General features: G+C 73.9%; 50 protein-coding genes (1 of these 50 cut by a window edge). 29 read left to right on the top strand and 21 right to left on the bottom strand.

The annotated features are described in order from the left end of the window. Nucleotides 1-719 carry the 3' portion of a sensor histidine kinase gene (locus tag ACZ4VA_RS03485; protein ID WP_468079492.1) on the top strand. Its footprint begins 688 nt before the window's first position, so only the last 719 of its 1407 coding nucleotides appear in the window; its start codon lies beyond the left edge, outside the window; the stop codon is at nt 717-719. 5 nt (nt 720-724) lie between these two features. After that, complete coding sequence (locus ACZ4VA_RS03480) at nt 725-1357, top strand: response regulator transcription factor (RefSeq protein ID WP_356241926.1); 633 nt, start codon at nt 725-727, stop codon at nt 1355-1357. Between the two features lie 147 nt (nt 1358-1504). On the opposite strand, the gene ACZ4VA_RS03475 is transcribed toward ACZ4VA_RS03480, so the two are convergent. The 4 genes from ACZ4VA_RS03475 to ACZ4VA_RS03460 all read right to left on the bottom strand — a co-directional run bounded on the left by ACZ4VA_RS03475 (nt 1505) and on the right by ACZ4VA_RS03460 (nt 5914). Beyond that, a complete protein-coding gene (locus ACZ4VA_RS03475; RefSeq protein ID WP_356167542.1) occupies nt 1505-2287 on the bottom strand; it encodes a hypothetical protein in 783 nt (260 codons plus the stop codon). A 29-nt stretch (nt 2288-2316) separates the two neighbouring features. Further along, on the bottom strand, nt 2317-2856 hold the full coding sequence (locus ACZ4VA_RS03470) for a SigE family RNA polymerase sigma factor (RefSeq protein ID WP_356167545.1): 540 nt from the start codon (nt 2854-2856) through the stop codon (nt 2317-2319). A gap of 87 nt (nt 2857-2943) precedes the next feature. Further along, a complete protein-coding gene (locus ACZ4VA_RS03465; RefSeq protein WP_468079489.1) occupies nt 2944-4362 on the bottom strand; it encodes a DHA2 family efflux MFS transporter permease subunit in 1419 nt (472 codons plus the stop codon). A gap of 358 nt (nt 4363-4720) precedes the next feature. Further along, nucleotides 4721-5914, bottom strand: a complete 1194-nt coding sequence (locus ACZ4VA_RS03460; protein WP_356168202.1) for a lipid-transfer protein — start codon at nt 5912-5914, stop codon at nt 4721-4723. Nucleotides 5915-6150: 236 nt separating this feature from the next. Between ACZ4VA_RS03460 and ACZ4VA_RS03455 the strand changes: the two genes are divergently transcribed. From ACZ4VA_RS03455 to ACZ4VA_RS03435, 5 genes are all read left to right on the top strand, one after another. Then, nucleotides 6151-7896 carry an MFS transporter gene (locus tag ACZ4VA_RS03455; protein WP_355791210.1) on the top strand — a complete coding sequence of 582 codons (1746 nt, stop codon included), beginning with the start codon at nt 6151-6153 and terminating at the stop codon, nt 7894-7896. Nucleotides 7897-8046: 150 nt separating this feature from the next. Further along, nucleotides 8047-8697, top strand: coding sequence for a class I SAM-dependent methyltransferase (locus tag ACZ4VA_RS03450; RefSeq protein WP_355791207.1), 651 nt, complete (start codon nt 8047-8049; stop codon nt 8695-8697). A 22-nt stretch (nt 8698-8719) separates the two neighbouring features. Further along, the gene (locus tag ACZ4VA_RS03445; protein WP_388903568.1) at nt 8720-9694 is read left to right on the top strand and encodes an N-acetylmuramoyl-L-alanine amidase; all 975 of its coding nucleotides are present in this window, start codon (nt 8720-8722) and stop codon (nt 9692-9694) included. A 159-nt stretch (nt 9695-9853) separates the two neighbouring features. Beyond that, a complete protein-coding gene (locus tag ACZ4VA_RS03440; RefSeq protein WP_356168208.1) occupies nt 9854-10678 on the top strand; it encodes a hypothetical protein in 825 nt (274 codons plus the stop codon). A gap of 150 nt (nt 10679-10828) precedes the next feature. Next, nucleotides 10829-11839 carry an LLM class F420-dependent oxidoreductase gene (locus tag ACZ4VA_RS03435; RefSeq protein ID WP_402382005.1) on the top strand — a complete coding sequence of 337 codons (1011 nt, stop codon included), beginning with the start codon at nt 10829-10831 and terminating at the stop codon, nt 11837-11839. A gap of 19 nt (nt 11840-11858) precedes the next feature. On the opposite strand, the gene ACZ4VA_RS03430 is transcribed toward ACZ4VA_RS03435, so the two are convergent. After that, nucleotides 11859-12413 carry a hypothetical protein gene (locus ACZ4VA_RS03430; RefSeq protein ID WP_468079485.1) on the bottom strand — a complete coding sequence of 185 codons (555 nt, stop codon included), beginning with the start codon at nt 12411-12413 and terminating at the stop codon, nt 11859-11861. 161 nt (nt 12414-12574) lie between these two features. Between ACZ4VA_RS03430 and ACZ4VA_RS03425 the strand changes: the two genes are divergently transcribed. Next, nucleotides 12575-12868 carry a hypothetical protein gene (locus ACZ4VA_RS03425; protein WP_355784178.1) on the top strand — a complete coding sequence of 98 codons (294 nt, stop codon included), beginning with the start codon at nt 12575-12577 and terminating at the stop codon, nt 12866-12868. A gap of 84 nt (nt 12869-12952) precedes the next feature. On the opposite strand, the gene ACZ4VA_RS03420 is transcribed toward ACZ4VA_RS03425, so the two are convergent. Genes ACZ4VA_RS03420 through ACZ4VA_RS03410 form a run of 3 tightly spaced genes read right to left on the bottom strand, consistent with a single transcriptional unit; the run spans nt 12953 to nt 16184 of the window. Next, complete coding sequence (locus ACZ4VA_RS03420; RefSeq protein WP_355782045.1) at nt 12953-14023, bottom strand: prenyltransferase; 1071 nt, start codon at nt 14021-14023, stop codon at nt 12953-12955. Next, nucleotides 14020-14766 (bottom strand): class I SAM-dependent methyltransferase, encoded by a 747-nt coding sequence (locus ACZ4VA_RS03415; RefSeq protein WP_355782042.1) that lies wholly within the window; start codon nt 14764-14766, stop codon nt 14020-14022. Before ACZ4VA_RS03415 ends, ACZ4VA_RS03420 begins: the two co-directional genes overlap by 4 nt. Further along, on the bottom strand, nt 14760-16184 hold the full coding sequence (locus ACZ4VA_RS03410; protein WP_468079482.1) for a glycosyltransferase family 4 protein: 1425 nt from the start codon (nt 16182-16184) through the stop codon (nt 14760-14762). The genes ACZ4VA_RS03415 and ACZ4VA_RS03410 overlap by 7 nt, the downstream gene beginning before the upstream one ends. A gap of 280 nt (nt 16185-16464) precedes the next feature. Between ACZ4VA_RS03410 and ACZ4VA_RS03405 the strand changes: the two genes are divergently transcribed. Next, on the top strand, nt 16465-17142 hold the full coding sequence (locus tag ACZ4VA_RS03405; protein WP_355788503.1) for a TetR family transcriptional regulator: 678 nt from the start codon (nt 16465-16467) through the stop codon (nt 17140-17142). Nucleotides 17143-17182: 40 nt separating this feature from the next. Here ACZ4VA_RS03405 and ACZ4VA_RS03400 read toward each other — a convergent pair whose 3' ends face one another. Next, a complete protein-coding gene (locus ACZ4VA_RS03400) occupies nt 17183-17416 on the bottom strand; it encodes a ferredoxin (protein WP_468079480.1) in 234 nt (77 codons plus the stop codon). Next, a complete protein-coding gene (locus tag ACZ4VA_RS03395; RefSeq protein WP_355788509.1) occupies nt 17417-18874 on the bottom strand; it encodes an aldehyde dehydrogenase in 1458 nt (485 codons plus the stop codon). It lies immediately after the preceding gene. Nucleotides 18875-19072: 198 nt separating this feature from the next. Between ACZ4VA_RS03395 and ACZ4VA_RS03390 the strand changes: the two genes are divergently transcribed. Then, nucleotides 19073-20098 (top strand): MBL fold metallo-hydrolase, encoded by a 1026-nt coding sequence (locus tag ACZ4VA_RS03390; RefSeq protein WP_468079477.1) that lies wholly within the window; start codon nt 19073-19075, stop codon nt 20096-20098. Between the two features lie 28 nt (nt 20099-20126). Here ACZ4VA_RS03390 and ACZ4VA_RS03385 read toward each other — a convergent pair whose 3' ends face one another. Next, complete coding sequence (locus tag ACZ4VA_RS03385; protein ID WP_452924909.1) at nt 20127-22226, bottom strand: ATP-binding protein; 2100 nt, start codon at nt 22224-22226, stop codon at nt 20127-20129. A gap of 186 nt (nt 22227-22412) precedes the next feature. On the opposite strand from ACZ4VA_RS03385, the gene ACZ4VA_RS03380 reads away from it, so the two are divergent. The 7 genes from ACZ4VA_RS03380 (at nt 22413) to ACZ4VA_RS03350 (ending at nt 30326) form a co-directional block, all read left to right on the top strand. Continuing rightward, on the top strand, nt 22413-23489 hold the full coding sequence (locus tag ACZ4VA_RS03380; protein WP_356168224.1) for a PP2C family protein-serine/threonine phosphatase: 1077 nt from the start codon (nt 22413-22415) through the stop codon (nt 23487-23489). A gap of 436 nt (nt 23490-23925) precedes the next feature. Continuing rightward, nucleotides 23926-25161: a prenyltransferase/squalene oxidase repeat-containing protein gene (locus tag ACZ4VA_RS03375; RefSeq protein WP_356168227.1), complete on the top strand. Its 1236-nt coding sequence runs from the start codon at nt 23926-23928 to the stop codon at nt 25159-25161. Beyond that, on the top strand, nt 25158-25808 hold the full coding sequence (locus ACZ4VA_RS03370; protein ID WP_468079474.1) for an SCO2322 family protein: 651 nt from the start codon (nt 25158-25160) through the stop codon (nt 25806-25808). The genes ACZ4VA_RS03375 and ACZ4VA_RS03370 overlap by 4 nt, the downstream gene beginning before the upstream one ends. 14 nt (nt 25809-25822) lie before the next feature. Further along, nucleotides 25823-27031 (top strand): CbiQ family ECF transporter T component, encoded by a 1209-nt coding sequence (locus tag ACZ4VA_RS03365; protein WP_468079472.1) that lies wholly within the window; start codon nt 25823-25825, stop codon nt 27029-27031. Then, nucleotides 27028-28710 carry an ABC transporter ATP-binding protein gene (locus ACZ4VA_RS03360; RefSeq protein WP_389389453.1) on the top strand — a complete coding sequence of 561 codons (1683 nt, stop codon included), beginning with the start codon at nt 27028-27030 and terminating at the stop codon, nt 28708-28710. The genes ACZ4VA_RS03365 and ACZ4VA_RS03360 overlap by 4 nt, the downstream gene beginning before the upstream one ends. After that, nucleotides 28707-29537, top strand: coding sequence for an ECF transporter S component (locus tag ACZ4VA_RS03355; protein ID WP_356241773.1), 831 nt, complete (start codon nt 28707-28709; stop codon nt 29535-29537). The genes ACZ4VA_RS03360 and ACZ4VA_RS03355 overlap by 4 nt, the downstream gene beginning before the upstream one ends. Nucleotides 29538-29912: 375 nt before the next feature. Beyond that, nucleotides 29913-30326 (top strand): aggregation-promoting factor C-terminal-like domain-containing protein, encoded by a 414-nt coding sequence (locus tag ACZ4VA_RS03350; RefSeq protein WP_355787283.1) that lies wholly within the window; start codon nt 29913-29915, stop codon nt 30324-30326. 145 nt (nt 30327-30471) lie between these two features. Here ACZ4VA_RS03350 and ACZ4VA_RS03345 read toward each other — a convergent pair whose 3' ends face one another. Further along, a complete protein-coding gene (locus ACZ4VA_RS03345; RefSeq protein ID WP_356168237.1) occupies nt 30472-31641 on the bottom strand; it encodes a steroid 3-ketoacyl-CoA thiolase in 1170 nt (389 codons plus the stop codon). Nucleotides 31642-31957: 316 nt separating this feature from the next. On the opposite strand from ACZ4VA_RS03345, the gene ACZ4VA_RS03340 reads away from it, so the two are divergent. Together ACZ4VA_RS03340 and ACZ4VA_RS03335 are read left to right on the top strand one after the other, a co-directional pair. Next, nucleotides 31958-33202, top strand: a complete 1245-nt coding sequence (locus tag ACZ4VA_RS03340; protein ID WP_355784795.1) for a cytochrome P450 — start codon at nt 31958-31960, stop codon at nt 33200-33202. Nucleotides 33203-33444: 242 nt separating this feature from the next. Then, entirely contained in the window at nt 33445-35118 is a 1674-nt protein-coding gene (locus ACZ4VA_RS03335; protein ID WP_468079636.1) for a hypothetical protein, read from the top strand. Here ACZ4VA_RS03335 and ACZ4VA_RS03330 read toward each other — a convergent pair. Then, on the bottom strand, nt 35021-37069 hold the full coding sequence (locus ACZ4VA_RS03330) for a bifunctional glycosyltransferase 87/phosphatase PAP2 family protein (RefSeq protein ID WP_355784789.1): 2049 nt from the start codon (nt 37067-37069) through the stop codon (nt 35021-35023). The two genes, ACZ4VA_RS03335 and ACZ4VA_RS03330, sit on opposite strands and share 98 nt — an antisense overlap. Before the next feature lie 373 nt (nt 37070-37442). Between ACZ4VA_RS03330 and proP the strand changes: the two genes are divergently transcribed. Further along, complete coding sequence (gene proP / locus ACZ4VA_RS03325) at nt 37443-38834, top strand: glycine betaine/L-proline transporter ProP (RefSeq protein WP_389389456.1); 1392 nt, start codon at nt 37443-37445, stop codon at nt 38832-38834. A 219-nt stretch (nt 38835-39053) separates the two neighbouring features. Further along, complete coding sequence (locus ACZ4VA_RS03320) at nt 39054-39725, top strand: O-methyltransferase (RefSeq protein WP_468079468.1); 672 nt, start codon at nt 39054-39056, stop codon at nt 39723-39725. Nucleotides 39726-39732: 7 nt separating this feature from the next. On the opposite strand, the gene ACZ4VA_RS03315 is transcribed toward ACZ4VA_RS03320, so the two are convergent. Next, on the bottom strand, nt 39733-40128 hold the full coding sequence (locus ACZ4VA_RS03315) for a hypothetical protein (RefSeq protein WP_355791400.1): 396 nt from the start codon (nt 40126-40128) through the stop codon (nt 39733-39735). 118 nt (nt 40129-40246) lie between these two features. Here ACZ4VA_RS03315 and ACZ4VA_RS03310 point away from each other — a divergent pair, with 118 nt between their 5' ends. Next, a complete protein-coding gene (locus tag ACZ4VA_RS03310) occupies nt 40247-40654 on the top strand; it encodes a DnaJ family domain-containing protein (protein WP_355791403.1) in 408 nt (135 codons plus the stop codon). A gap of 350 nt (nt 40655-41004) precedes the next feature. On the opposite strand, the gene ACZ4VA_RS03305 is transcribed toward ACZ4VA_RS03310, so the two are convergent. Further along, nucleotides 41005-41931, bottom strand: a complete 927-nt coding sequence (locus ACZ4VA_RS03305; protein WP_389389458.1) for a hypothetical protein — start codon at nt 41929-41931, stop codon at nt 41005-41007. A 5-nt stretch (nt 41932-41936) separates the two neighbouring features. Further along, entirely contained in the window at nt 41937-42632 is a 696-nt protein-coding gene (locus tag ACZ4VA_RS03300) for a hypothetical protein (RefSeq protein ID WP_355792026.1), read from the bottom strand. A gap of 188 nt (nt 42633-42820) precedes the next feature. Here ACZ4VA_RS03300 and ACZ4VA_RS03295 point away from each other — a divergent pair, with 188 nt between their 5' ends. After that, entirely contained in the window at nt 42821-43330 is a 510-nt protein-coding gene (locus ACZ4VA_RS03295; RefSeq protein ID WP_355792029.1) for a GNAT family N-acetyltransferase, read from the top strand. A gap of 354 nt (nt 43331-43684) precedes the next feature. Here ACZ4VA_RS03295 and ACZ4VA_RS03290 read toward each other — a convergent pair whose 3' ends face one another. Beyond that, nucleotides 43685-45748, bottom strand: a complete 2064-nt coding sequence (locus tag ACZ4VA_RS03290; RefSeq protein WP_468079464.1) for a DHA2 family efflux MFS transporter permease subunit — start codon at nt 45746-45748, stop codon at nt 43685-43687. 166 nt (nt 45749-45914) lie between these two features. Here ACZ4VA_RS03290 and ACZ4VA_RS03285 point away from each other — a divergent pair, with 166 nt between their 5' ends. Then, nucleotides 45915-47027 carry a peptidoglycan-binding domain-containing protein gene (locus tag ACZ4VA_RS03285; protein ID WP_468079462.1) on the top strand — a complete coding sequence of 371 codons (1113 nt, stop codon included), beginning with the start codon at nt 45915-45917 and terminating at the stop codon, nt 47025-47027. A 384-nt stretch (nt 47028-47411) separates the two neighbouring features. Here ACZ4VA_RS03285 and ACZ4VA_RS03280 read toward each other — a convergent pair whose 3' ends face one another. Next, nucleotides 47412-48077, bottom strand: coding sequence for an HAD family hydrolase (locus ACZ4VA_RS03280; RefSeq protein ID WP_355794682.1), 666 nt, complete (start codon nt 48075-48077; stop codon nt 47412-47414). Nucleotides 48078-48492: 415 nt separating this feature from the next. Continuing rightward, nucleotides 48493-49074 carry a TMEM165/GDT1 family protein gene (locus tag ACZ4VA_RS03275; RefSeq protein WP_356168257.1) on the bottom strand — a complete coding sequence of 194 codons (582 nt, stop codon included), beginning with the start codon at nt 49072-49074 and terminating at the stop codon, nt 48493-48495. Nucleotides 49075-49473: 399 nt separating this feature from the next. Here ACZ4VA_RS03275 and ACZ4VA_RS03270 point away from each other — a divergent pair, with 399 nt between their 5' ends. The 4 genes from ACZ4VA_RS03270 to ACZ4VA_RS03255 all read left to right on the top strand — a co-directional run bounded on the left by ACZ4VA_RS03270 (nt 49474) and on the right by ACZ4VA_RS03255 (nt 54488). After that, a complete protein-coding gene (locus ACZ4VA_RS03270; RefSeq protein WP_355783763.1) occupies nt 49474-50121 on the top strand; it encodes an HNH endonuclease family protein in 648 nt (215 codons plus the stop codon). Between the two features lie 77 nt (nt 50122-50198). After that, nucleotides 50199-51845: an alkaline phosphatase D family protein gene (locus tag ACZ4VA_RS03265; protein ID WP_356168260.1), complete on the top strand. Its 1647-nt coding sequence runs from the start codon at nt 50199-50201 to the stop codon at nt 51843-51845. A 181-nt stretch (nt 51846-52026) separates the two neighbouring features. After that, nucleotides 52027-53952, top strand: coding sequence for an FAD/NAD(P)-binding protein (locus tag ACZ4VA_RS03260; protein ID WP_468079458.1), 1926 nt, complete (start codon nt 52027-52029; stop codon nt 53950-53952). Between the two features lie 80 nt (nt 53953-54032). Further along, entirely contained in the window at nt 54033-54488 is a 456-nt protein-coding gene (locus ACZ4VA_RS03255) for a DoxX family protein (protein ID WP_389389462.1), read from the top strand. A 63-nt stretch (nt 54489-54551) separates the two neighbouring features. Here the strand turns inward: ACZ4VA_RS03255 and ACZ4VA_RS03250 are convergent, their stop codons facing one another. Beyond that, a complete protein-coding gene (locus ACZ4VA_RS03250) occupies nt 54552-55154 on the bottom strand; it encodes a superoxide dismutase family protein (protein WP_355793721.1) in 603 nt (200 codons plus the stop codon). A gap of 248 nt (nt 55155-55402) precedes the next feature. Between ACZ4VA_RS03250 and ACZ4VA_RS03245 the strand changes: the two genes are divergently transcribed. Further along, nucleotides 55403-56017 (top strand): DedA family protein, encoded by a 615-nt coding sequence (locus ACZ4VA_RS03245; protein WP_356168269.1) that lies wholly within the window; start codon nt 55403-55405, stop codon nt 56015-56017. 330 nt (nt 56018-56347) lie between these two features. Here ACZ4VA_RS03245 and ACZ4VA_RS03240 read toward each other — a convergent pair whose 3' ends face one another. After that, on the bottom strand, nt 56348-56584 hold the full coding sequence (locus ACZ4VA_RS03240; protein WP_355796246.1) for a DUF2277 domain-containing protein: 237 nt from the start codon (nt 56582-56584) through the stop codon (nt 56348-56350). Nucleotides 56585-56621: the final 37 nt, after the last annotated feature.

The following is a 56621-nucleotide window of genomic DNA, read 5'->3' as shown; positions in this document are numbered from 1 at the left end:
TGGCCCGCCGGGCGGTGGAGCGGGAACGGCTGCGCTTCTCGCGCGACCTGCACGACCTGCTGGGCCACACGCTGTCGGTGATCGTCGTGAAGTCGGAGGCCGCCCGCCGGCTGGCCGGACGTGACCCGGAGGCCGCGCTCTCGCAGGTCACCGACATCGAGTCCGTCGGCCGTCAGGCCCTCACGGAGATCCGCGAGGCGGTCACCGGGTACCGCGAGGGGAGTCTGGCCACGGAGCTGGACCGAGCCCGCTCGGCCCTGTCCGCGGCGGGCGTGGAACCGGTCGTCCAGCTGTCCGGTCCGCCGCTCGCGCCCCGGACCGAGGCGCTGTTCGGCTGGGTCGTCCGCGAGGCGGTCACGAACGTGATGCGCCACAGCGACGCGGGCCGCTGCGAGATCGCGGTCGACGGCACCGCCGACCGCGTACGCCTGCGCGTCACCGACGACGGCACCGGTACCGGCACCGGCTCCCCCGCGGAGGGCATCGGCGGCACGGGGCTGAAGGGGCTCACCGAGCGCCTCTCGACGGCGGGCGGCTTCCTGGAGGCCGGACCCGGCCCACGGGGCGGCTTCCTGGTCACGGCGGAACTCCCCGTGGAGTCCCCCGAGACCGCCGACACCCCTCCGCCCGCCGCGTCCGGCAGGACCCGGCGGAGCCGTCCCGCGACCCGTCGGCCCGGAACGCGCGGCTCGGCGGGGGCCTCTACGCTGAGCCCGTGAACGAGATGCCCCGGGACCACCGTCCCGCGAAGTCCGTCAGAGTGCTGCTCGCCGAGGACCAGGGCATGATGCGGGGCGCGCTCGCCCTGCTCCTCGGGATGGAGCCGGACCTCGACGTGGTGGCCCAGGTCGGGGCCGGGGACCAGATCGTCGACGCCGTCCTGACGCACCGGCCCGACGTGGCGCTCCTGGACATCGAGCTGCCGGGGATGAGCGGGCTGGACGCCGCGGCCGAGCTGCGGACGCAGGCGCCCGACTGCCGGGTGCTGATCCTGACCACCTTCGGCCGCCCCGGGTACCTGCGGCGGGCCATGGAGGCGGGGGCCGCCGGCTTCCTGGTCAAGGACGGGCCCGTGGAGGAGCTCGCGGCCGTCATCCGCCGGGTGCTGACCGGGGAGACGGTGATCGATCCGGCGCTCGCCGCCGCCGCGCTGAGTGCCGGGCCCAGTCCGCTCACCGGCCGGGAGTGCGACGTGCTCACGGCCTCGGCGGACGGCGCCACCGTCGCCGACGTCGCGGACCGTCTCGGCCTCTCGGAGTCGACGGTCCGCAACTACCTCTCCTCCGCCATCGGCAAGACGGGCACCCGCAACCGCACGGAGGCACTGCGGGAGGCCCGCCACCAGGGCTGGCTCTGACGCCCCCGTACGCCCGTACGCCCGGCGGCCCCGCGCAGCACCGTAAGACGCCCGCCCCGGCAGCCCCGCTCCGCCCGTCCCGGGGCGCTCCCGGGCCCGGGCACCCGCCCTCGCTCCTTCACCTCCGCCGACGCGGGGACGCGGCTCTCACTTCGTCACCTTCGCCGAGACATAGCTGCGACCCTCGGGGGCGAGGCAGACGAACCAGTCGTACGGCGAACCCTCCGTCCGGCGGATCAGGGACTCGAAGCCGCCGACGAAGCCGGTGCCCGGGGCCGCCCGGCCGACCTTCGTCGTCGAGCCGTCGTCCCAGGTGACCTCGGCCTCGCGGGCGGTGGTCGCGACACGGCCCACGACGAGCCGGTCGGTGCCGCCCGCCCGCAGCGGCACGAAGTACCCGTGCACGTCCTTGGCCGCCTGGGTGGCGCCGCTGCGCGGGGCCTCTCCCTGCAGCACCGCGGTGGGCGGTTCGTCGCCGACGAGCAGGACGACGAAGAACCAGCTCCGGCCGGTCAGGTCCGCGGCCTCACGGACCCCGCCCGGCGCCGTGCCCGCCCGTTTCATCGCCGCCAGCTGACGTGCCGCCTGCGCACGGTCCCCGGGCGCGTCCCACCGCGCGAAGGTGACCGACCAGTCGCTCCCGGCGTCGGTCCCCCGCGCCAGGGGCGTCGTCCGCGGCTCCAGCACGTGCCCGTCCGTGGCCGGCCGGGTCGCCGCCGGCTCCACCCGCCGGGCCCCGCCGGACGTCCCGCCGGCCAGCGCGAACGTGCCCGTCGAACCCGCGACCACCAGGGCGGCCGCCGCCGCCACGGCCCAGCGGCGGGCCTTGCGGCGCCGCCCGCCCCGCAGCACCGACTGGCAGGGCGCCATGCCGATCTCGACGTCGTCCGCGGCGTCGGCCAGCAGAAGGGCGATGTCCCTGTGCGTCATGTCGTGACTCGTCTCCCGGTCCGCGCTCATCACTTCCGCCCTCCGTCGGTCACCACTGCGGAGAGGCCCGGTACGGCCCGCAGTTTCGCGATCCCCTTGGCCGCGTTGCTCTTCACGGCGCCGACCGAGCAGCCCATGGCCTCGGCCGTCCGGCTCTCGCTGAGGTCCTCCCAGTAGCGCAGCACCACCGCTTCCCGCTGGCGGGGCGGCAGTTGGGCCAGCGCCTTCAGCAGAGCGCGGCGGTCGTCCGCCTGGGAGATCCGGTCGCCGGTGTCGGGCAGCTCGCGGGCGAGCCCGGTGTCGTCCTTCGGCGCCAGGAACTCCTTGAGGCGTCTGCGGTGCCTGCGGGCGTGCGCGTTGACCATCACGCGCCGCACGTACGCGTCCGGGTCGTCGGCCGAGCCGACCCTGCGCCAGGCCACGTACGTCTGCTCCAGCGTCGTCTGGACCAGGTCCTCCGCCGCGTGCTGCTCCCCCGTGAGGAGAAACGCCGTACGCATCAGCCGCGGCCAGCGGCCGATGACGAAACTCTGGAACTCCTCGTCCCGAGTCTGCTTCCGATCCCCCATGGGCACCTCCTAGATGTGTGAAGGAGTCCATGAGCCCCTTGTTCCGTTGCCTCGGGGCGCCGGGAGACTCGCCGTCCGCGCGTGTCCTCAGCCCGCGGGCGTCCTGCGCGGCAGCCACAGCAGCATCAGCACCGCGCCGCCGAGGAGGACGAAGCCGCCGGTGCGGAACGCCAGCGCGTACCCGGCGGTGAGTGCCTCCGCCGACGTGCCGCCCGCCGTACGGGCCGCCGCGATGGTCGACATGACGGCGAGGCCGAGCGAACCGCCCATCGTGCGCGAGGTGTTGACCAGGCCCGACACCAGTCCGGCGTCGCCCGGCGCGGCACCCGAGGTGGCCAGGGCGGCCAGCGGGGTCGCGGACAGGCCCGCGCCCGCCATCATCAGGATGCCGGGGAACATGACGGCGGTCAGGTACGGCCCGTCCGCGGTCATCGCCGACTGCCAGCCGAAGCCGGTGGCGGCCACCAGGGTGCCGAGGACCGCCACGGTGCGGGCCCCGATCGCCCGCATGAGGCGGGGGGCGAGCTTCGAGCCGAGGACCACCGCGAGCGAGCTGGGGACCAGGGCGAGGCCGGCGTCCAGCGGGGAGTAGCCGAGCACGTTCTGCGCGTACAGCGTCATGAAGAACCACATGCAGAACATGGCCGAGCCGCAGAGGAACATCGCGACGTTCGCGGAGGACACGGCCCGCAGCCGGAACAGCTGGAGCGGCATCAGCGGTTCCCTGGTCCGCGCCTCGACGGCCAGGAAGAGCAGGATCAACGCGAGTCCGGAGCACAGCGGGACGAGGGTGGCGCCTGACGTCCATCCCCGCGCCTCGGTCTGCACGATCCCGTACGCGAGTGTCGCGAGGCCCGCCGTGACCAGCAGCGCCCCCGGCAGGTCGAGCCGGCGTCCGTTACGGGCCCGGCTCTCGACGAGCCAGCGGGCGGCCCCGGCGAGGACGACGGCGCCGACGGGGACGTTGATCAGCAGCACCCAGCGCCACGACAGGCCGTCCACGAGCAGCCCGCCGACGAGTCCGCCCGCCGCGCCGCCCCCGGCGCCGACGGCGGTCCAGGTCGCTATCGCCCGCGCTCGTGCGGCGCCCTCGGGGACGGTGGAGGTGACGATGGTCAGGGTCGAGGGGGCCAGTACGGCGGCTCCCAGTCCCTGCACGGCGCGCGCGAGCAGCAGCTGCCAGTCCTGCTGGGCGAGCCCGCCGGCCAGGGAGGCGAGCGTGAAGAGGGTGAGCCCGACGAGGAACATCCGCTTGCGCCCGTACAGGTCGCCGGCCCGGCCGCCGAGGAGCATGAACCCGGCGAAGGCGATCGCGTAGGCGTTCACCACCCACTGCAGGCCGGGGGCGCTCAGTCCCAGGTCGGCGCGCATGGAGGGCAGTGCCACGTTGACGACGGAGACGTCGAGCACCACGAGGAACTGCCCGGCGCAGGCGAGCGCGACGACCGCCCACAGGGGCGGGGCGGGACGGGGTGCGGTGCGGGTGTCCTGGGCGGCTCGGAGCATGGGTGTCATGCTCTCAACCGGGTTACGCCCCTTGCATCGGATTTTCGCTGCACCCGCGGCTCGGTCCTGAGACCTAGGGCCTGTCGTTTGGATCAGGTCGGTGTCGCGGGGTCTGGCACGCACATCTGCGGCGTTGTCGTCGGTCGCCGAAGCTCCGCTTCGACTCCCTCCTCCGCCTTGCAGCTGCACGCACCAGACCCCGCTCGGGTCGGCCGGGACGAACCGTCTGTCACGGCCGACCTGATCCAAACGACAGGCCCTAGGTCCAGCCGTCCGTGCCGGCCCGGTGTCGCAGGATCGGGACACCTCCGCCGCCGGAGGCCCGTACGCCCCGCCGACCGCCTCTCGGAGCGCGGCGTCAGTGCACCGCCCGCAGCAGCGTGACCACCGCCGCCCCGCCGAGTCCGATGTTGTGGGCGAGTCCGGTGCGCGCGCGGGGCACCTGCCGCGCGCCCGCCTGCCCGCGCAGCTGCCAGGTCAGCTCGGCCACCTGGGCGATGCCCGTCGCGCCCAGCGGGTGCCCTTTGGAGATCAGCCCGCCGGACGGGTTCACCACCCAGCGCCCGCCGTACGTCGTCGCGCCGGACTCCACGAGGGGGCCGGACTCCCCCGGCGCGCACATGCCGAGCGCCTCGTACGTCAGCAGTTCGTTGACGGAGAAGCAGTCGTGGAGTTCGACGACGTCGACGTCCTTGATGCCGAGTCCCGAGCGGTCGTAGACCCGGCGGGCCGCCTCGCGCGACATGGGCTGTCCGACGACGTCGACGCAGGAACCCGAGGCGAAGGACTCCTCGGTGTCCGTGGTCATCGCCTGCGCCACGATCTCGACGGCGCGCCCGCCGAGGCCGTGGCGCTCGGCGAATCGTTCGGAGACGACCACCGCGGCGGCCGCGCCGTCCGAGGTGGGTGAGCACTGGAGCCTGGTGAGCGGCCGGTGGACGGTCTTCGCGGCGAGGACCTCCTCGACGGTCCACACGTCCTGGAACTGGGCGTACGGGTTGTTCGCCGAGTGGCGGTGGTTCTTCGCGCCGACGGCCGCCAGCTGCGCCTCGGTGGTCCCGTACTCGTCCATGTGCTCGCGGGCCGCGTTCCCGAAGAGCTGCGCGGTGGGCGGGGTCGCCTCGAAGCCGTGCCGGGCGGCCATCACGCCGTAGTGCCGGGCCACGGGCGAGGCGGCGAGGTCGCCGCCGTCGGAGCCGCCGCCGAGCGCGCCGCGCCTCATCTTCTCGAAGCCGAGGGCAAGGACGCAGTCCGAGCCGCCGCCCTCGACGAACTGCCGGGCGAGCATCAGCGCGGTCGAGCCGGTCGCGCAGTTGTTGTTCACGTTGTAGACGGGCACCCCGGTCAGGCCCAGTTCGTAGGCGGCGCGCTGCCCGGCCGTCGAGGGCTGGAAGCAGTACCCCGCGACCACCTGCCGGACGTCCGGGTAGCCGATCCCGGCGTCGGCGAGCGCGCTCTCGCCCGCCTCCCGCGCCATGTCCCAGTACTGCCACTCCCGGGTCTCGGGCTTCTCGAACCGCGTCATCCCGACCCCGACGACGTACGACTTCATGTGGTCCCTCTCCGTCCCTGGGAAGGTTCCGGGCCCGCGGCGGGCGGGCCCGGGCGCGCGCCAGACTAGAACAGGTTCCATTCTGACGACAGGTCAGATCCCCATGGAACGGTCAAGAATTCGTTAGTACGCCAAAGCATCGGAATAGTTGCCCCGGCGCACGGGGTTCACCCTGCACGTATCCCGCACGCGGATCACTGCTCCCGTTTCCCCTTCCGGCCTGGAGGCCCCACGCGATGACGCACTCGACGACCGAACAGCCCGTCCGGAGGGCGAGCGGCGCGATCGTGCCGGTACTGGCCTTCGCGGGCATCGTGGTCGCGGTGATGCAGACCCTGCTCGTCCCGGTCATCAAGGACCTGCCGGAGCTGCTGGGCACCGCACCCAGCAACGCCACCTGGGTGCTGACCTCGACCCTGCTCGCGGGAGCGGTGGCCACCCCGATCATGGGCCGCCTCGGCGACCTGTACGGCAAGCGGCGGATGCTGCTCGCCAGCCTGGCCGTGATGGTCGTCGGCTCGCTGATCTGCGGTTTCACCAGCGAACTGCTGGTGATGATCGCGGGCCGCGCGCTCCAGGGCTTCGCGATGGGCGCCATCCCGCTCGGCATCGGCCTGATGCGCGACGGTCTGCCCCGCGAGAAGCTCGGCTCCGCGATGGCCCTGATGAGCTCCTCGATCGGCGTCGGCGGCGGGCTCGCCCTGCCGGTCGCGGCCCTGGTCGCCCAGCACGCCGACTGGCACGCCCTCTTCTTCCTCTCCGCGGCCCTCGGTGTCGTCTCGATCGTCCTGACCCTCGTCTTCGTGCCCGAGTCCCCGATGCGCGCCCCCGGCTCCTTCGACGTGCTCGGCGCCCTCGGACTCTCCGTCGGGCTCGTCCTCTTCCTGCTGCCGATCACCAAGGGCAGCGACTGGGGCTGGACCTCCGGCACCACGCTCGGCCTGTTCGGCGCGGCGGCCGTCGTCCTCGTCCTGTGGGGCGTGATGGAGCTGCGCGTCAAGGCCCCGCTGGTCGACCTGCGCACCACCGCCCGCCGCTCGGTGCTGTTCACCAACCTGGCCTCGATCATGGTCGGTGTCGCCTTCTACGCCGTCTCGCTCGTCCTGCCGCAGCTCCTCCAGCTGCCCACGTCCACGGGGTACGGCCTCGGCCAGTCGATGGTCGTCGCCGGTCTGTGCGTGGCGCCGCTCGGCCTGACGATGATGTTCACCGCCCCCGTCTACGCCCGCCTCTCGGCGAAGTACGGCCCCAAGGTCACCCTGATCATCGGCATGCTGATCATCGCCGTCGGCTACGGCGCCGGCCTCGGCCTGATGAGCGCCGCCTGGCAGACCATCGTCGTCTCGGTGGTCCTGGGCGCGGGCATCGGTCTCGCGTACTCCTCGCTCCCCGCGCTGATCATCGGCTCCGTGCCGGCCTCGGAGACCGGCGCCGCCAACGGGCTCAACACCCTGATGCGCTCCATCGGCACCTCGGTGTCCAGCGCCGTCATCGGCATGGTGCTGGCCAACACCGCGCACCACGTCGGCGGCGTCGCCGTCCCGACCCTGCACGGCTTCCGGGTGTCCTTCATGATCGCGACCGGCGCGGTGGCCGTCGGTCTGCTCATGGCGCTGTTCCTGCCCGGACAGCGCCGGGCGACCAAGCCGCAGCTGCGCGCCAGCAGCGAGGAGGACGCCGCTCTGGAGCGGGCGCACGAGGTGCTCGGCGGCTTCCGCGGACGCGTCCTGGACGCCACGGGCGCCCCGGTGGCCCGGGCGAAGGTGACGCTGATCGACCGCCGCGGACGCCAGGCCGGCGCCACGCTGTCCGGCGGGGACGGCGGCTACGCGCTGGCCGTGCCCGCCGAGGGCGCGTACGTGCTGGCCGCCAGGGCCGAGGGCCACGGCCCGCTGGCCTCCTCGGCGACCCACGCCGGCGACGACCGCCCGGTCGAGGTGGACCTCGCCCTGCCGGGTGAGAACGCGGGCGTCCCCGCCTGACCGTCGCGGACCTCGTTCCCCGTCACCCCCGCCGCCACGAGCGACGGGGGTGACGCGCGTCGGGGCCCCGGGGACGGGGCGCCCGGCGGTCCGCGCGGCGCGTGCGGCACGATGGGGCGCCCAGAGGTTCGTACACGACGGAGGACACCCATGCCCGCGGCACCCAAGCCGGAGATCCTCGCCGCCTTCGAGGCCGCGAAGGGGTTCATGCCCGTCGGCGAGGGGCTGGCGCTGTACGCCGCCGCCGTCGAGGCCGGCCGGCTGGGCCTGCCGCTCCTGGAGGTCGGCACGTACTGCGGCCGCTCCACGCTGCTGCTCGCGGACGCGGCCCGCGAGGCCGGCGTCACCGCGGTCACCGTCGACCACCACCGGGGCAGCGAGGAGCAGCAGCCGGGCTGGGAGTACCACGACCCGGAGACGGTGGACCCGGAGATCGGCCGGATGGACACGCTGCCGACGTTCCGGCGCACCCTGCACCGGGCCGGGCTGGAGGAGCACGTGGTCGCGGTGGTCGGCCGCTCCCCGCAGATCGCCGCCCTCTGGGGGACACCGCTCGGCCTCGTCTTCATCGACGGCGGCCACACCGACGAGCACGCCGGCGGCGACTACGAGGGCTGGGCGCCCCATGTGGCCGACGGCGGCCTGCTGGTCATCCACGACGTGTTCCCGGACCCGGCCGACGAGTTCACCGGCCAGGCGCCGTACCGCGTCTACCTCAGGGCACTGGAGTCCGGGGCCTTCACCGAGGTCTCGGTGACCGACTCGCTGCGCGTCCTGCGGCGAACGGGAGCAGGGATCTGAGCTCGCGATTAGAGTCGCTGACGTGTCGTACGCAGGTCCTGACTTCGAGCCGCCCCGTCCACGCCGCTCCCGGCGCGGTCCGCTGACCGTCGCCGTCGCCGCGCTGGTGCCCGGCGCGCTGGCCGGCTGGCTGGTGTGGCAGGCGGTGGGCGACTCCGGGGACGGCTCCCGCGAGGCCGGGCCGTCGGCCACCTCGTCCTCGCCCGCCGTGTCCGCGGCGCCGCGGTCGCCGACGGCGTCCGGGAAGGGCGACGGCAAGGGGCGCGACGGTGACGAGCCGTCGTCCACGCCCACGGCGTCCGCCTCGCGGCCCGCCGCGTCCGGCCCCCTCAAGGGCAAGGTCGTCGTCATCGACCCGGGCCACAACTCCGGCAACTTCCGGCACACCGCCGAGATCAACCGCCAGGTGGACATCGGCACGAACCACAAGGAGTGCGACACCACCGGCACGTCGACCAACGCGGGTTACACGGAAGCCACGTTCACCCTCGACGTCGCGCGCCGGATGCGCACGCTGCTCCAGGAGCAGGGCGCCACGGTCGAGTTCACCCAGGACGGCGACCGGCCGTGGGGCCCGTGCGTCGACGAACGGGCCCGGATCGGCAACAAGGCGCACGCCGACGCGGTGGTCTCCGTGCACGCGGACGGCTCGGCGGCCGGCAACCGCGGCTTCCACGTGATCCTTCCCGGGTCGGTGCACGCGGGTGCCGCCGACACCCGTCCGATCGTCGCCCCCTCGCGCGACCTCGGCGAGCGGATCGCGGGCAACTTCGTACGCGTCACGGGCAGCGCGCCCTCCAACTACGTCGGCGGCGGCACCGGACTCGTCACGCGTGAGGATCTCGGCGGTCTCAATCTGTCAACGGTTCCCAAGGTGTTCATCGAGTGCGGCAACATGCGCGATAGCAAGGACGCGGCACTGCTCACCAGCGAGACCTGGCGGCAGAAGGCAGCACGGGGGATCTCTGAGGGAATCGTGAGTTTCCTGCGCGGGTAGGGATCGGTCCACCGGTCCCGGCGGACACCCTGATCGGACGGGCGATAGTGTCGTCCCTACGATGAGGGCCACCCCCGCGCTTTCCACCGCGGCCTGACGGCGACATGGTGACAGCGATGCCTCCACCGATGACGACGAGACGACTACGAAGGACCTGAAGTGAATATCCGCTCCCTCACTAGAGGCGACGGCGTGGTGATCGGAGCAGCGGTACTGCTGTTCGTCGCCTCGTTCCTCGACACGTTCGACGGCTCCGGAAGCAACATCCCCAACGCCTGGGACAACCTGGGCCTCGTGATGAGCATGTACGTCGGCGGCATCGTCGGTGCGGCACTGATCGTTCTCGCCCGGGGGCTGCCGCAGCAGCGCAAGGTCGTCGGGCTGGACCTCGGTCAGCTCGGGGTGGCGCTGGCGCTGTTCTCCGCGTGGACCGCGTTCTGGACGATCATCGACCCGCTGGGCGCGTTCGACGATCTCGACGCCGGGGTCGACGTCGGCGCCGGGCTCATCCTCGGTCTGATCGCCGCCCTGGTCCTGGCCGCCGCCGCGATCGCCACGCCGCTCGTGCCCGCGCTGAGCGCCGCCCTGGTCGGCGCGCCCCGCCCGGCCGCGCCGCAGCCCTACGGCGGTCAGCCGCAGGGCGGTTACGGCTACCCGGGTGCCCAGCAGCCGGGCCAGCCCTACGGCCAGCCGCAGCAGCCCCAGCCGCCGCAGTCGTACGGAGGCCAGCCGCAGGGCGGCCAGCCGCAGGCGCCGCAGGCCCCGGCCGCGCAGCAGAGCGTCGGGGACTTCTCGCCGTTCTGGTTCGCCGTCCCGGTGGCCCGCCCGCTGTACGCGGAGGACGGTTCGCCGACGCCGATCGCCGAACTGGCGCCGGGCACCTGGTACCTGGCCGTCGAGCAGCGCGGCCCGAGCCTGGTGGCGCAGACGCAGGACGGCCGCCGTGGCGTCCTTCAGGACACGACGGGCATCCAGCGCGGCTGACGCACCCGCTTCACGCACGGCCCCTCGCCCTTCCGGGCGGGGGGCCGTTGTCGTACAGTCGCCCTCCGAAAGCTTTCTGACGTACCGTCACATTTACTATGCCTGAACACAACTGACTGAACATCAGAGCACCGGCCTCCTGGAGGGGACATGCGGCTCGGTCTCGCACTCGGCTACTGGGGCCGCGGTCCCTCGGCGGACCACCTGCCGCTGGCGCGGGAGGCGGAGCGGCTCGGCTACGACTCCGTGTGGACCGCCGAGTCCTGGGGGTCCGACGCGTTCACCCCGCTCACCTGGATCGCCGCCCACACCTCCCGCATCCGGCTGGGCACCGCCGTCGCGCAGATGGCCGCCCGCTCCCCCACCACCACCGCCATGCACGCCCTGACGCTGGACCACCTCTCCGGCGGACGCGTGCTGCTGGGCCTCGGACTGTCGGGGCCGCAGGTCGTCGAGGGCTGGTACGGCCGCCCGTTCCCGAAGTCGCCGCTGACCGCGACCCGCGAGTACGTGGACGTCGTGCGCCAGGTCCTTGGGCGCGAGGCCCCCGTCGCACTCGACGGACGCTTCCACGGCCTGCCCTACCGCGGGCCGGACGGCACCGGCACCGGGAAGTCGCTGAAGCCGATCACGCACCCCCTGCGGGCCGGACTGCCCGTGCTGCTGGGGGCCGAGGGGCCGAAGAACATCGCGCAGACGACCCGGATCGCGGACGGCTGGCTGCCGCTGTACTGGTCGCCGCTGCGGACCGAGGTCTACGAGTCCTCGCTCGCCGGGGCGCCCGACGGCTTCATGGTCGCCCCGATGGCCCGCGCCGCGGTCTGCGACGATGTCGCCGAGGGACTGCTGCCGGTCAAGGCGATGCTCGGCTTCTACATCGGCGGCATGGGGCACGCCGCCCGCAACTTCCACGCCGACCTGATGGCCCGCATGGGCTTCGCGGAGGAGGCCCGGCGCATCCAGGAGCTGTTCCTCGCCGGGCGCCGCGAGGAGGCGGTACGGGCCGTGCCGGACGCCTTCGCCGACGAGATCTCACTCGTCGGACCGCGCGAACGCATCGCCGAACGGCTGGAGTTGTGGCGCAAGGGCCCGGTGACGGACCTGCTGCTGCTGTCGCCGGACCCGCACACGCTGCGGGTGTTGGCGGAGCTCAACTCCTGAGGCGGGCCGGGGCGCTCGTTCAGCCGCCGGACAGCTCGGACGTCGACGGCACCTTGTCCGTGACCTCGGCGCCCGCGCTCTTCCCGGCTTCCTTCACCTTGTTGATGACGTCGTCGAAGGAGCCGGCCGCCGCGTCCGCCGCGTCCCCCTTGCGCAGCTTGGCGGGCAGGTCCTTCAGCGCGTCGATGCCCGCGGTGAGGGGGGCGACGGCCTTGGCGAGCGTGGGATCGCCCTCGGCGTTCTTGCGGGCCGCCTTGAGCCGGTTGTACGTGAAGGCGCCGGCCAGCCCCGCCTTGATCAGGGCGGTCCTGCGGCCGTTCGCGCCCTTCTTGAACGTGCCGGCCCGCCAGGGCTTCACGATCCACTGGTAGGTGGCGCCCGCCGCGAGTCCCGCGTTCGCCACGAAGCGCGTCTTGGCGAACTTCTGCTGCTCCGCGGACCCGGTGGGGCTCGGGGTCGCCGAGGCGGTGGCCGTGTCGTCGTCCGAGCCGCCGCACCCGGTCGCGCCCACGAGCAGGGCGCAGGTGAGGGTGAGCGCGAGGAGCAGGCGGCGTACGGGTACGGGCTGCGGCACGGGGTCCTCCGGATTGAACTGCCTCCCGGGGCCCGGGAGTGCACGGCTCTTGTGGCAGCCTCACCCCGTCCCGACGACGGCGCCACCTGGGCGTATCCGTCCGGGTGCCGGGCCCGTCATCCTCCAGGTTTCAGACAGGGATTCGGGGCCATCAGAAAGTCATGTCCCCTCGATATCGCAACGGTTCCAACCAGGCGGGGACGGTCATCGCGATCGTCGCGGACATCATGGCCGTCATCCTCGGTCTCTGGATCCTGATGTATCTCCTGGACGCGAACCGCGCCAACGACCTGGTGCAGTTCGTACACGACGTGGCGGCCTGGCTGGCCGGCTGGTCACGTGACCTGTTCACCTTCGACGAGGCATGGGCCCGCGTGGTCGCGGGCTACGGTCTGGCAGCCGTCGTGTACCTGTTCATCGGGCACGCGATCGCCAACCGTATGCACCGGCACTGATTTACCCGGTCCGGTGACCGGAGGCCGGCTCGCGGACGGTTCACCGCCGTCCGCGAGCCGGCCTTCGCGCGTCCGGGGGCCCGGCTACGGGCAGCAGTCCGGGTCCAGGCCGACCGGGAGGCGTTCGCCGCCGAAGACGGCGCAGGTCGGCTCGTCGCCGCCGAGCGCGGCCACGGCGAGCAGCAGGGAGCCGGCCGTCCAGCTGGTCAGCTCCTCGGGCCAGACGGCGCCGTCCTCGAAGACGTAGCCCGTCCAGTACAGGCCGGTCTTCGGGTCGCGCAGGTGCTGGATGGACTGGAGGATCTCCAGGGCGCGGTCGGACTCCCCCACCACCCAGAGCGCCAGGGCGAGTTCGGCGGACTCGCCCCCGGTCACCCACGGGTTGGGGACGACGCAGCGGACGCCGTACCCGGGGACCACGAACCGGTCCCAGCCCTCCTCGATACGGGACTTGGCCTCGGCGCCGGTCAGCGCGCCGCCGAGCACCGGGTAGTACCAGTCCATCGAGTAGCGGCCCTTGTCGAGGAACCGCTCGGGGTGCCTGCGGATCGCGTGCCGCAGCGCGCCGACCGCCAACTCCCAGTCGGGCTGCGGTTCCTCGCGCTGCTCGGCGACGGCCAGCGCGCAGCGCAGGGCGTGGTGGATCGACGAACTCCCGGTCAGCAGGGCGTCGTCGACCGGGGTGCCGTCGTCCTCGCGCTTCCAGCCGATCTGCCCGCCGGGCTGCTGGAGGGCCAGTACGTACTCCACGGCCGCGTAGACCGCGGGCCACATCCGGTCCAGGAAGGTGTCGTCGCCGGTGGCCAGGTAGTGGTGCCAGACGCCGACGGCGATGTACGCGCAGAAGTTGGTCTCCCGGCCGCGGTCGGTGACGTCCTCGGCATCCCCGTCGGCGTACGCCGCGAACCAGGAGCCGTCCTGGTTCTGGTGGCGGGCGAGCCACTCGTAGGCGCGCTCGGCGGCCTCGTGCTCGCCGGCCGCGTCGAGGGCCATCGCCGCCTCGGTGTGGTCCCACGGGTCGAGGTGGTGGCCGCGGAACCACGGGATGGCCCCGTCGGGGCGCTGCACCGCGAGGATCCCGCGCACCGTGGCGGCGGCCTCGTCCGCGGTGAGGACCCCGGGCAGGACGAGGTGCTCGGTCCTCGGCGTCGTCACGAAGCGTCCACCGCGGCGGCGTCGGCGGGCAGGTGGGGCTTGGTCGCGTACGCCACGAAGCTCTTGCCGATCAGCGGGTTGAGCGCCTGCTCGGCGACCCGCGTGGCCAGCGGCTTCTTCATGATGTCCCAGACCAGCAGCTTGTGGTACGCCCGCACGGGCAGCGCCTTGTCGTTGTCGACGCCGAACGCGCACTTGAGCCACCAGTACGGCGAGTGCAGGGCGTGGGCGTGGTGGGTGCCGTACGGCCGCAGGCCCGCACCGCGCATCTTGGCCAGCAGCTCGTCCGCCTTGTAGATGCGGATGTGGCCGCCCTCGACCTCGTGGTAGGCGTCGGACAGCGTCCAGCAGACCTTCTCGGGCCCGTAGCGCGGGACGGTGATCGCGATGCGGCCGCCGGGCTTGAGGACCCGGACCATCTCCGCGAGGACGCCCTTGTCGTCGGGGATGTGCTCCATGACCTCGGAGATGATCACGACGTCGAAGGACTCGTCGGGGAAGGGCAGCGCGAGGGCGTCGCCCTCCATGGCCGTGGCGGTGGCGCCCGCCGGGGCCTCCCCGGCCTCCTTCATCGCGGCGAACCACTTGGCGACCTCGCGGATCTCCTCGCCGTTCTGGTCCAGCGCGACGACCTGGGCGCCGCGCCGGTAGCACTCGAACGCGTGCCGGCCGGCCCCGCAGCCGAGGTCCAGGACGCGGTCGCCCGCGGCGAGCGGGAACCGGGAGAAGTCGACGGTCAGCACGTGGCCCTGCTTTCGCGTTCGAGGGTGTCAACGGGGGGCACGGAAGCCGCGCCGGGCGCTACGGCGGCCGGGACGGGATCCGCGGCGGCGAGGGGGCCCGGCGCCGCTCCGGCGGCGTCGGCGATCGCCCGGCGGTAGCGGGCCACGGTGCCCTCGGCGGCCCGGGCCCAGGTGAAGTGCCGCAGCACCCGCTCCCGGCCCGCGCGGCCGAGCCGGGCGCGCAGCGCTGGGTCGCCCAGCACGCGGTTCAGGGCGGCGGCGAGGGCGCCCGCGTCACCGGGCGGCACCGCGAGGCAGGTCTCGCCGTCGCGGCCCGCGACCTCGGGGATCGCGCCGCCGGTGGTGGCCACGAGCGGGGTGCCCGTCGCCATGGCCTCGGCCGCGGGCAGCGAGAACCCCTCGTACAGGGAGGGCACGCAGGCGACCTCCGCGGAGCGCACCAGGTCGACCAGCTCCGCGTCCGAGATGCCCTTGACGAACTCGACGCAGCCCTCCAGCCCGTACCGCTCGATGGCCTGGGCGACGGGGCCGTCCTCGGCGCGCCTGCCGACGACGACGAGGTGGGCGCCCGGGTGCTCGGCGCGCACCTTCGCGAGCGCCTCCACCAGGAAGACCAGGCCCTTGAGGGGGACGTCGGCGCTGGACGTCGTGACGATCCGTCCGGGCACCTGCGGCACCGAGGGATCGGGCGAGAAGAGGTCGGTGTCGGCGCCGATGTGGACGACGTGGATGCGGTTCTCGCGTACGCCGAGGTGGTCGACGATCTCCTGGCGCGAGGTGCCGGAGACGGTGAGCACGGACGGCAGGCGGCGCGCGACGCGCTTCTGCATGCGGGTGAAGGCGTACCAGCGGCGGACGGAGGCGCGCCGGCGCCAGCCCTCGGCGGCGTCCAGCTCCAGTCCGCGGTCCACGGTGATGGGGTGGTGGATGGTCGTCACCAGCGGGGCGCCGACGTCACCCAGCAGCCCGTACCCGAGGGTCTGGTTGTCGTGCACGACGTCGAAGTCGCCGCGGCGGGCGCGCAGATGGCGGCGGGCGCGCAGCGAGAAGGTCAGCGGCTCGGGGAAGCCGCCGGTCCACATGGTGCCGACCTCGAGGGCGTCGATCCAGTCCCGGTACTCGTCGCGCTTCGGGGTGCGAAAGGGGTCCGGCTGGCGGTACAGGTCGAGGCTGGGCAGCTCGGTGAGGGAGAGTCCGCGCAGGTCCTCGCCCTCGTCGAGCACGGGGTAGGGCTGCGAGCCGATGACCTCGACACGGTGGCCCAGCCGGGCGAGCTCGCGGGAGAGGTGCCGGACGTATACGCCCTGGCCGCCGCAGAACGGGTTCCCCTTGTACGTGAGGAGCGCGATGCGCAGGGCTCGGCCGCCGTCGGCGGCCTGGTCCTCCTGGGGACCCGCCTCCATGGCCTCAGCGGTCACTTACGGCCCCCTTCTCCCTGCACTGTCCCGCGAGATTACGCCGGGACGCTAATCTAGAACAAGTTTCAGACTTGATCGTTCAAGGAGCATTGAATCTACCGGCAGGTAGGGCCGGTGTGAGCGGTGGATCAGGTGATTCACGCCACGACGACGTGGCCCGGTCGACCGACTCGCGCAGGCAGCCGCCCTGTTCGGGCGGAGCCGAGAGCTTGGGGAATGTCCGGCGTCCTGCCATGCTGACTCCTCGCTCCCCCTCGCTGAATGTCATGGAACGGGACTTATGCCTGCGGAAGCCAAGGCGGAAGCCACCACCGCGCGGGATGCCGCGCGGTCCGCGAGCCCGCGCGCCGCCGCGCAACCGGCCTCGCCCCCGCTCACCGAACGGCAGGAGGCGCGCCGCCGGCGCATCCTGCACGCGAGCGCGCAGCTGGCCAGCCGGGGCGGCTTCGACGCGGTGCAGATGCGCGAGGTCGCGGAGTCCTCGCAGGTCGCGCTGGGCACGCTGTACCGCTACTTCCCGTCCAAGGTGCATCTGCTGGTCGCCACGATGCAGGATCAGCTGGAGCACATGCACGGCACCCTCCGCAAGAAGCCGCCGGCCGGGGACACCGCGGCGGAGCGGGTCGCGGAGACGCTGATGCGGGCCTTCCGGGCGCTCCAGCGGGAGCCGCATCTCGCGGACGCCATGGTCCGCGCGCTGACCTTCGCGGACCGCAGCGTCAGCCCGGAGGTGGACCAGGTCTCCCGCCAGACGACGGTGATCATCCTGGACGCGATGGGGCTGGACGACCCCACCCCCGAGCAGCTGTCCGCGGTCCGCGTCATCGAGCACACCTGGCACTCCGCCCTCATCACCTGGCTCTCGGGCCGCGCCTCGATCGCCCAGGTGAAGATCGACATCGAGACGGTCTGCCGGCTGATCGACCTGACGGAGGTCAGGGGACCGCACTCGGGGTGACGTCGCTGCGGGGCGGGGTGACGCACGTGGCGGGAAGGGCTCACTCCTCGGGCGGGAACACGGGTTCGCCCGAGGTCAGCAGCGTGATCGTGATGGCCTCGACCGGGCAGCTCTCGGCCGCCTCCAGGACGCGTTCGTCGGCGTCGGTGTCCGGGGTGGCGGGGTGGGACTGCCGTCCGGCGTCGAGGCGGAAGGCGTCCGCCGCGAGGTGGGTGCACTGGGCGGAGCCGATGCACACGGAGCGGTCGACCTCGACGTGCCAGCGGTCGCCCATCTACGCCTCCCAGCCGGCGGGCAGGTGGATCATCTTGTGCTCCAGGTACTCGCCGTAGCCCTCGGGGCCGAACTCCCGCCCCAGACCGGAGTTCTTGTAGCCGCCGAAGGGGCCGAGCATGTCGAGGCTGAAGGTGTTGACGGAGTAGGTGCCGGTACGCACCCGGCGGGCCACGTCGATCCCGTGCTCGACGTCGGCGGTCCAGACGCTGCCGCTGAGCCCGTAGTCCGAGTCGTTGGCGATCTTCACCGCCTCGCCCTCGTCGCCGTACGGGAGCAGGCAGATGACCGGCCCGAAGATCTCCTCGCGGGCCACGCGCATGGAGTTGTCGACGTCGCCGAAGAGGGTGGGTTCCACGTACCAGCCGCGCTCCAGGCCCGGTGGACGGCCGCCGCCGGTGAGGATCTTGGCGCCTTCCTCCTGGCCGATGCGGATGTAGTCGAGGCTGCGCTGCTGCTGGCGCCTGGCGACCAGCGGGCCCACCTGGGTGGCCGGGTCGAGCGGGTCGCCGACGACCAGCGCCCCCGCGGCCGTCGCGAAGGCGTCCGCGAACTCGTCGTAGCGCGAGCGCGGTACGAGGATGCGGGTCTGGGCGACGCACGCCTGGCCGTTGTTCATCCAGGCCGCCGAGACGATCCCGGGGACGGTGGTGTCGAGGTCGGCGTCCGGCAGCACGACGGCCGCCGACTTGCCGCCCAACTCCAGCGTGACGCGCGTGAGATGGCGTGCCGCGACCTCCATGACGCGCCGGCCGGCGGCGACCGAGCCGGTGAAGGAGACCTTGTCGACGCCGGGGTGCCCGACCAGGTACTCGCTCACCTCGCGGTCCGCCGGGAGGATCGACAGGACCCCCTCGGGCAGGCCCGCCTCCCGCGCGATCTCGCCCAGCAGGTAGGCGTCCAGGGGGGATTCGGGTGACGGCTTCAGCACTACGGTGCAGCCGGTCAGCAGGGCGGGCGCGAGTTTCGCGGCGGCCACGAACTGGGGCACGTTCCACGGCGCGACGGCCGCGACGACGCCGACCGGCTCGCGCCGGACGAGGATCTTCCCGAGGACGCCGTCGCGCGTCTCCTCGTACGTGAAGTCCCGGGCGACGGTGATCGCCGCGTCCCAGACCATCATCGCGCCGAGTGCCTGGGCGAGGACGCTCCAGGAGTACGGGGAGCCGTTCTCGGAGGAGATGACGCGGGCGATCTCCTCGTGCCGCACGGCGATGCCGTCCTTGATGCGGGAGACCACCTCGATCCGCTCGTCGAGCGTCATGCGCGGCCAGGGCCCTTCGTCGAACGCGCGGCGCGCGGCGGCCACGGCCCGGTCGACGTCCCCCGCGCAGGCGTGCGGGACGCGCCCGATGACCTCCTCGGTGTGGGGCGAGACCACCTCGATGACGTCCTCGCCCAGGGGGTCCGTCAACTCCCCCCCGATGAACAGCTGTCCGTGTTCCACGAGCTCGGTCATGGCGACTGCCTCCCCGGAGGACGCTCTCTGACGAGTCATCAGATACGAGAACTGATACCAGTTCCGGTCCGCGGAGTCCACGGAACGCACGTGGCCGTGGACTCCCGGGGCGAAAGCGGCGACGGGGCGGTCGACTTGGGCTCCCATTGGAACTGGTTCTAGTTATAGTGACGGGAACACGGCGATTGGTGGAAGCCCATGGCGCAGGTGACCGATCACGGCGGGGGCGTACGGTCGATCAGGGTGCCCATCCCGGACAACCCCCTCGGCCACACGCTGGTGTACGTCGTGGACACCGACCGCGGGCCCGTCCTGATCGACACGGGCTGGGACGACCCCGCCTCCCTCGACGTCCTGGCCGCCGGGCTCGCCGCCTGCGGCACCTCCGTCGCAGAGATCCACGGCGTGGTCGTCACCCACCACCACCCCGACCACCACGGTCTGTCCGGCGCCGTGCGCGAGGCGTCCGGCGCCTGGATCGCGATGCACGCGGCGGACACCTCGGTCGTCCGGCGGATGCGCGAGTACCGGCCCGAGCTGTGGTTCACGTACATGGCGGACAAGCTCGCGGCGGCGGGCGCGCCCGAGGAGCACGTGGCGCCGCTGCGCACCGCCCGCCCCCGGGCGCTGCCCGGCCTCTCCCCCGCGCTCCCCGACCGCGAGATCGTCCCCGGCGACCTGCTCGACCTCCCCGGACGCCGGCTGCGCGCGATCTGGACGCCCGGCCACACCCCGGGCCACGTCTGCCTTCACCTGGAGGAGGACCACCCGGCACGGCTCCCGGGCCGCGGACGCCTCTTCTCCGGCGACCACCTGCTGCCGGAGATCACCCCGCACATCGGACTGTACGAGGACCCGGACGACGCCACCGTCACCGATCCGCTCGGCGACTACCTCGACTCCCTGGAGCGGGTCGGCCGGCTCGGCCCCGCCGAGGTGCTCCCCGCCCACCAGTACGCCTTCACCGACGCCTCCGAGCGCGTACGGGCGCTGCTCGGCCACCACGAGGAGCGGCTCACCGGGCTCCTCGCGCTGCTCCGCGTCCCGCTCACCGCCTGGCAGCTGGCCGAGCGCATGGAGTGGAACCGCCCCTGGGACCGCATCCCGTACGCCTCCCGGAACATCGCGGTGTCGGAGGCCGAGGCCCACGTCCGGCGGCTGGTGAAACTGGGCCGGGCGCAGACGGTACCGGGGAGCGATCCCGTGACGTACGTGGCCGTCTGACCGCCGGGCGGGGACGGCCCGGCGGCGGTCAGCGCGTCCCGGCCGTCGCGTAGGCCAGGCCCCGGGCGTACGGCATGGCGCGTCCCTCCCCGTACGCCCGCTCGTAGGCCGTGTCGCCGATCTCGCCGCGGATCCGGGCCTCGTGGGCGCGGCGGGTCGCCCTGAGGTCGGGCGAGTCCATGTGGGCACGTCCGGTCAGCTCCCAGACCCGCGCGCCGACGCCGAGGAGGCGGGCCGCGCGTTCCCCGTCGCCGGCCGCGACGAGGGCGGCGGCCAGCGCGTCCAGGGACATGGCCGCGCCGACGGTGTTGTGCAGGCGGGCGTGCCCGGCGAGCGCGGTGCGGGCGTTGCGGACGGCCGCGTCGACGTCGCCGCGCGCCAGATCGGTCTGGGCCAGGAAGCAGTCCGCGAACGCCCCGGCCCAGCTCTCGCCGTGCGTCACCGAGGCGGCGCGCACCTCCTGGGCGACCGAGCGGGCGTCGTCGTAGCCGCCGCCCAGCAGATGGGCGAAGGACAGCGCGAGGCGGACCTGGAGCTGGGCGGCGCCGAGCCCGTCCGCCCGGACGGGAAGCCGGTCCGCCGCGGAGAGCACCTCGACCGCCTCGCGGAGCCGACCGCTCAGGGCGAGTTGCCCGCCGGTCACATAGGCGGCGGCGACCACGGCCACCGGGTCACCCTCTTCCCGGGCCAGGTCCGCGCACCGCGCCGCCCAGCCGGCCGCCTCCTCAAGGTCGCCCTGGAGGAGGGCCACGGCGCCGCGGGTCCACAGGGCGCGGACGCGGACGGGGCCGGCGGCGGGGTGGCCGGCGGCCCGGTCGGCGGCGAGCGCCTGGTCCAGGCAGTGCTGGGCGTCGCGCAGATGGCCGCAGTGGCGCCAGAGGAAGCCGACGTCGGCGGCCATCTCCAGGGTCCGGCCGTCGGGTTCGGCGAGCGCGCAGTCCAGGGCGGTGCGCAGGTCGGCGTGCTCGTCGAGGACGCGCTCGCACCACGGGACCTGGCGTCCGGTGTTCCACTCGGCGCAGCCGCGGCGGGCCAGCGCCCGGTAGTGGTCGCGGTGCCGCCGCCGTACCGCGGGCTCCTCGCCGAGCGCGCGGAGCCAGTCGGCGCCGAACTCCCGGACGGTGTCCAGGAGCCGGAAGCGGGCCGGGTCGGTGCGGTGGCGCACCACGATGGACTGCTCGACGAGCCGGTCCAGCAGCGCGCCGACCCGTCCCGCGGGCAGCGGTCCGCCCGCGCACACGTCCTCGGCGGCGGTCGCGCGGAAGCCGCCCGCGAAGACCGAGAGCCGGGCCCACAGCAACCGCTCCGGGGGCGCGCACAGTTCGTGGCTCCAGCCGATGGCCGTGCGCAGCGTCCGGTGGCGCGGCGGGCCCGCGTCCCCGGTCGGGGTGGACAGGTCCAGCCGGGAGGGCGGGCGGCGTTCGACGAGCCGGCCGTGCAGTTCCTCGACGGAGAGGTCGGCGAGGCGGGCGGCGGCCAGTTCGATGGCGAGGGGGATGCCGTCGAGGCGGCGGCAGACGGCGGTGGCGGCGGCGCGGCTGCGGTCGTCCAGGACGAAGGCGGGGTCGGCCGCGGCCGCGCGGTCGGCGAAGAGTTCCACGGCGTCGTCCTTCACCGGCAGCGGCTCCAGGCGCAGCACCCGCTCGCCGGGCAGGCCGAGGGGTTCGCGGCTGGTGACGAGGACGCGCAGTCCGGGCAGGGCGGACAGCAGGGTCCCGGCGAGGGCGGCGCAGTCCGCGAGGACGTGCTCGCAGGAGTCCAGGACGAGCAACAGCCGTTTGTCACGGGCCCATTGCGCGAGCACGTCGGTGACCGGTGCCGTCGACCGGTCGGCGAGGCGCAGCGCCTCCACCACGGCGAGGCCGACCAGTCCCGCGGTGTGCAGCGGGGACAGCTCGACCAGCCAGACGCCGTCCGGGTACGCGTCCGGGGCGGCGCGGCCCGCGGCCCGCAGGGCGAGCCGGGTCTTGCCCACCCCGCCGGTCCCGACGACGCTCACCAGCCGTCCGGCGTCCACTCCGGGGTCCAACGCCCGGTCGAGCCACTGGAGTTCGGCACGCCTGCCGACGAAGCTGCGGGTCTCGGGCGGGAGGTTGCCCGGTCGGTCACCGTTCGATGGCTGGGACACACGGCACAGTGTGACGAGAGCAGTCCCACACCGCGCACGGCTCACCGAACTCGGACACAAAGCCCTGATGTGCCGCCACTTCCCGGCACATTCCAAAGAGATGCGATCAACCCCCTGTTGGTCGGAGGGTGACGGGCGATAGTCGTAGATCGTCGGAGGATGACCGCGAGGGAGCAGGGGCAATGGATGACCGCCAGGGACGCGGGCCGCACGGACGCACGTGAGAGGAGCCCGCGCCTGCCGGCCGCGCCGCTGGCCGTCTGCCTGCTGATCGCGGTCCCCGACCTGCTCTTCGACCAGGTCCCCTCCCTGATCACGATGCTGCTCATCGCCCCGCTGACGGCCTGCGTCCGGCTCGGACCGCGGTCCACCCTGCTGGTCTGCTGCTGCTCGGCGGCCCTGGGACTGGTCATGGGCCTCGCCGAGGAGGTGCCGCCCCTGGAGCTGACCGTGCGCTGGAGCGGACTCGTGCTCGGCTGCGCCCTGACCGTGTACGCGGCCCGGCAGCGCGAACTCCTGGACCGGATGCTGGTCCAGGCCCGCGAGGTGGCCCGGGTCACCCAGGAGGCGATCCTGCGGCCCATCTCGAAGAACCTGGACGGGACGCAGGTCTGCACCCGCTACCACTGCGCCGCCCTGGAGTCGACGGTCGGCGGGGACCTGTACGACGTCGCGATGACGCGGTACGGACTGCGGGTCCTCGTCGGTGACGTGCGCGGGCACGGCCTGGACGCCCTCAGGCTGACGGCCGACACCATCACCGGATTCCGTGAACTCGCTTACACCGCACCGGACCTGACGGTGCTGGCGGAGGGCCTCGACGCCCGGCTCGCCCCGGAACTGGGCCCCGAGGACTTCGTCACCGCGGTGTTCGCCGAGTTCGCGCCCGGCGAGGTGCGGCTGGTCAACTGCGGCCATCCGGCGCCGCTGCGCTCCGGCGACCGCGTCGAGCTGCTCGAACCCGGGGTGCCCAGCACGCCGTTGGGGCTGGCGCCCGAGACGCGTCAGTACCGCGTACGGCTCCAGCCCGGCGACCGGCTCCTCCTCTACACCGACGGCCTGACCGAGGCCCGCGACCCGGACGGCAACGCCTTCCCGCTGCTCGGCGAGGCCGCGCTCGCCCTGCGCGAGCCCCTGCCCGACGACGCCCTGCACGCGCTCTACACCCGGCTGACCACGCACACCGGGGGCGCGCCCGACGACGACCTCGCCCTGGTCCTGTGCCAGCCGCTGGAGTCGACGGTCCCCGCGCGCACGCCCTGACCCTGCGCACGCCCTGCCCCGGCGCGCGCCGTGCCGCGCGTCCCGGCGTCAGGCCACCGGGGTCCGGTTCGCCGCGTCCGCCTCCGGCCGGAACCGGGCGGTCTCCCCGTCGTCGCCGTGGCCCGCGACCTTCCGGGCCGCCCGTGCCGGCCCCGCCCACGGGGTCCGCACGGGCGGCCCACGGGCGCCTGGCTACGGGCCGGTAGAGTGAGCGCGTCGTCATCACACCCGTACGGGGGGAAGCCGGTGCAATTCCGGCGCTGACCCGCAACCGTGAACCGTCCGCCGGACGGTGAGCCGGATCGCCTCGCGCGGGACGTGACCGGCTCGCGCCATCGGCAGCCCGCCGCTGGCCGGCACCGTCGAGGGATACGGAGCCGGAGCCACCCGGTACTCCAGCGTGCCCGGTGCTGCCCGGCTCCCCGCAGGGAGAGTCATGATTGTTCGCCGCAGCGCCGCGGTACTCGCCGTCACCGCCGTGATCGGTACGGCGGCCGCATCCGCCGCCCTCGCCGACGACTCGTCCCCGTCCGCCTCACCGTCCCAGGCGCTCCCCTCCGGCCTCTACGGCTCCGCCGACCCCACCTACGACGGGGTCTGGCGGCAGTCGCTCACGCTGCTGGCCCAGCACACCACCGGGGTGAAGCCCGCCGTGAAGGCCGTCGACTGGCTGACCGGTCAGCAGTGCGCGAACGGCGCCTTCGCCCCGTACCGCGCCGACGCGTCCGCGAAGTGCGGCGCCAAGACGATGGTGGACACCAACAGCACGGCCGCCGCCGTGCAGGCGCTCGCCGCGCTCGGCGGTCACGACGCGGAAACGGACAAGGCCGTGGCCTGGCTGAAGTCCGTCCAGAACAAGGACGGCGGCTGGGGCTTCGCCGCGGGCGGGGCCAGCGACGCGAACTCGACGTCCGTGGTGATCGGCGCCCTGGCCGCCTCGGGCACCGCGCCCGGCGACACCGCCAAGGACGGCAGGTCCCCGTACGACGCCCTGCTGAAGCTGTCGGTCCCGTGCGACGAGGACGGCGGCGGCGCCTTCGCCTACCAGCCCGACAAGAAGGGCGCCCTCGCGGCCAACGAGGACGCGACGGCGGCCGGCGTGCTCGGCGCCCTCGGCAAGGGGTTCGCGGCGAAGGCCGGCAAGGCGGCGGACGGCGCCGACTGCGCGGACCCGAAGAAGCTCACGCCCGGGGACGCGGCCCGCAACGGCGCGGCCCACCTCGCCGGCGCCCTGCGCGGCACCTCGCACCTCACGTCGGCGATGCCCGGCGCGAAGGACCAGCCCGACCACGGCAACACCGCGGACGCGGTCGTCGCGCTCGCCGCCGCGGGCCGGACCGAGGACACGAAGAAGCCGCTGGCCTGGCTGGAGAAGAACTCAGGCGCGTGGGCCGCGAAGTCCGGTCCCGCCGCGTACGCCCAGCTGATCTTCGCGGCGCACGCCACCGGCACCGACCCGCGCGACTTCGGCGGGACCGACCTCGTGGCGCGGCTCGCCGCGACCGGCCCCGCGCCCCAGTCCGCCGGCCAGACGGACGCCCCGGGCGAGAAGAAGAAGGACGGCGACGAGGAAGGCGGCCTCGGCGTGTGGTGGATCGTCGGTGTCGGCCTGGTCGCCGGTATCGGCGTCGGCTTCCTGATCAGCGGCCGCAACAGGAAGCGCCAGCCGTGACCCGGCGCGGTGCCGCCGCCGTCCTCGCCGTGCTGCTCCTGGTGCTCGGCGGGGCCGGGCAGGCCCAGGCCGTCGGCTACCGCTACTGGTCGTTCTGGGACCTGAGCGGCGGCTCCTGGACGTACGCCACGCAGGGCCCGTCGACCGCGCGGCCCTCCGACGGCGACGTGCAGGGCTTCCGGTTCGCCGTGAGCGAGGACTCCTCGCGCGCCACGAAACCGCGTACGAAGCCGGACTTCGACGCCGTCTGCGGCGGGACGCCCGCCCGCGACGGCAGGAAGCGGATCGCGCTCGTCCTGGACTTCGGTACGGCCGCGGACGCGCCGTCCGGGCAGACGCCGCCGCGCGCCCGCACGGCCTGCGCGCGCGTCGGCACCGACGCGACGACGGCCGACGCGCTCGCCGCCGTCGCCAAGCCGCTGCGCTACGACACCAACGCGCTGCTGTGCGCCATCGCGGGCTACCCGCGGACGGGCTGCGGCGAACAGGTCGCGGCCGGCGACCCCGACTCCTCGGCACGGCCGCGGTCCGCGTCCGAGTCCGGTTCGGGGGGCTCCGGCCCCTCGGCCGGCGTGCTCGCGGGCCTCGCGGCGGTGGCGGCGCTGGGGGCGGCCGCGATATGGCAGGCCCGGCGCCGCCGGCACTGAGCGAGGTGGCACCTGTGACGACGGACGAGAACCACCGTCCCGCCCCGGCCGAGGACCGCCGTCCCCCGGGACGGGGCGGGCCCCGCCGCGAGCCCGGTGAGCGCTTCCCCGGCTCCGTGCCCCGGCGCCGCCGCCCGTTCACCGTGGAGGCGAACCGCGGCAACGCCCTCCACCCGGGCGCCTGGTGGATCTGGGCCCTGGGCCTGGGCACCGCCGCCTCCCGCACCACCAACCCCCTCCTGCTCGGCCTGCTCGTCGGCGTGGCCGGCTATGTCGTGGCCGTCCGCCGCACCGACGCGCCCTGGGCCCGCTCCTACGGCGCGTTCATGAAGCTGGCCCTCGCCGTGCTGGCCGTGCGCCTGGTGTTCGCCGTGTTCCTCGGCTCGCCCATCCCCGGCGAGCGGGTCCTGGTCGCGCTCCCCGAGGTCCCCCTGCCGGACTGGGCCGAGGGCGTGCGCATCGGCGGCGACGTCACCGCCGAGGGACTGGTCTTCGCGCTGTACGACGGCCTCAAACTGGCCACGCTGCTGTCCTGCGTGGGCGCGGCGAACGCCCTCGCGAACCCGGCCCGGCTGCTCAAGTCGCTGCCGGGCGCGCTCTACGAGGCGGGCGTCGCCGTGGTCGTCGCGCTGACGTACGCGCAGAACCTGATCACGGACGTCCAGCGGCTGCGGGCGGCCCGGCGGTTGCGCGGGCGCCCTGACCGGGGTCTGCGCGGTCTGCTCCAGGTCGGACTGCCCGTTCTGGAGGGCGCGCTGGAGCGCTCGGTCGCGCTGGCGGCGGCGATGGACGCGCGCGGGTACGGGCGCACCGCCCAGGTCCCGGCCGCCGTCCGCCGCACCACGTCCGCGCTCACCCTGGGCGGGCTGCTCGGCGTCTGCGCGGGAACCTACGGAGTGCTGACCGCGGAGGGCGGGACGTACGGGCTGCCCGTGCTCGTCGCCGGGGTGGCCGCCGCGCTCGGCGGCCTGTGGCTGGGCGGACGCCGTACGCTGCGCACGCGCTACCGGCCGGACGCCTGGGGCCCGCGGGCCTGGCTCGTCTCGGCCTCCGGGGTCGCGGTGGCCGCGCTGATGGTCGTGGCCGGCTCGCGGGACCCGGCGGCCCTGCATCCCGGCGTCGTCCCGCTGACCGCACCCGCCCTCCCCTTGTGGCCCGCGGCGGCGATCCTGCTCGGGCTGCTGCCCTCCGTCGTCGCCCCCACCCCCAAGGAGTCCTCATGATCCGCTTCACGGACGTCTCGGTGACGTACGAGGGGGCCGCGGAACCGGCCGTCCAGGGGCTGGACTTCGAGGTCCCGGAGGGTGAACTGGTGCTGCTGGCGGGCCCGTCCGGGGTCGGCAAGTCGACGGTGCTGGGCGCGGTCGGCGGTCTGGTCCCGCACTTCACCGGCGGCACCCTGCGCGGCCGGGTCACCGTCGCCGGGCGGGACACCCGCACGCACAAGCCGCGCGAACTCGCGGACGTCGTGGGCACGGTGGGCCAGGACCCGCTGTCCCACTTCGTCACGGACACCGTCGAGGACGAACTCGCTTACGGCATGGAGTCGTTGGGGCTCGCCCCGGACGTGATGCGGCGGCGGGTGGAGGAGACGCTGGACCTGCTGGGTCTGGCCGACCTGCGCGACCGTCCCCTTCTCACCCTGTCCGGCGGCCAGCAGCAGCGGGTCGCCATCGGCTCGGTGCTGACGCCGCACCCCCGGGTGCTGGTCCTCGACGAGCCGACGTCCGCGCTGGACCCCGCCGCCGCCGAGGAGGTCCTCGCCGTCCTCCAGCGCCTCGTCCACGACCTCGGGACGACGGTGTTCCTCGCGGAGCACCGGCTGGAGCGGGTCGTGCAGTACGCGGACCGCGTGGTCCTGCTGCCCGCCCCGGGGGCCGCGCCCGTCCTCGGCACCCCGGCCGAGGTGATGGCCGTCTCCCCGGTGTACCCGCCGGTGGTGGAGCTGGGCCGCCTCGCGGGCTGGTCGCCGCTCCCGCTGACCGTGCGCGACGCCCGCAGGACGGCCGGGGCGCTGCGCGAACGCCTCGCGACGCGCACCCCGGCACCGGTGCCGGCGCCGGGCACGGCGCGGCATCCCGGGCCGGCCGGGACTGCGGCCCGCCGCCCCCGGTTCGCGCTCAGGCGCGCGCCGGTCGCCGCCGCTCCCCCGGCCACGGCCGCCGTCGAGGGCCTCGCCGTCCGTCGGGGCCGGGCCGAGGTGCTGCGGCAGGTGGACCTGACGGCCGCCCCGGGCGAGACCATCGCGCTGATGGGCCGCAACGGCGCGGGGAAGTCGACCCTGCTCGCCGCGCTGGTCGGGCTGGTCGAACCCGCCGCGGGATCGGTACGGGTCGGCGGGGCGGTGCCGCACCGCACCGCCCCGCGCGACCTCGTGCGCCGCGTCGGACTCGTACCGCAGGAACCACGGGACCTGCTGTACGCGGACACGGTGGCCGCCGAGTGCGTGGCGGCCGACCGCGACGCGGGCGCCGAACCGGGCGGCTGCCGGGCGCTGGTGCGCGAACTGCTGCCGGGCATCGAGGACGGCACGCATCCGCGCGACCTGTCCGAGGGCCAGCGGCTGGCCCTCGCGCTGGCCGTCGTCCTGACGGCGCGCCCCCCGCTGCTGCTGCTCGACGAACCGACCCGCGGCCTGGACTACGCGGCGAAGGCCCGCCTGGTCGCCGTGCTGCGCGCCCTGGCGGCGGAAGGCCACACGATCGTGCTGGCCACGCACGACGTGGAGCTCGCCGCCGAACTGGCGCACCGGGTGGTGATCCTCGCCGACGGCGAGATCGTCGCGGACGGTCCCACGGCCGAGGTGGTCGTCGCCTCCCCGTCCTTCGCCCCGCAGGTGACGAAGATCCTCGCCCCCGAGCGGTGGCTCACCGTCGCCCAGATACGGGAGGCCCTCGCGTGAGCGGATCCCCGTCCACCGGCCGGCCGCGGCCCCGCGCCGTCCGCCTCGGCCCGCGCTCGGTCGCCGCCCTCGTGCTGGTCGGCGCGGTGGGCGTCGGCGGGTTCGGCTGGCCGCTCCTCGCGGACCCCGGCGCCCAGGTGAACGCGCACAGCCAGGACGCGCCCTGGCTCTTCGCCGTCCTCCTCGTACTGCTGGTCGCCGTCGTCGCGGCGACGATCTCCGAGTCCGGCCTCGGTCCCAAGGCGGTCGCCATGCTCGGCGTGCTGGCCGCGACCGGTGCCGCGCTGCGGCCGATCGGCGCCGGGACCGCCGGGATCGAGCCGATGTTCTTCCTGCTGGTGCTGAGCGGGCGGGTGCTCGGGCCCGGCTTCGGCTTCGTCCTCGGGGCCGTGACCATGTTCGCGTCGGCCCTGCTCACCGGCGGTGTCGGTCCGTGGATGCCGTTCCAGATGCTCTCCATGGGCTGGTTCACGATGGGCGCCGGGCTGCTGCCCGCCCCCGACCGGCTGCGCGGCCGGGGCGAGCTGGCGATGCTCGCCGCCTACGGCTGCCTCGCGGCGGTCGCGTACGGGACGGTCATGAACCTCGCGGGCTGGCCGTTCCTGCACTCGATGGCCTCCAGCGTCGCCTTCGACCCCCACGACCCCGTCCACGAGAACCTCGTACGGTTCCTCACCTACTGCCTGGCGACCTCGCTCGGCTGGGACCTGGGCCGGGCCGTGGTGACCGTCGCCCTGACCCTCACCGTGGGCGGTCCCCTGCTGCGGGCGCTGCGCCGGGCCACCCGCCGGGCCGCCTTCGAGACCCCGGTCACGTTCGAGCCGTGATGGCGTGCGGTGCGCGTCACACGCGCCGGTCGCAGCGCGTCATCCGCGCGCACGCTCCGTGAGACCGGGCGTGAGGCGGCCCACAGGACCTTGGTCCTCAACTAACCCGGGTCGTAGCCGCCAGTGGTGACATGTACCCGACGCCCAGGGCGCTGACCTGGGCTTTGAGAGCCAGGTCACAGAAGGTACTTCTCCCCCGCTTGCGACCACCACTAGTAAAAGGGGTCATTGCGGACGCCCGGCGGGCCTGTTTCTCTGGAGGAGTCGCCAGGCGCCGACGTGCCCTCCCGGGTCGCGGCGCCGCAGTGTGCCCCCGCCGCCTCCGCGCGGTCCCGGCATGCCGGCGCGTCCCCGTCCCCGAAGAAAAGGTGCTTCGTGTCCGTCTCCGTCATCCGTCGCGTCGCCTCCCCGAAGAAGGCCCTCACCGCCGCCGGCCTGGCCGCCCTCACGACCGGCGTGGTGCTGGTCGCGGCCCCCGCCCAGGCAGCGACGACCTCGGTCTCCTCCGCTCAGTCGATCGCGCACAAGATGATCCCGGACGCCGCGCAGTACAACGCGTTCAGCAAGATCGTCGAGCACGAGAGCGACTGGAACGTCACCGCCACGAACTCCTCGTCCGGCGCCTACGGCCTCGTCCAGGCGCTGCCCGGCAACAAGATGGCCACCAAGGGCTCCGACTGGAAGACCAGCGCCGAGACGCAGATCAAGTGGGGCCTGGACTACATGAACGACCGCTACGGCAGCCCCGTCGGCGCGTGGAACTTCTGGCAGAGCCACGGCTGGTACTGAGCCGCACCCACCGGCGCCGTCGGCGCCCCTGGCATGACGCCGGACGCGGGGCCACGACTCCCCCGGCACCCCCGTACGCGAAGGCGGCGGCCCCTGATCCCCGGGCCGCCGCCTTCGCCGTGCTCCGGGCGGCGCCCCTCGCGGGTCAGAGCCGCTGGATGATCGTCCCGGTCGCCAGCGCCCCGCCCGCGCACATCGTGATGAGCGCGAACTCCGCGTCCCGGCGCTCCAGTTCGTGCAGCGCCGTCGTGATGAGCCGCGCACCGGTCGCCCCGACGGGATGCCCGAGGGCGATCGCGCCGCCGTTGACGTTGACCTTCTCCAGGTCCTGCCCGAAGACCTGGGCCCAGCTCAGCACCACCGACGCGAACGCCTCGTTGATCTCCACGAGGTCGATGTCCTTGAGCGACATGCCGGCCTTGCCGAGCACCGCCCGGGTCGCGTCGATCGGCCCGTCCAGGTGGTAGTGCGGGTCGGCGCCGACCAGCGCCTGGGCGACGACGCGGGCCCGCGGGCGCAGCTTGAGCGCCCGCGCCATCCGCTTCGACGCCCACATCAGGGCGCAGGCACCGTCGGATATCTGCGAGGAGTTGCCCGCGGTGTGCAGGGCGGTCGGCATCACCGGCTTCAGCCGGGCCAGCGCCTCCATGCTGGTGTCCCGCAGCCCCTCGTCCCGGTCGACCAGGCGCCACATGCCCTGCCCGGCCCGCTGCTCCTCCTCGGTGGTGGGCACCTGCACGGCGAACGTCTCGCGCTTGAAGCGCTCCTCGGACCAGGCGATCGCGGCCCGCTCCTGGGAGATGAGCCCGAGCGAGTCCACGTTCTCCCGGGTCAGCCCTCGCCGGCGCGCGATGCGCTCGGCGGCCTCGAACTGGTTCGGCAGGTCGACGTGCGCCTCCTCGGGGAAGGGCTTGCCCGGACCGTGCTTGGACCCCGAGCCCAGCGGGACGCGGGACATCGCCTCGACCCCGCAGCTGATCCCGATGTCGATCACGCCGGCCGCGACCATGTTGGCGACCATGTGCGAGGCCTGCTGCGAGGAGCCGCACTGGCAGTCGACCGTCGTCGCCGCCGTCTCGTAGGGCAGGCCCATGGTGAGCCAGGCGGTGCGCGCGGGGTTCATGGACTGCTCGCCGGCGTGGGTCACCGTGCCGCCGACGATCTGCTCGACGCAGTCGGCGTGGATGCCGGTGCGGCCGAGGAGTTCGCGGTAGGTCTCGCCCAGGAGGTAGGCGGGATGCAGGGGGGCGAGCGCGCCGCCGCGCTTGCCGATGGGGGTGCGTACGGCTTCGACGATCACGGGTTCCGCGGCCATGGGTCGTCCTCTCCTTCGGGCCGGCCCGGCGTGGCTCGGCCCCGCTCACCCGCGCGGCGCGGGCGTCCCGGCCACCCGCCACGCTGAACTAGTACGCGTTCTAGTTCTGCGTGCAGTCTGCTGAGCGGAGGGCCGGTGCCGCAAGGGTCGTGCATCCCCCGAAGTCGCGATCCGCACGAAGTCCGCACGCAATTCGGGGCCCCGCACCCCTTGCCACTTGTAGAACCCGTTACTACCTTCACGACAATTCGTATTCCTGATGGACCGTCAGAATCCGGCCGCCACCCAGCAGGACGCGCGACACCTGGAGTTGCCGATGCCCTGTCCAGCGCTGCCCGACGGGTTCGACTTCACCGACCCCGACGTGCTCCACCACCGCGTCCCCCACCCGGAGTTCGCCGAACTGCGCCGGGTCGAGCCGGTCCACTGGATCCCGCAGCGGCGCGGCGTCGCGGGCTTCGACGACGACGGCTACTGGGCCGTCACCCGGCACGCGGACGTCAAGTACGTGTCCACGCACCCCGAGTTGTTCTCCTCCTGGGTCAACACCGCCATCATCCGGTTCAACGACCGCATCCAGCGCGAGCAGATCGAGGTGCAGCGGCTGATCCTGCTCAACATGGACCCGCCCGAGCACACCCGCGTCCGCCAGATCGTGCAGCGCGGCTTCACCCCCCGCGCGATCCGGGCCCTGGAGGACGCGCTGCGCACCCGCGCCGGGCAGATCGTGGAGCGGGCGCTCGCGGGGACGGGCGCGGACGGCACCTTCGACTTCGTCACCCAGGTCGCGAGCGAGCTGCCCCTTCAGGCGATCGCCGAGCTGATCGGCGTCCCGCAGGACGACCGGGCCAAGCTCTTCGACTGGTCCAACAAGATGATCTCGTACGACGATCCGGAGTTCGCGGTCAGCGAGGAGGTCGGCGCCGAGTCGGCGACCGAGCTCATCTCGTACGCGATGAACATGGCCGCCGACCGCAAGCAGTGCCCGGCCGAGGACATCGTCACCCGACTGGTGGCGGCGGAGGACGAAGGCAACCTCGCCTCCGACGAGTTCGGGTTCTTCGTGCTGGTGCTGGCCGTCGCCGGCAACGAGACGACCCGCAACGCCATCACCCACGGCATGCACGCCTTCCTCACCCACCCCGACCAGTGGGAGCTCTACAAGCGGGAGCGGCCGGCGACCACCGCCGAGGAGATCGTGCGCTGGGCCACGCCCGTCGTCTCCTTCCAGCGCACCGCCACCCAGGACGTGGAGCTCGGCGGCAGCCGCGTCAGGAAGGGCGACCGCGTCGGCATCTTCTACTCCTCGGCCAACAACGACCCGGAGGTCTTCGACCGTCCCGAGGTCTTCGACATCACCCGCGACCCGAACCCCCACCTCGGCTTCGGCGGCGGCGGCCCGCACTTCTGCCTCGGCAAGTCCCTGGCCACCCTGGAGATCGACCTGATGTTCCGCGCGATCGCCGACGCGATGCCGGACCTGCGCGCGGCCGGCGACCCGCGCCGCCTGCGTTCCGCCTGGCTGAACGGCGTGAAGGAGCTGCGGGTCACCCCGGGTTAGCTTCTCCGCGTCCGGCTCCTCGCGGCTGCCCGGACGCACATCCCGGACACGGACCGGCGGCCTCCCGGCGCCGCCGGTCCTGCTCGCGGGAGGCAGGGGCGTCCCCCTACGCTCCGCCCCTGCCTCGCCCGAGCCCACGGACGGCCGAAAGCCGCCGAACGTTTCCGGTCCGCCGGGCGTCTTCACTCGTGGCCCATCCGCCCCGACTCCGCGAAGACGCCGAACGGACAACGCCGAACGTGATCCCCGCCGCCCCGTCCACCGTCCCGCGGACCCGCACGGCCGGTCCCCGGAAGCAGGTCGTCCGCACCCTGCGGGACCGTCACCGCGTACCGCTCCTCGCCACGCTCCCGGTCCTGCCGCTCTACGCGCTCTGGTGGGTCTTCCTCGCCACGGGCGGCGGCGACCTCGCGGCGCAGGAGGCCTGGGCGGACTTCGTGTCCCGGCACGGCGGATCGGCGTACAACCTGTCCTGGTACGGCGGGATGCACACCGTCAACTACAGCCTGCTGTCCCCGTACCTGATGGCCGCCGCCGGCGTGCGCACGGTGACGGTGGCCGCCGGGCTCGCCGCGTCCTGGCTGGCCGCGGTCCTGCTCGTGCGCACGGGGATCCGGCGGCCCGCCGGGCCCGCCGTCCTTGCCTCGCTCGCCCTGTGGTGCGACGTCGCCTCGGGCCGGACGACCTTCGCGCTGGGCGTCGCCCTCGGCCTCGCCGCCTGCGTCCTGCTGACGGGTCAGCGGCGGGTGCCGCTCGCCGTGGCGTACGCGGCGCTCGCCACCATGGCGAGTCCCGTCGCCGGGCTGTTCCTGGTGGTCGTGGGAGCGGGGCACCTCCTCGCCGGGGACCGGGTGCGGGCCGCCACCCTGCTGGTGCCGCCCTGTGCGGTGGTGGGGCTGACGACCTGGCTGTTCCCCTTCACCGGGGAGCAGTTGATGCCGGCGGACCGGGTCTGGCAGCCCGTGCTGCTCGGCCTCACGGTGACCGCGCTGGCGCCGCGCGACTGGCGGGTGGCGCGGTGGAGCGGCGCCGTCTACGCGGGTGGGACCGTCCTCGCGTACCTGGTCGCCTCGCCGGTCGGCACCAACGTGGAGCGGTTCGCGGAGCTGTTCGCGCCGGCCGTGCTGCTGGCGGCCCTGCTGTCCGCGCCGTCGCTGCGCGGAACGCGGCGCCGTCTCCTGGTCGCGGTCCTCGTCCTGTCCGTCGTCTGGGTCGGGCGGAAGACCGCCGACGACCTCGCGGTGTCCACCCGCGTGCCCGCCTGGGCCGCCCGCACCGACGGGGTCGTCCGGGCGCTGGAACGGCTCGGCGCCGACCGCACCCGGGTCGAGGTGGTCCCGGCCCGCGACCACCGGGAGGCCACGGCCCTCGCCCCGCACGTGAACATGGCGCGCGGCTGGAACCGCCAGCTGGACATGGAGCGCGGGCGTCTCTTCTACGACGGCTCGTTCTCGCCGGCGGCCTACCGGGGCTGGCTGGACCGCTGGGCGGTGGGCTTCGTCGTCCTGCCGTCGGCCAGGCCCGACGGGTACGCCGAGGAGGAGGCGCGTCTGGTGGCGAGCGGGCCCGGGTGGCTGGAGCCGGTCTGGCGGGACGCGCACTGGCGGGTGTACCGGGTGCGCGACGCGGTGCCGCTGGTCTCGGCGCCGGCCACCGTGCTGCGGACGACGAGCGCCGAGATCGACGTGCGGATGCCGGGCCCCGGCCGGGTGCTGGTGCGCGTCGCCCACTCGCCGTGGCTGCGCGTGGAGGGCGGCTGTCTGGCCCGGCACGGCGAGTTCACCGAGCTGACCGTGTCCGGGCCCGGCGAGTACCGGATCAGCTCGCGGTACCGGGCCGCACCGGCTCCGGCTCGCTGCGCACCTCCGCGGGCGGCGCCGCCGTCCGGATCCGGGGGCCCTGAAGCAGATAGGTGACGCCGAAGCCCGCGCCCACCACCATCGCGCCGCCCACCGCGTCGAGCACCCAGTGATTGCCGGTGGCGACGATCGCGCCGAGGGTGAACAGCGGATGGAGAGCGCCCAGCGCCTTCATCCACCAGGTCCGGGCGAGGACGACGACCACCAGACCGCACCACAGCGACCAGCCGAAGTGCAGGGACGGCATCGCCGCGTACTGGTTGGTGAGCGCGGTCAGGGTGCCGTAGTCCGGCTTCGAGAAGTCCTGTACGCCGTGCACGGTGTCGATGACGCCGAGCCCCGGCATCAGCCGCGGGGGTGCCAGCGGGTAGAGCCAGAAGCCGACGAGCGCGAGCAGGGTGGCGAAGCCGAGCGCCGAACGGGCCCAGCGGTAGTCGGCGGGGCGGCGGGCGTAGAGGACGGCGAGGACGGTCAGCGGGACGAAGAAGTGGAACGACTCGTAGTAGAAGTCGAAGAAGTTCCGCAGCCAGCCGACCGTCACCACGGCGTGGTTTATCCCGTGCTCGACGTCGATGCGCAGGAACCGCTCCACCGCGAGGAGCTGCTCGCCGTGCCGCTCGGCTCCGGCCCGGCCCCCCGAGTTGGTCCCGCCGGTCGCGGCGAGCCTGACCTGCTGGTACGCGGCGTAGCCGACCCGGATCAGCAGCAGTTCGAGGAGCAGGTTCGGGCGGGTCGGCACGCGGCCGGGGACGGGCAGCAGCGGGACCCGGCGGAAGCGGGACCGGCCGGGCGCCGCGTACTCGGTGGGGACCGGGTCCCGGTACCAGGGCGAGGTGCGGGGCAGGAACGGGACGGCGCAGGCGGCGGCGAGCGCGGCCACCAGGACCGCGTTCTCCCGCAGCGGGTGCAGCACCGTCAGGTTCGGCAGCATCATCCTCGCGGGCAGCGTCGTCACCAGGACGATCGTGACCGGCCACACGTAGCGGTCGGAGGCCCTGCGCCCGACCCGGCCGACCACCGCGAGGAGCAGCCACAGCAGCTGGTGCTGCCAGGTGGTGGGCGAGACGGCGACGGCGACGCAGCCGGTGACCGCCACCGCGAGCAGCAGCTGTCCGTCGCGCGCGTAGCGCACCGCCCGGCGCAGGCCGACGACGGCGACGGCCGCGCCGAGGACCAGGAAGAGGCCGGTCTCCAGCGGCCCTTCGAGGCCCAGCCGCAGCAGCGCCCCGTGCAGGGACTGGTTGGCGAGGTCGTCCGCCCGGCCGCCGAGACCGGCGCCCGCCAGGTGGTGCACCCAGTAGGTGTACGAGTCGTGCGGCAGCGCGGCCCAGGCGACCACCGTGCACGCGGCGAACGTCGCCACGGTGGAGACGGCGGCGCGCCGACGCCCGGTGAACCAGAGCAGCGGGGCGAAGAGCAGCACGGTCGGCTGGAGGGCCGCGCCGGCGCCGATCAGCACGCCGCTCAGGCGCTGCCCGCGCACGGCGAGGCAGCCGAGCAGCACGAGCAGGACCGGGATGACGCTGGTCTGGCCGAGGTGGAGGGTGTTGCGCACCGGCAGCGACAGCATCAGCAGGCTGACCGCGACGGGCGCGGCGAGCAGGCGGGTGCGGCGGGTCACCGGCGGCGGCAGGGCGCGGGCCGCGACGAGACCGAGCGCCACGACGAGCAGCAGCGTCCCGAAGGTCCACCCCCAGCCCAGCGCTTGTTCAGCCGAACGAGTGAGGGGTTTGAGGACCAGACCGGCGAACGGGGTGCCGGTGAACCGGGTCGAGTCGTACAGGGAGCCCTTCACGTGCAGGACGCCGTCCGCTCCGACCCAGGTCTCCAGGTCGGTCAGCCGCTCGCCTCTGGGGGTCCCGAGGACGACGGCCACCTGCCGCAGGGCGAGGACGGCCGCGACCAGCCAGAGCAGCACACGGGCCGCCTCCAGCCGTGCGCCGGCCGTCCCGCCGGGCCCCGCTCCGAGGACCTCTCCCGGTCGTCCTCCGCGCTCCGCATCCGCCACGCCGTCTCTGACCTCCCCGCCCCCGTCGTTACCGCCCGTATGTCCGTGTCCGAACCCTATGCGCCACGCGTCGCCCCTCGGGAAGAGACGCGGGCACCCCCGCGGTCACCTGACGTCTGCCCGCCTTTCGTCCGAAAGGCGACCCCCCGCAACCCGTTCCGGTTCCGCCCCCGGCCGCGACAAAGATCACAGAGCGTCCCCGGGGAAGCGGGCCGATCCTGCGGCGTCCTGCCTGCTTATGCGGTGTTCACGCACGTCCCGCAACCAGGTGTACACAGCACGTAAAGCGGAGAAGTGCACCTATGGTCGGTTTTCGGCTCGCTTTCCCAGGAGCCGTGTCCCTGTCCCCGTCGAAAGGCAGGCGAGCGGAATCTTGCCGACCGTCACCCCCCACGCTCCCGTCGCGTCCGCCGGCCCCACCGGCCCCGGCCGGCCGGAGGTCACCGTCACCGACCCGGCCCTGGTCCGGCGCGCCGTGAAGGCAGCGGCGCTCGGCAACGCGATGGAGTGGTTCGACTTCGGCGTCTACAGCTACATCGCCGTGACGCTGGGCAAGGTGTTCTTCCCGTCCGGCAACCCGACCGCCCAGCTGCTGTCGACCTTCGGCGCCTTCGCCGCCGCCTTCCTCGTGCGGCCCCTCGGCGGGATGGTCTTCGGCCCCCTCGGCGACCGCGTCGGCCGGCAGAAGGTCCTCGCCCTCACCATGATCATGATGGCGGCCGGCACCTTCGCGATCGGGCTCATCCCGTCGTACGCCACCATCGGCGTCGGGGCGCCCCTGCTGCTGCTCGCGGCCCGGCTGGTGCAGGGCTTCTCGACCGGCGGCGAGTACGCCGGTGCCTCGACCTTCATCGCCGAGTACGCGCCCGACCGCAGGCGCGGCTTCTTCGGCAGCTGGCTGGAATTCGGCACCCTCGCCGGTTACATCGGCGGCGCCGGCCTGGTCACCCTGATGACCGCGCTGCTGTCCAGCGAGGACCTGCTGTCCTGGGGCTGGCGCGTCCCGTTCCTGATCGCCGGCCCGATGGGCGTCATCGGCCTGTACCTGCGGATGCGGCTGGAGGAGACCCCGGCGTTCGCGGCCGAGCTGGCGAAGGCGGCGAAGAAGGAGCACGACCGCCCGAAGGTGCCGCTGCGCGAGCTGGTCGCGGGCCAGTGGAAGGCGCTGCTGCTGTGCATGGGCCTGGTGCTGGTCTTCAACGTCACCGACTACATGTTGCTGTCGTACATGCCGAGCTACCTGACCAGCGAGCTGAAGTACGACGAGACGCACGGACTGCTCGTCGTGCTCGGCGTGATGGCGCTGATGATGGTCGTGCAGCCCTTCGCGGGCGCCCTGACCGACCGCGTCGGACGCCGTCCGGTGATCGCCGCCGGCTGCCTCGGCTTCCTCGCGCTGTCCGTCCCGGCCGTCCTGCTGATCCGCCAGGGCAGCCTGCTCGCGGTCGCGCTCGGCATGGGCGCCCTCGGCCTGCTGCTGGTCTGCTTCACCTCGGCGATGCCCGCGGCGCTGCCCGCGCTGTTCCCGACGAAGGTGCGCTACGGCTCGCTGTCCATCGGCTTCAACGTCTCCGTCTCGCTGTTCGGCGGGACCACGCCGCTGGTGGTCACGGCCCTCATCGGGGCGACCGGGAACATGATGATGCCCGCGTACTACATGATGGCGGCGGCCGTCATCGGCGGCGTCGCGGTGTGGTTCACGGCCGAGTCGGCGGGCCGCCCCCTGCCCGGCTCCGCGCCGTCCGTGGAGCCCACCGGACACTGACGGCCCCCGGTACGCCCTCGGCCCGTGGAATCGCGCCGGGGGCCGCGCACCGTCCCGCCCGGTGCCGCCTCCCCCGCCGCCCGCGTGGCCCCCTGGGCCGATCGGCTGACCGGTGCCGGGCGGAAACCGGAAAAGGCGCTGACAACCGCCCCGTACGCGACTAGATTCGGCGGCATAACTAGTTAGGACAGCTAACTAGACATACGAAAGGCATGGTGCATGAGCGATGCTCAGCTCTGGGACGCGGTCGACGCCTACTTCACCGAGCTCCTCTCCCCGCCCGACGAGGTGCTGACGGCCGCGCTCGCCGACAGCGACGCCGCCGGGCTGCCCGCCATCAACGTCGCGCCGAACCAGGGCAAGCTGCTCCAGCTGCTCGCCCAGCTCCAAGGGGCCCGCCGGGTCCTGGAGATCGGCACCCTCGGCGGCTACAGCACGATCTGGCTGGGCCGCGCGCTGCCCGCCGACGGCCGGCTGGTCACCCTCGAATACGACGCCGCCCACGCCGAGGTCGCCCGCGGCAACCTCGCCCGCGCCGGCCTGGACAAGATCACCGAGGTCCGGGTGGGCCCGGCCCTGGACTCGCTGCCCGCCCTCGCCGACGAACACCCCGAGCCGTTCGACCTCGTCTTCATCGACGCCGACAAGGTCAACAACGCGCGGTACATCGAGTGGGCCCTGCGGCTCACCCGCCCCGGCAGCCTGATCGTCCTCGACAACGTGGTGCGCGGCGGCCGGGTCACCGAACCGGGCGGCGGCGACCCCAGCGTCGAGGGCACCCGGGCCGCCCTCGAACTGATCGCCGGCCACCCGAAGTTGAGCGGCACGGCGATCCAGACGGTGGGCAGCAAGGGCTACGACGGCTTCGCGCTGGCCCGCGTACTGGACTGACGTACCGTCAGACCTCGTGGTAGAAGCCGACGTTGACGCTGCGCGGGCCGGTGCGGTCCTGGACGACCAGCTCCCCGGAGCCGCCCGCGGGCAGCTTCGCCGTCCCGCCGTACGGCAGTTGCTGCGGCGGCAGGCCCGCCAGCGTCAGCCGCACCTCGGAGGAGGGGTCGGGGTGCGAGCCGCGCAGCCAGGTGACCTGCCAGGTCCCGTCGGGCCCGCACAGGAACTCCAGGTGCACCCGCGAGACGAACAGCCAGTCGTCGGGCGTCGCCAGCCGGCAGACCGCCTTGTCCCGGCCCACCCGCAGCACGGCGCCCGGGTCGCTGGGCGCGTCGGCCATCAGCATGCCGGCCGTCGCCCCGGCGTCCGCCCCGGAGACCGAGGCCATGGTGAGTTCGAGCACGTGCGCTCCTTAGAGGCTCAGCTGTCCGACCGTCCCTGCGCGGGGCGCTCTCGACGCGCCGCCGCCGCATGATAATTCGCCACGAGGCCGTCCGGGTGACATCCGGCACAATGGACTCATGACCGAGCGAAAGCCCCCCGGCGTCAGCTTCGAGTCCTGGGTCGACCGGCAGATCCGCGAGGCGGAGGCGCGTGGGGAGTTCACCGCGCTCGCCGGAGCGGGCCGTCCGCTGCCCGACGTCACGGACGCCCCGTACGACGAACTGTGGTGGGTCAAGCAGAAGATGGCCCGCGAGGGACTGTCGGTGCTGCCCCCGACGCTCGCCCTGCGCAAGGAGGCCGAGGACGCGCTCGCGGCGGCGTCGGCGGCGCCCTCGGAGCGGGCCGTGCGCCGGATCGTCGAGGACGTCAACGCCAAGATCCGCGAGATGATGTTCAAGCCGCCGCCGGGCCCTCCGCTCGGGCTGAAGCCGTACGACGTGGAGGAGATCGTCCGCGACTGGCGCGAGCGCCGCCGGACGGCCTGACCGGCGGCACGACAGGGCCGCGCGGAGATCACGGCCCCTCGGACCCGCGGCCCCTCGGCCCCTCGGCCCCTTGGACCCTCGTACTCCGGCCCGGCCTCGCGGGACCCCGTCCGATCCCGACGCCCGCGAGCGCTCGGCGCCGTACATGGGCGGGCGGGCGGCGCGTCGCAGGCCCGTCCCCTTCGGTGACACGCGGTCTCACGGCCCGTGCCGGGCGAGGCGTCCGCGCGTGGGCAGGGACGGCCCCCGGCGCGTGCCGGGGGCCGTCCCATCGGTTGCTCTTCGGGGCTCGCTCCGCACGGGTCGGGCGCCGTACGGAGCGTTCTCCATACGGCGCCCGACGCGCGCGGTCAGCTGTGCAGCAGGCGTTCCGCCATCTCGCGGTAGTCCCGCAGGGCCAGCCGCAGCTGCTCGGTGTCGGCCGTCGCGCCCTTGCTCTCACCCGAGGTCTGCCAGGAGGAGCGGAGCGCGCGCCGCCGCTGGGTGATCGCGTCCGTGAACCGGGCGGCGACCTCCTCCAGCACGTGGTCGGCCTCCTCGACGGACGCCCGGGGCTCGTCGATGAACCCGCCGACGGCCTGCTGGAGCCGCTTGGCGAGCTTGTCGGACTCCTCGTGCGGCAGCAGCGGCGAGTCACCGCCGCGGGACGTGTCGCCGGTGCGGGACGTGTCGCCGGTGCCCGTGCGGGCCCCCGCGGTGACGCCCTCGCCCGTCGTGCGGCCGGTGCCGACCGACGTCGTACCGGACGTCTCGTGCGGGGTCCTGGTGCGGCCCTCGGCGGCGGCGCCGGCCTTCTCGCCGACTCCCGTGGCGGAACCGCGGCCGTCCGCTCCGGTGCCCTCGCGCCACGCGGTGCCCGCGGTGCCGTCCTCCGCGCCGACGCCGTCACGGTCGCCGATGCTCTGATGCCCCGGAGCCGTCCCGACGCCGTCACGACGGTCACGGTCGCCGATGCTCTGGTGGCCCGGGGTCGTCCCGACGCCGAGGGCGCCCGTCGTCGTGCCGGTCCTCGGAGCGCCGGCCGTCGCGTCGGTAGCCGGCGTGCCCGCGAGCGTGTCGGCTCCCGGGGCCCCGGTCCTGCCGTCGGCCTCGCGGGCCGCGGCCGTCGCGCGCGCCTCGGCGGTCTCCCGGCTCGTGGCGGCGTCGCCGGTCACGTTCCTGGGGTCCGCCGAACCCGCTCGGCCCGGCGTCCGGGGAGTGGTGCCGTCGGCGCCCGGGCCCTCGGACCCCCGTGCCGTCCCCCGGCGCTCCGCGCCCTCGCCTGTCACGTCTGCCATCTTCGTCAACTTCCCTTCGCGTGGCGCCGGTTGAGGGTCCACGGCACGTGCGTACGGTTGCCGGAGCGAGCCGTGTCCGAGTTGTCGGCGGCCACCTCCGCACCGTCCGTGCCGGTGTCCGCGCGGTGGCGGACGTCGTCCTTGCGGCTGGGTGAGACGAGGTCCTCGAACAGGGCGCGGGCCTCCAGCATGGCCTCGCGCATCTCCTCCGTGCCGGTGGCGTTCCCGGTGGCGCCGCCACTCGCGTGCGCGGCACTGTGCACCCGCCGGTACCCATGGACGTGGTGCGCGTGGTGCACGGAGAGGGCCTCGAGCTGTTCCTCGTAGCGGCCGGTGTCGGGGTAGCCCCGCGCTCCGGCCAGTTCGCCGAGCAGGCGGTCCGCCTCGGCCACCGCTTCCCGCGGCGAGTCGACGAAGCGTTCCTGTGCGGCGGCCCAGCGCGCCGCGAACTGCTCGCGGGCGGCGGGCTCCAGGGGCTGCTGGCGCAGCGAACCGTGCCGCTTCACCCGCTCGGTGAGGTCGGCTTCGGCGGCCCGGGTGTCGCCGTCGTGCCGGGCGACGGCACGGTCGTACTCGGGCCCGAAGCGCCGCTGGAGGCTGCGCCCGCCCTGCGGCCTGCGGGCGAGGAGAGTCAGGACGACCGCGACAAGGGCCACGGCCGCCACGATCACGATCAAAGCGATGATCACGCCTGTGGACATGGGTGCCTTCCGGAGTTTTCGACCCAACGGGCCGGTTCATCGACCGGGTTGCCGCGATAACGCGCCGCAAACGGTGCCGCCCCCACGGTCACGAGAGGCCCCTCGGCCCCTCCGGAAGGCCCTCCGTCCTCGACGCCCGGCGTAAACCGCTTGCGGGCCGCGCGGGGGAGGTCGTGACAATGACCGCCATGACCCGTACGCCCGCCCCCTGGACCGTCGCTCCCGAGCCCGTCGGCTCGCCCGCCGCCACCGCGCTGTGGCGGGCCTACTACACGGAGGTCAGCGACCGCTGGTACCTGCTGCACGAGGGGCGCAGGACCGACCCCGCCGAGCTGGAACGGGAGATCGCCGCCGACACCGGGGACTCCCTCGCGCCGCCCGGCGGGGTGCTGCTGGTGGCCCGGTACGGGGGCGAGCCGGCCGGCACCGCGGGCGTGCGGCTGACGGACCCGACGACGGCCGAGCTCAAGCGGGTCTTCCTGCGCGAGGACCTGCGCGGCCGGGGCGGCGCCGCCCTGCTGGTGCGGGCGGCGGAGGACGCGGCGCGCGAGCTCGGCGCCGGGCGGATCGTGCTGGACACCCGCAGCGACCTGGTGGCGGCCCGTGCGCTGTACGCGCGCCTCGGCTACCGGGAGACGGAGCGGCACAACGACGAGGAGTACGCCGACCACTGGTTCACCAAGGAGCTGACGGGCTGACCGGCTGGGTCCGGGCCCCGTCGTCCCGATCGGGCCGGAGTCGGGGCCGGGCCGGAGTCAGGGCCGGGCCGAGGCGGACGAGGCTCACCGTCGGTCGTGGTCGAGCCGGACGGGACTCACCGTCGATCACGGCCCGCCTCGGTCCGGACGGGACTCTTCGTCGGTCACGACCCGCCCCGGTCCGGACGGGACTCACCGTCGATCACGGCCCGCCCCGGTCCGGACGGGACTCACCGTCGATCACGACCCGCCCCGGTCCGGACGGCGGAACCCAGTCCGAACGGCGGGCCCGGTCCAGGCAGCGGGCCTGTTCTCCCGGGAGGGGGTCCGGCGGTCCCGCCCGCCCGGCCGGGATCAGGCGACCGGCTTGTACGGGTGGGCCGTCGCCCCGTGCGGGCGCTCCGCGTCGGAGCCGCACAGCTCGGAGTTCAGTTCCTCGACCAGTCGGACCAGGTCGGTGGGCCGGCCGGGGCCCCACCAGTCACCGAGCGTTTCGCCCAGGGACTCCTCGCGGGCCCGGGACAGCCGCTCGGCGGCCTCGCGGCCCTCAGCGGTGAGCGTGAGCTCGACTCCCTCGCGGCGGGCGAGGCGGCGCTCCTCCAGCTGTCGGCCCGCGGCGAGCACCACGTCCAGGGGCACGGCGCTCTGGTCGGCGAGCGCCGCCGGTTCCTCCCGCCCGTGCTTCCTGATCCGCAGCAGCAGCCAGCTCGCGGCGGGCAGCAGGTCGTAGCCCGCCCGCGCGGTGATCCGCTCGTAGATCTCGCGCCGCCCCTCACGGGTGCCGAGCACCGACAGCGCGCGGCACACCTCGTCGTAAGAGGACCGTTCGACCGGGTTGCTGGCGAGCGTCTGCGTGGCGTCCGGGGCCGTGACCGAGCCCCGCAGCTTGTCCTCGCGCAGGAACCAGGCCAGCACGAAGCCGACCAGCGCGACCGGGGCGGCGTACAGGAAGACATCGGTGATCGAGGACGCGTACGCGTGCAGGACGGGGGTGCGCAGCGCGGCGGGGAGTTCGGCGATGCCCTTCGGGTCGGCCTTGAGCGTGTCCACGCTGAGACCGGCGGGCAGTTGCTGACCGCTGAGGGCCGCCGCCAGCTTGGTCCCGAGGCGGCTCGCGAAGACGGTGCCGAAGATGGCCACGCCGAATGAGGCGCCGATGGAGCGGAAGAAGGTGGCGCCGGAGGTGGCGACGCCCAGATCCTCGTACGGGACCGCGTTCTGCACGATCAGCACGAGCACCTGCATGACCAGGCCGAGGCCGAGACCGAAGACGAAGAAGTAGGCGCTCATCTCGCCGGTTCCGCTGTTCTCGTCGAGCTGGTGCAGCAGGAGCAGTCCGATGGTGGTGATCCCGGTGCCGGCGATGGGGAACACCTTCCACCGGCCGGTGCGGCTGACGATCTGGCCGGAGAGGGTGGAGGAGAGCAGCAGGCCGAGGACCATGGGCAGCAGGTGCACCCCGGACAGGGTCGGCGAGATGCCCTGGACGACCTGGAGGAACGTCGGCAGATAGGTCATCGCGCCGAACATGGCGAAGCCCACGACGAAGCTGATGACGGCGGACAGTGTGAAGGTCCGCACGCGGAACAGCTTCAGCGGCAGCACCGGTTCGGCCGCCCGGCGCTCCACGGCGACGAAGGCGACCGCCAGGACCACCGCGAGCACGGCCACTCCGATGAGCTGCGGCGAGCTCCAGCCCCACGTCGTGCCGCCCAGCGAGGCGACGAGGATCAGACAGGTCGCGACGGCGGCGATGAGCAGGGTGCCGAGGTAGTCGATGACGTGGCGGGCGGTGCGGCGCGGGATGCGCAGGGCGGTGGCGATCACGGCGAGCGCGACCACGCCGACGGGCAGGTTGATGTAGAAGACCCAGCGCCAGCTCAGGTGCTCGGTGAAGAACCCGCCGAGCAGCGGTCCGAGGACGCTGGTCGCGCCGAAGACGGCACCGAACAGCCCCTGGTACTTGCCCCGTTCGCGCGGCGAGACGATGTCGCCGACGATCGCCATGGACAGCACCATCAGCCCGCCGCCGCCGAGCCCCTGGAGGGCCCGAAAGCCGATGAGCTGCGGCATGTTCTGCGCCATGCCGCACAGCGCGGACCCGATCAGGAAGATCACGATCGCGAGCTGGAACAGCCGCTTGCGCCCGTACTGGTCGCCGAGCTTGCCCCACAGCGGCGTCGCCGCCGTCGAGGCGAGCAGATACGCGGTGACGACCCAGGAGAGGTGCTCCAGGCCGCCGAGCTCGCTGACGATGGTCGGCAGCGCGGTCGACACGATGGTCTGGTCGAGTGCGGCCAGCAGCATGCCCAGCAGCAGCGCGCCGATCGACACGAGAACGCTGCCGTGCACATGCTCCTCGGTGGGGGCGCCCCCCTTCGTCACCGCCGCGTCCGTGCCCTGTGCGTCCGCGTTCATACGGTCCTCCGTGCGCCCAGGCGTCCCGGTCACCTCCCATCGTGATCGGTGTGACCCGTTATGGCCTGTTGAGTCCTTCACGGGGCCCGGAACGGCGGGGTGCCGGGGAGATTCCGTGGAGAGCGTCTGGATACTCTCTGGAGTCCGTGAGGGGGAGGGACCACACGTGAGCGGATCGAAGGGGCACGTCTGCCCGGAGTGCGGGACGCACCGGGAGGCCGACGGGACGCCGTCCTGCGCCTGCACCCAGCGGGCCTCGGACGCCCTGCGCGACGCCCGTACGGCGGAGGCGGCCGCGGCGGAGGACTTCGACCCGCTGCGCATCCGGCCCTACGTGGAACTCGGCCAGGCCTCCCCGGGCGCGGACCCCGGCCCGGACGGGACGGCGGAACCGGCCGGTGCCGGACCCCGGTCCGACGCGCGGCCGGAGCGGCCCGCGACCCGCGCGACCCCGCTGCCTCCCGAGACGGCCGCCGAGCGGACCATGCCACTGACGGCCGCCGACGCGCCGTCGCCGGGCGAGCGCACGATGCCGCTCACCGCGGTCGGCACGCCGTCGGCCGCCGAGCGCACCCGGCCGGTGATGGCGGCGGGCACGTCGGAGCCCGCACCGGACGACATGCGGCTCTTCCAGGATCCGACGCCCGGATCGGGCACCACGCCGGGCGACGAGCCGCCCCGGCGTCGCCGCCGTACCGCGCTCCTCGTGGTGGCCGGCGCCGTCGTGGCCGTGGTGGCCGCCGCGGGGCTGGCGAGCGGGGTCCTGTCGTACGACACACCGGAGCGGGACGCCTCGCAGCCGGAGGCGGTGCGCGCGAGCGTCCCGGAGAAGTCGTCGCCGCGGGCCGAGGCGTCCCCGTCCCGCAGCGCCTCGCCCTCGCCGTCCGCCTCCGGCAGCCCCACGGAGTCGGCCGGTGCGGACGCGTCGCCCTCCGCCTCGCCGTCGAGCCCGTCGGCGACCCCGTCCCGCTCGAAGAAGCCGACGGGGACACCGACGACCGCCCGGGCCACCGGCTCGGTCCGGCCCCCGTCCGACGAGCCGGACGAGCACCGCGCCACGATCCTGCGCCGCGGCGACAGGGGCGCCGAGGTCGCCGAACTCCAGCTGCGGCTGCGCCAGCTGGCCCTCTACTACGGCGACATCAACGGCAACTTCAACGAACAGGTCGAGGACGCCGTACGGCGCTACCAGTGGGCCCGCGGGATCGGCGCCGACGAACCGGGCGTCTACGGCACGGCCACCCGCACCCGCCTGGAATCGGAGACGAGCGAGCCGTAGCGGACGGGGGTCGGGGGCGAGGGGCTGGGCTCGACGGGGCTCGGACTCGACCGGGGCAACATTCGACGGTGGCGGAGGACAACGGGGGCCGGAGTCGGACGCAGGACCGGGGACGTCGGGGGCCGGAGCCGACAGGCGCCGGGCCAGACGCAGGACCGGGGACGTCGGGGGCCGGAGTCGACAGGCGCCGGGCCAGGCGCAGGCCGGGGATTACGGGGCCCTGAGCCGACAGGCGCCGGGCTCGACGCAGGCCGGGGATTACGGGCCCCCGGACTCGACAGGTTTGGCCCCTGTCGGGAGCCGGGACAGCGGAGGCCGGACCCGACAGGCGCCGGGGACGACGGAGGCCGGGGTCCACCAGGACCCCGGCCTCCGACCTTCGCGTCAGCCGATGTGCAGCCGTATCGACCCGTCCGCGGCGGCCTCGACGCGCACCTGCGTGAGGTCGGCGACCAGGGCGTCGGGGCCGTGGACCGCGGCCCGGGGTCCGACGCCGACGACGCGCATCCCCGCGGCCTTGCCGGCCGTGATGCCCGCCCCGGAGTCCTCGAAGACCACGCAGTCCTCGGGCGCGACGCCCAGTTCGGCGGCGCCCTTGAGGAAGCCCTCGGGGTCCGGCTTGCTCGCGCCGACCGACTCGGCGGTGATCCGCAGGTCGGGCAGTCCGAGGCCGGCGGCGGCCATGCGGGCGGTGGACAGGCCCACGTCGGCGGAGGTCACGAGCGCGTGCGGGAGCCCGGCGAGGGAGGCGAGGAAGGCCGAGGCCCCCGGTACCTCGACGACGCCGTCCATGTCGGCGGTCTCCTCGGCGAGCATGCGGGCGTTGTCCGCGTGGTTCTGCTCCATGGGCCGGTGCGGCAGCAGGACGGCCATGGAGGCGTAGCCCTGGCGGCCGTGGACGACCTTCATGACCTCGTCCCCGTCGAGCCCGTGCCGGTCGGCCCAGCGTCGCCAGCAGCGCTCGACCACGGCGTCCGAGTTGACGAGGGTGCCGTCCATGTCGAGCAGGAGGGCGCGGGCGGTCAGAACGGTGGTGGCCGTCATCGGCATGCTCCAAGACGCGGGAGAGGGAGCCGTACGGGGCACCCGGGGACAAGGCGGCCCCGCCCGCCGGTCAGGGAGAACGGGCGGGGGCCACTTTGTTTCTTCACGATACAAAACAAACGGCCCCCGACGCCACCGCGCCTGACCAGCGGCTTCGCGAGGCGGTCTCGGACGAGGCCGAGACGGAGGGCCGGCGCGGGATCGGCCGGCGCGGGACCGGCCGGGGTGGGACCGGTCGGCATGGGACGACCCGGCGCGGGACGGCCCGGCGCAGGGAACGTCGGCGCGGGACCGGCCGGGGGCGAACCGCCCGCCGCACCGAGGACCGGTGCGCGGCCGACGGGCCCGGCGGGGACCGGAGCGCGGAGCGCCGGCACGGGACGGCCCGCCACGGACCCGCCCCGGCGACGCGAGGGGCGGGTCATCCCGCCACCGCCTCGTACAGGCTCCACAGGCCCAGCCCCAGCATCAGCAGGGCCGCGATCTTGGTGATGAGCGCGAGCGGCACCCGCTTCATCAGGGCCTTGCCGCCGACGATGCCGAGCCCGGCGACCGCCCACAGCGCGAGGACCGCGCCGAGGCCGACGGAGAGCGGGTCGTCGTACCGGGCGGCCAGGTTGGCCGTCATGATCTGGGTGAGGTCGCCGAACTCGGCGACCAGGATGAGCATGAAGCCCGCTCCCGAGACCTTCCAGAAGCTCTGGTTCTCGGGCTTGCGGACCTCCTCCTCGTCCTCATCCTTCTTCAGCAGCAGCACCGCGGCGCCCGCGAGGAAGAGCACACCCGTGAGCGCGTGCACGATCTGCTGCGGCAGCAGGGTCAGGACGCTGCCCGCCGCGACGGCGAGCGCCACGTGGACGGCGAAGGCGGCGGCGACGCCGGCGAAGACGTACGAGGCGCGGTAGCGCGTGCCGAGCACGAGTCCGGCGAGCGCGGTCTTGTCCGGCAGCTCGGCAAGGAAGACGACGCCGAAGACGAGCGCCGTCACGCTGAAGCTGATCAATGTTCCTCAATCGGTCGGGGCCGCCCCACCGAGAGTGCTGTGCTGCGCTGCGACACCTCGGCACGGCAGCACACGGGGGCACCCGCGCGAGGACGCGCGGGCGGTGCACTGCTTGCCGAAGGTCTCGCTGGCCGGCCTCGTGACCGAGGTCTGCCTCCGGGCGCCGGCTCAGACGAGCTGAGCAGTATGTCGACGGTCCGGCGAAGAGCTACTCCCCTTCTGAGCCGTCCATCGTACGTGACGCCCGCGCCGGCCCCCCAGGGCCATTGGTCCCGTCACGACTCTTGCTTTGTCATGTACGCGTCACTAGCTTCTCACCCGACGCACATCTGCCGGAAACGCGACGCCGCAAGCATGTGCTCGCCCGCCCCAACGGCCCCCCATCCACAGGGAGTTCGCATGCCAAAGGTCTACGCGCGTCGACGGCTGAGCATACTCGCAGCCGTCACCGGTCTGATAGCCATGGCCGGCCTTTTCAACAGCCCCACGGCCTCCGCCGCGCTGCCGACCCCGGTCAGCGCCTCCACCGCGCGGACCTACCTCGCCTCGCTCACCGTGGCGACCGAGGACCGCACCGGCTACAACCGCGACCTCTTCCCGCACTGGATCACCATCAGCGGGGCGTGCAACACCCGCGAGACGGTCCTCAAGCGCGACGGCTCCAACGTCGTCACCGACTCCGCCTGCGCGGCCACCAGCGGCAGCTGGTACTCGGTCTACGACGGCGCGACCTGGACCGCCGCCTCCGACCTGGACATCGACCACCTGGTGCCGCTCGCCGAGGCCTGGGACTCCGGCGCCGACAACTGGACCACCGCGCAGCGCCAGGCCTTCGCCAACGACCTGACCCGCCCGCAGCTCATCGCGGTCACGGACAACGTGAACCAGGCCAAGGGCGACCAGGACCCGGCCACCTGGATGCCCTCGCGCACCGCCTACGCCTGCACCTACGTGCGCGCCTGGGTCCAGGTGAAGTACTACTACAACCTCTCGGTCGACAGCGCCGAGAAGTCGAAGCTGTCCTCGGTGCTCAGCGGCTGCTCATAGCCCGCCGCTTACGGGGAACCCTGTCCTGTGCCTCCGTCGTTTCGTACCGTACGGGGCGACGGAGGAAGGTGATGGCCGTGTCGGAGCTCCTGCTGGGCCCCCTGCTCAGGTTTGTCGACGACTCGTCCGCGACCGTATGGGTCGAGACGAGCCGTCCGTGCACCGCCGAGGTGCGGTGCGCCGAGGGTCCCAAAGGAGAGGCCCGCACGTTCCAGGTAGCCGGGCACCACTACGCCCTGGTGGTGCTCACCGGCCTGGAACCGGGCTCGGAGTCGGCGTACGAACTGCTGCTGGACGGCACGCCCGTCTGGCCCCTTGCCGACTCGCCGTTCCCGCCCCCGGTCATCCGCACCCTCGACCGGGACAGCGGGGACAGCGTCCGGGTCACCTTCGGCTCCTGCCGCTGGGCCGCCCCGCCCGGGGACGAGAAGGACCCGGTGGGCCCCGACGCCCTCGACACGCTGGCGGCGCGCCTGTCCTCCTCCCCGGACGCCGAGCGGCCCGACGTGCTGCTCCTGCTGGGCGACCAGGTGTACGCGGACGAGACGTCCGAGTCCACCCGTGCCTGGATCGCCTCCCGCCGCAGCCTGGACGAGCCTCCCGGGGAGCAGATCGCGGACTACGAGGAGTACACCCGGCTCTACCACGAGTCGTGGCGGGACCCCGAGATCCGCTGGCTGCTGTCCACGGTCCCGAGCTGCATGATCTTCGACGACCACGACGTCATCGACGACTGGAACACCAGCGCGTCCTGGCTCGCCGACATCCGCGCCACGTCCTGGTGGCGCGAGCGCATCCTGGGCGGCCTGATGTCGTACTGGGTCCATCAGCACCTGGGCAACCTCTCCCCGGCCGAGCTGGACGCAGACCCGGTCTACGCCGCCGTCCGCGCCACCCCCGACGGCACGGACGCCCTGCGGGACCACGCCGCCCGCTCCGACGCCGAGCCGTCCTCCGTCCGCTGGAGCTACCGCCGCGACTTCGGCCGCGTCCGTGTCGTCATGCTCGACTCCCGGGCGGCCCGCGTCCTGGACGAGCAGCACCGCTCGATGCTGGACGAGGGCGAGGAGCGGTGGCTGCGGGAGCAGGTGCTCGACCGGCGCGACGCCTACGACCACCTGCTCATCGGCACCTCCCTGCCCTGGCTGCTCCCCCACCTGATCCACGACGCCGAGACGTGGAACGCGGGCGTGTGCCGGGGCGAGCGCGGGGCCCGCTGGGCGCGCATCGGGGAACAGGTGCGCAGGAAGGCCGACCTGGAGCACTGGGCGGCGTTCCCCGAGTCCTTCGAGGCGCTGCGGCAGCTCATCGCCGAGGCGGGGAGCGGCGAGGACGCCCCGGCGACGGTCCTGGTGCTCTCCGGCGACGTGCACCACGCCTACGTCGCCGAGCCCACGTGGCCCGGCGGCGCGGCCCCGGACGCCCGGGTCCTGCAGCTGACCTGCTCACCGGTCCACAACTCGATCCCGCTGTCGATGCGGATCGGTTTCCGCTTCGGCTGGAGCCGGACGGGGCGTGCCATCGGGCGCCTGCTGTCCCGGCACGGACGCCAGGGCCGGCCGGCGGTGGACTGGCGCCGGACGGGCGGCCCCTGGTTCGGCAACCAGCTGATGACACTGACGCTGCGGGGCCGCGCGGCGCGGCTGCGCCTGGAACAGGCTCGCGCGACCGGCGACACCGCCCGGCTGACCACGGTGGAGGAGTCCCAACTCACCCCGCAATAAGGCCATTCCGCCAGGTTGCCGGGTGCGTTGTCCCGGATGCTCGTGACGCATCCCACACCCGGCCCCGATCATCCCCTCCGGGCTCGGCCGCCGCGCCGTACGGCGGCATGATGAGGCGGACCGTCCGCTTCCGGCGGACGGTCTGCCGCCCTTGCGCCCCCCACGCCCGGGAGTCACCCCCTTGCCCGCAACACCCGCGGAAGCCGCGTCCGCCGCCGTCGCCCTGATCGGCGCGGGACCCCGCGGCACCGGCGTCCTGGAGCGCCTGTGCGCCTCCGCCCCCGAACTGCTGCCACCCGGGAGGCGGTTGACGGTCCATGTGATCGACCCGTCGCCGCCGGGACCCGGCCGGGTCTGGCGGACCACCCAGCCGTCCGAGCTGCTGATGAACACCGTCGCCTCCCAGGTCACCCTGTTCACCGACGAGAGCGTCGAGTGCGCGGGCCCGGTGCGCCCCGGGCCCAGCCTGCACGCCTGGGCCGCCGAGTCCGGCACCGAGGACGAGCTCGGTCCTGACGACTACCCGACCCGCGCCCAGTACGGCCGTTACCTCGCCTGGGTCTTCGCCCGGACGGTCCGCGCGGCCCCGGCCGGCGTCCGCGTCGAGACGCACGCCGCGCACGCCGTCCGCCTCGACGACGGCCCCGACGGCCGCCAGACGGTCACCCTCTCCGACGGCCGCTCCCTGGAGGGCCTGAGCGCGGTGGTCCTCGCCCAGGGCCATCTGCCGGTGCTGGCCGACCCCGGGCAGCGGCAGCTGAGCGCGTACGCGGAACAGCACGGGCTGCGCCACATCCCGCCCGCCAACCCGGCCGACGTCGACCTCGCGCCGCTGTCCCCCGGCAAACCGGTGCTCCTGCGCGGGCTCGGGCTCAACTTCTTCGACCACATGGCCCTGTTGACGACCGGCCGCGGCGGACGCTTCGTCCGGACGTCCCGGGGCCTGCGCTACCTGCCCTCGGGCGACGAGCCCCGCCTGTTCGCGGGCTCCCGGCGCGGCATCCCCCACCAGGCCCGCGGCGACAACGCCAAGGGCCCCTACGGCCGTCACACCCCTCTCGTCCTCACCCCGGACGTGATCTCCCGTTTCCGCAAGCGCGCGGACTCCGGCGAGGCGCCGGACTTCCTCACCGAGATATGGCCCCTGGTCGCGAAGGAGGTCGAAACGGTCTACTACGAGGGGCTGTTGAGGCTCCGGGGGGTCACCCCCGGCCGGTCCGGCTTCCGTGACCGTTTCCTGCGCGCGGAGCACGGCGGCCCCCAAGAGGCGGCGCTGCTGGCCGAGTTCGGCATCCCGGCCGCCGACCGCTGGTCCTGGGACCGGCTGTCCCGCCCGTACGCCCGGCAGTCCTTCACGGGCCCCCGCTCCTGGCGCGACTGGCTGCTGGCGCATCTGCGCGAGGACGCCGAGCAGGCCGCCCTCGGCAACGTCGACGGCCCCCTCAAGGCCGCCCTCGACGTGCTGCGCGACCTGCGCAACGAACTGCGGCTCGTCGTGGACCACGGCGGCCTCTCGGGCACGTCGCGCCGGGACCACCTGGACCGCTGGTACACCCCGCTCAACGCCTTCCTGTCCATCGGCCCGCCCCGGCGCCGGATCGAGGAGATGGCCGCGCTGATCGAGGCGGGGGTCCTGACGGTGGTGGGTCCGCGGCTGCGAGTGCGCGGCGAGGACGGCGGGTGGCTCGCCGACTCCCCCGACGTGCCGGACTCGGCCGTGCGGGCGACGACCCTGATCGAGGCGCGGCTGCCGGAACCGGATGTGCGGCGGACGGCGGACGAACTCCTCGCCCGGCTGCTGAAGACGGGCGGGTGCCGCCCGCACACCGTCGACGGCTACGAGACCGGAGGGCTGGACGTGACGCCCAGTCCGTACCACCTGATTGACAATCAGGGGCAGCCGCACGCACGGCGGTTCGCCTTCGGTGTGCCCACGGAAGGCGTGCACTGGGTGACCGCCGCCGGTGCCCGTCCAGGGGTGGATTCGGTCACGCTCTCGGACGCCGACGCGGTCGCGCGGGCGGCCCTACGTGCGGCGGCGCCCGGAACGGAGCCCCGGACGGCGGCCGAGCCATGGCCTGATGTTGAACTTGCAAGCATTGATTAGGCACACCTAACCTTGGCTCACTCGGTTCCCCCGAGACCGGTCCGTCCGCGGACCGGCCCCGACCGAAGGAGTCCCCCCACATGTCCGGACGCCTCGACAGCGCCCAGCCCTACGCCATCGGCCTCTTCCGCATCGTCGTCGGCCTGCTCTTCGCCTGCCACGGCGCCGCCTCCCTCTTCGGCGTCCTCGGCGGCGCCATGGGCGGCGGCTCCGTCCCCGCCGGCACCTGGCCGGGCTGGTACGCGGCCGTCATCCAGCTCGTCGGCGGCACCTTGGTGCTCCTCGGCCTCGGCACCCGCGCCGCGGCCTTCGTCTCCTCCGGCTCGATGGCGTACGCCTACTTCGACGTGCACCAGCCGTCGGCCCTGTGGCCCATCCAGAACGGCGGCGAGCTCTCCGTGCTGTTCTGCTGGTCCCTGCTCCTGCTGGTGTTCACCGGCTCCGGCGCCCTCGGCATCGACCGGCTCCTCAGCCGCCGTACGCCCCAGGCCGCCGAGGACGGGGCCACCGCGGACCAGACACCCGTCACGGCCTGACACCACACCGGCGCCCGTCCCGTCCCGCGGGCGCCGCCCGGCGCGCTCCGAGTCGACCCGGTGTCAGCCGTTCCCGGCCACCCAGCCGAAGGGAACCGTGAAGCACGCCAGCCGCCCGCCGCTCATCCCCGGCTCGTCGTGCACCACCACGGAGGACGCCCCGCCCTTGCGGAACCCCCAGTCGTGCTCGGCCAGCGCCTCCCCCGCTCCCCGCTCGTCGGCCGTGAAGTCCAGCCACACCTCGTTGCCCGCGTTGGCGTAGTGCGGGTCCATCGACGGCTGCACCGGGTCCTCGCGGTGCTGGTAGTGCCCGCCCGCGTCAGCGGGGTCCGCGCCGCAGGGGTTGCGGTGCACGTGGACGCCGTAGGTGTGACCGGGCCGCACGCCCGCCACCCGCAGCCGTACGGCGGTGGCGCCCCGCCCGTCGCGGCGCTGGCCCACCTCGACCCGCGCGCCCGCCGGCACGAGGTCCGTGTCGTAGGTCAGCGCCGCCGAGGACGCGAAGGCACCGGCCGGCGCGAACCGGCCGGCCGTCCGCATCCAGAAGCCGTCCGGCGCCCCCTGCACCCCGACCGGCCCGCTGTGCCCCAGCCCGCCCTGGACCGGCGCGCCGCCCGCCGCGAGGACGGTCGCCGCCAGCACCCCGGCGCATATCGCTGCCACCATCGTCAGTCCCGCTTCCTCGTCGTCACTCCACCGGATTCAGTTCGTCCGTTTCGTTCGTACGGGAAGTCCGTGCTGGACGCCGTACCGGTGGCGCACCCGGGTGAACATGATGTGGCGAACACATGCGCCCCCCGTGGATCTCCTGTCACACCTCCGGCGTACGCTGTATGGCTGTCACAGGCCGCCCTGCCGCTCCTCCCGACGTCGCGGCGTGGTCGTGCCCACGGGGGAGTCCAGGGGAGTGTTCGGTGCTTGAAAGTGTGGGGTCGCTGACCGGCAGCCCATGGATCTACGCCGTCGTGGCCATGTCCGTACTGCTCGACGTCTTCCTGCCCGTGCTCCCCAGCGGGGTCCTGGTCATCGCCGCGGCGACGGCGGCCGCCGCGGGCACCGCGACCGGCGCGGCGGTCCCGCACGACGTGCCCGACCTCCTGGCCCTCACCCTCTGCGCGGCCACCGCTTCGGTGCTGGGCGACATGGTGGCGTACCGCCTCGCCTGGCGCGGCGGCGAGCGCCTCGACCGCGCCATCGCCCGCTCCCGCCGCCTGACCAGCGCGCAGGAACGTCTCGGCGGGGCGCTCGCGCGGGGCGGCGGCATCCTGGTCGTGGTCGCCCGCTTCGCGCCGGCGGGCCGCTCGGTCGTCTCCCTGTGCGCGGGCGCCGCCCACCGGCGCGTCCGCGAGTTCCTGCCCTGGTCCATCCTGGCGGGCGTCGCCTGGACCGCGTACAGCGTCGCCCTCGGCTACTACGGCGGACAGTGGCTCGGCGCCACCTGGCTGGCGACGGCCGTCTCCTTCGGAGCGCTGTTCGCCGCCGGGGCCGGCGCGGGCTTCCTCATGCGCCGGCCGCGGGCGCAGCGCTGAGGGTGGGGGCAGGGCCGGGGGCCTTGCTGTCGGGGTGACGGCGGGACGGTGACTGGGCGCTTCCGGCTCCTGGCTTCCGGCTTCCGGCTTCCGGCTTCCGGCTTCCGGCCTCCGGCTTCCGGCTTCCGGCTTCCGGCTTCCGGCTTCCGGCCTCCGGCTTCCGGCCTCCGGCTTCCGGCTTCCGGCTTCCGGCTTCCGAGTCGATATATCGATTGGGCGGTACCGCCTCGTCACCATCGGCGGCGCGTCACGCCATCCCATCACGGCACGCGTCGGGGCGGCCCGGCGCAGGCGGCTGCGTGGCCGGGCCGGGCTGGTCGGGACGCCCCGTCAGGAGGCTGCCGAGCGGGTCGCCGACTGGCCGCGCACCTCCAGGCCGTCCAGCAACTCGGCCGTCGCCGCGGTGACGGCCTCGACGGCACGGTCGAAGACCTCGCGGTTGTGCGCGGCCGGCGCCCGGAAGCCGGACACCTTGCGGACGTACTGGAGGGCGGCGGCCCGGATGTCCTCCTCGGTCGCCTCCTCGGGGAGTACGGGCGGACGGAGTGTCTTGATGCTGCGGCACATGCGTCCAGTGTCGCGCGCGAGCCGCCGTCCCGGCCCG

This window comes from Streptomyces sp. NPDC028308, from assembly GCF_055565855.1.
The sequence above is the reverse complement of the archived record's forward strand: the minus strand, read 5'-3'. Positions and strand labels throughout refer to the sequence as shown.

What these genes read in the sequence shown, in the direction of transcription:
- ACZ4VA_RS03480 (WP_356241926.1), top strand. Translation starts at nt 725, where the DNA reads ATGCCCCGGGACCACCGTCCCGCGAAGTCCGTCAGAGTGCTGCTCGCC.
- ACZ4VA_RS03475 (WP_356167542.1), bottom strand. Translation starts at nt 2,287, where the DNA reads ATGACGCACAGGGACATCGCCCTTCTGCTGGCCGACGCCGCGGACGAC.
- ACZ4VA_RS03470 (WP_356167545.1), bottom strand. Translation starts at nt 2,856, where the DNA reads ATGGGGGATCGGAAGCAGACTCGGGACGAGGAGTTCCAGAGTTTCGTC.
- ACZ4VA_RS03465 (WP_468079489.1), bottom strand. Translation starts at nt 4,362, where the DNA reads ATGCTCCGAGCCGCCCAGGACACCCGCACCGCACCCCGTCCCGCCCCG.
- ACZ4VA_RS03460 (WP_356168202.1), bottom strand. Translation starts at nt 5,914, where the DNA reads ATGAAGTCGTACGTCGTCGGGGTCGGGATGACGCGGTTCGAGAAGCCC.
- ACZ4VA_RS03455 (WP_355791210.1), top strand. Translation starts at nt 6,151, where the DNA reads ATGACGCACTCGACGACCGAACAGCCCGTCCGGAGGGCGAGCGGCGCG.
- ACZ4VA_RS03450 (WP_355791207.1), top strand. Translation starts at nt 8,047, where the DNA reads ATGCCCGCGGCACCCAAGCCGGAGATCCTCGCCGCCTTCGAGGCCGCG.
- ACZ4VA_RS03435 (WP_402382005.1), top strand. Translation starts at nt 10,829, where the DNA reads ATGCGGCTCGGTCTCGCACTCGGCTACTGGGGCCGCGGTCCCTCGGCG.
- ACZ4VA_RS03425 (WP_355784178.1), top strand. Translation starts at nt 12,575, where the DNA reads ATGTCCCCTCGATATCGCAACGGTTCCAACCAGGCGGGGACGGTCATC.
- ACZ4VA_RS03405 (WP_355788503.1), top strand. Translation starts at nt 16,465, where the DNA reads ATGCCTGCGGAAGCCAAGGCGGAAGCCACCACCGCGCGGGATGCCGCG.
- ACZ4VA_RS03400 (WP_468079480.1), bottom strand. Translation starts at nt 17,416, where the DNA reads ATGGGCGACCGCTGGCACGTCGAGGTCGACCGCTCCGTGTGCATCGGC.
- ACZ4VA_RS03395 (WP_355788509.1), bottom strand. Translation starts at nt 18,874, where the DNA reads ATGACCGAGCTCGTGGAACACGGACAGCTGTTCATCGGGGGGGAGTTG.
- ACZ4VA_RS03390 (WP_468079477.1), top strand. Translation starts at nt 19,073, where the DNA reads ATGGCGCAGGTGACCGATCACGGCGGGGGCGTACGGTCGATCAGGGTG.
- ACZ4VA_RS03380 (WP_356168224.1), top strand. Translation starts at nt 22,413, where the DNA reads ATGACCGCCAGGGACGCGGGCCGCACGGACGCACGTGAGAGGAGCCCG.
- ACZ4VA_RS03375 (WP_356168227.1), top strand. Translation starts at nt 23,926, where the DNA reads ATGATTGTTCGCCGCAGCGCCGCGGTACTCGCCGTCACCGCCGTGATC.
- ACZ4VA_RS03360 (WP_389389453.1), top strand. Translation starts at nt 27,028, where the DNA reads ATGATCCGCTTCACGGACGTCTCGGTGACGTACGAGGGGGCCGCGGAA.
- ACZ4VA_RS03345 (WP_356168237.1), bottom strand. Translation starts at nt 31,641, where the DNA reads ATGGCCGCGGAACCCGTGATCGTCGAAGCCGTACGCACCCCCATCGGC.
- ACZ4VA_RS03340 (WP_355784795.1), top strand. Translation starts at nt 31,958, where the DNA reads ATGCCCTGTCCAGCGCTGCCCGACGGGTTCGACTTCACCGACCCCGAC.
- ACZ4VA_RS03320 (WP_468079468.1), top strand. Translation starts at nt 39,054, where the DNA reads ATGAGCGATGCTCAGCTCTGGGACGCGGTCGACGCCTACTTCACCGAG.
- ACZ4VA_RS03310 (WP_355791403.1), top strand. Translation starts at nt 40,247, where the DNA reads ATGACCGAGCGAAAGCCCCCCGGCGTCAGCTTCGAGTCCTGGGTCGAC.
- ACZ4VA_RS03305 (WP_389389458.1), bottom strand. Translation starts at nt 41,931, where the DNA reads ATGGCAGACGTGACAGGCGAGGGCGCGGAGCGCCGGGGGACGGCACGG.
- ACZ4VA_RS03300 (WP_355792026.1), bottom strand. Translation starts at nt 42,632, where the DNA reads ATGTCCACAGGCGTGATCATCGCTTTGATCGTGATCGTGGCGGCCGTG.
- ACZ4VA_RS03295 (WP_355792029.1), top strand. Translation starts at nt 42,821, where the DNA reads ATGACCCGTACGCCCGCCCCCTGGACCGTCGCTCCCGAGCCCGTCGGC.
- ACZ4VA_RS03290 (WP_468079464.1), bottom strand. Translation starts at nt 45,748, where the DNA reads ATGAACGCGGACGCACAGGGCACGGACGCGGCGGTGACGAAGGGGGGC.
- ACZ4VA_RS03280 (WP_355794682.1), bottom strand. Translation starts at nt 48,077, where the DNA reads ATGCCGATGACGGCCACCACCGTTCTGACCGCCCGCGCCCTCCTGCTC.
- ACZ4VA_RS03270 (WP_355783763.1), top strand. Translation starts at nt 49,474, where the DNA reads ATGCCAAAGGTCTACGCGCGTCGACGGCTGAGCATACTCGCAGCCGTC.
- ACZ4VA_RS03255 (WP_389389462.1), top strand. Translation starts at nt 54,033, where the DNA reads ATGTCCGGACGCCTCGACAGCGCCCAGCCCTACGCCATCGGCCTCTTC.
- ACZ4VA_RS03250 (WP_355793721.1), bottom strand. Translation starts at nt 55,154, where the DNA reads ATGGTGGCAGCGATATGCGCCGGGGTGCTGGCGGCGACCGTCCTCGCG.
- ACZ4VA_RS03240 (WP_355796246.1), bottom strand. Translation starts at nt 56,584, where the DNA reads ATGTGCCGCAGCATCAAGACACTCCGTCCGCCCGTACTCCCCGAGGAG.